At 38.3% G+C, this 57,671-nt stretch carries 47 protein-coding genes and 2 pseudogenes (1 of these 49 running past the window's edge); 19 read left to right on the forward strand and 30 right to left on the reverse strand.

Annotated elements, in window-relative coordinates; translation table 11 throughout:
- Window positions 1-132: 132 nt before the first annotated feature.
- From AN490_RS07635 to AN490_RS07650, 4 genes are all read right to left on the reverse strand, one after another.
- Window positions 133-1,077, reverse strand: coding sequence for a GDP-L-fucose synthase (locus AN490_RS07635; protein WP_300001405.1), 945 nt, complete (start codon window positions 1,075-1,077; stop codon window positions 133-135).
- Between the two features lie 20 nt (window positions 1,078-1,097).
- Complete coding sequence (gmd, locus tag AN490_RS07640) at window positions 1,098-2,177, reverse strand: GDP-mannose 4,6-dehydratase (RefSeq protein WP_300001407.1); 1,080 nt, start codon at window positions 2,175-2,177, stop codon at window positions 1,098-1,100.
- 331 nt (window positions 2,178-2,508) lie between these two features.
- Window positions 2,509-3,267, reverse strand: a complete 759-nt coding sequence (locus tag AN490_RS07645) for a sugar transferase (RefSeq protein WP_300001532.1) — start codon at window positions 3,265-3,267, stop codon at window positions 2,509-2,511.
- A 112-nt stretch (window positions 3,268-3,379) separates the two neighbouring features.
- Window positions 3,380-4,522, reverse strand: coding sequence for a glycosyltransferase (locus tag AN490_RS07650; protein ID WP_300001409.1), 1,143 nt, complete (start codon window positions 4,520-4,522; stop codon window positions 3,380-3,382).
- Window positions 4,523-4,714: 192 nt separating this feature from the next.
- On the opposite strand from AN490_RS07650, the gene AN490_RS07655 reads away from it, so the two are divergent.
- From AN490_RS07655 to AN490_RS07670, 4 genes are all read left to right on the forward strand, one after another.
- Window positions 4,715-5,647: an NAD-dependent epimerase/dehydratase family protein gene (locus tag AN490_RS07655; protein WP_300001411.1), complete on the forward strand. Its 933-nt coding sequence runs from the start codon at window positions 4,715-4,717 to the stop codon at window positions 5,645-5,647.
- Between the two features lie 327 nt (window positions 5,648-5,974).
- Window positions 5,975-8,533, forward strand: a complete 2,559-nt coding sequence (locus AN490_RS07660) for a dynamin family protein (RefSeq protein WP_300001413.1) — start codon at window positions 5,975-5,977, stop codon at window positions 8,531-8,533.
- Between the two features lie 176 nt (window positions 8,534-8,709).
- Entirely contained in the window at window positions 8,710-12,123 is a 3,414-nt protein-coding gene (locus AN490_RS07665) for a molecular chaperone (RefSeq protein WP_300001415.1), read from the forward strand.
- A 122-nt stretch (window positions 12,124-12,245) separates the two neighbouring features.
- Window positions 12,246-13,334 carry a hypothetical protein gene (locus AN490_RS07670; RefSeq protein ID WP_300001417.1) on the forward strand — a complete coding sequence of 363 codons (1,089 nt, stop codon included), beginning with the start codon at window positions 12,246-12,248 and terminating at the stop codon, window positions 13,332-13,334.
- 18 nt (window positions 13,335-13,352) lie between these two features.
- Here the strand turns inward: AN490_RS07670 and AN490_RS07675 are convergent, their stop codons facing one another.
- From AN490_RS07675 to AN490_RS07740, 14 genes and pseudogenes are all read right to left on the reverse strand, one after another.
- On the reverse strand, window positions 13,353-13,742 hold the full coding sequence (locus tag AN490_RS07675) for an HNH endonuclease signature motif containing protein (protein WP_271835250.1): 390 nt from the start codon (window positions 13,740-13,742) through the stop codon (window positions 13,353-13,355).
- A complete protein-coding gene (locus AN490_RS07680) occupies window positions 13,739-14,089 on the reverse strand; it encodes a hypothetical protein (RefSeq protein ID WP_271835249.1) in 351 nt (116 codons plus the stop codon). The genes AN490_RS07675 and AN490_RS07680 overlap by 4 nt, the downstream gene beginning before the upstream one ends.
- 18 nt (window positions 14,090-14,107) lie before the next feature.
- Entirely contained in the window at window positions 14,108-14,320 is a 213-nt protein-coding gene (locus AN490_RS07685) for a hypothetical protein (protein WP_300001421.1), read from the reverse strand.
- Between the two features lie 147 nt (window positions 14,321-14,467).
- Entirely contained in the window at window positions 14,468-14,935 is a 468-nt protein-coding gene (locus tag AN490_RS07690; protein WP_300001423.1) for a hypothetical protein, read from the reverse strand.
- Between the two features lie 25 nt (window positions 14,936-14,960).
- Complete coding sequence (locus AN490_RS07695; protein WP_300001425.1) at window positions 14,961-15,608, reverse strand: hypothetical protein; 648 nt, start codon at window positions 15,606-15,608, stop codon at window positions 14,961-14,963.
- 81 nt (window positions 15,609-15,689) lie between these two features.
- A complete protein-coding gene (locus tag AN490_RS07700; RefSeq protein WP_300001427.1) occupies window positions 15,690-16,352 on the reverse strand; it encodes a hypothetical protein in 663 nt (220 codons plus the stop codon).
- Between the two features lie 171 nt (window positions 16,353-16,523).
- Window positions 16,524-19,307: a preprotein translocase subunit SecA gene (secA, locus tag AN490_RS07705; RefSeq protein WP_300001429.1), complete on the reverse strand. Its 2,784-nt coding sequence runs from the start codon at window positions 19,305-19,307 to the stop codon at window positions 16,524-16,526.
- Between the two features lie 141 nt (window positions 19,308-19,448).
- A pseudogene (locus AN490_RS07710) lies at window positions 19,449-19,985 on the reverse strand (cytochrome C).
- 134 nt (window positions 19,986-20,119) lie between these two features.
- Window positions 20,120-20,767, reverse strand: a complete 648-nt coding sequence (locus AN490_RS07715; RefSeq protein WP_300001431.1) for a flagellar motor protein — start codon at window positions 20,765-20,767, stop codon at window positions 20,120-20,122.
- A 76-nt stretch (window positions 20,768-20,843) separates the two neighbouring features.
- Entirely contained in the window at window positions 20,844-21,257 is a 414-nt protein-coding gene (locus tag AN490_RS07720; RefSeq protein WP_300001433.1) for a hypothetical protein, read from the reverse strand.
- 197 nt (window positions 21,258-21,454) lie between these two features.
- Window positions 21,455-22,936 carry a hypothetical protein gene (locus AN490_RS07725; RefSeq protein ID WP_300001435.1) on the reverse strand — a complete coding sequence of 494 codons (1,482 nt, stop codon included), beginning with the start codon at window positions 22,934-22,936 and terminating at the stop codon, window positions 21,455-21,457.
- 61 nt (window positions 22,937-22,997) lie between these two features.
- The gene (locus tag AN490_RS07730) at window positions 22,998-26,246 is read right to left on the reverse strand and encodes a tubulin-like doman-containing protein (protein ID WP_300001437.1); all 3,249 of its coding nucleotides are present in this window, start codon (window positions 26,244-26,246) and stop codon (window positions 22,998-23,000) included.
- 18 nt (window positions 26,247-26,264) lie between these two features.
- Entirely contained in the window at window positions 26,265-27,413 is a 1,149-nt protein-coding gene (locus AN490_RS07735) for a VWA domain-containing protein (RefSeq protein WP_300001438.1), read from the reverse strand.
- A 332-nt stretch (window positions 27,414-27,745) separates the two neighbouring features.
- Entirely contained in the window at window positions 27,746-28,120 is a 375-nt protein-coding gene (locus AN490_RS07740) for a cytochrome c (RefSeq protein WP_300001534.1), read from the reverse strand.
- 199 nt (window positions 28,121-28,319) lie between these two features.
- Here AN490_RS07740 and petG point away from each other — a divergent pair, with 199 nt between their 5' ends.
- Window positions 28,320-28,433, forward strand: a complete 114-nt coding sequence (petG, locus tag AN490_RS07745; RefSeq protein ID WP_015078754.1) for a cytochrome b6-f complex subunit V — start codon at window positions 28,320-28,322, stop codon at window positions 28,431-28,433.
- 101 nt (window positions 28,434-28,534) lie between these two features.
- Here petG and rsmD read toward each other — a convergent pair whose 3' ends face one another.
- Both rsmD and hisH read right to left on the reverse strand, forming a co-directional pair.
- On the reverse strand, window positions 28,535-29,137 hold the full coding sequence (gene rsmD / locus AN490_RS07750) for a 16S rRNA (guanine(966)-N(2))-methyltransferase RsmD (protein WP_300001445.1): 603 nt from the start codon (window positions 29,135-29,137) through the stop codon (window positions 28,535-28,537).
- Window positions 29,138-29,202: 65 nt separating this feature from the next.
- Entirely contained in the window at window positions 29,203-29,838 is a 636-nt protein-coding gene (hisH, locus tag AN490_RS07755) for an imidazole glycerol phosphate synthase subunit HisH (protein ID WP_300001447.1), read from the reverse strand.
- 66 nt (window positions 29,839-29,904) lie between these two features.
- Here hisH and AN490_RS07760 point away from each other — a divergent pair, with 66 nt between their 5' ends.
- Together AN490_RS07760 and AN490_RS07765 are read left to right on the forward strand one after the other, a co-directional pair.
- Complete coding sequence (locus AN490_RS07760) at window positions 29,905-30,483, forward strand: peptidase C15 (protein ID WP_300001449.1); 579 nt, start codon at window positions 29,905-29,907, stop codon at window positions 30,481-30,483.
- A gap of 167 nt (window positions 30,484-30,650) precedes the next feature.
- Entirely contained in the window at window positions 30,651-32,009 is a 1,359-nt protein-coding gene (locus AN490_RS07765; RefSeq protein ID WP_300001451.1) for a DUF3370 domain-containing protein, read from the forward strand.
- An 87-nt stretch (window positions 32,010-32,096) separates the two neighbouring features.
- Here the strand turns inward: AN490_RS07765 and AN490_RS07770 are convergent.
- Window positions 32,097-32,859 (reverse strand): annotated as a pseudogene (locus AN490_RS07770) (GDSL-type esterase/lipase family protein).
- Window positions 32,860-33,092: 233 nt separating this feature from the next.
- Window positions 33,093-33,956: a prephenate dehydratase gene (gene pheA, locus AN490_RS07775; RefSeq protein ID WP_300001453.1), complete on the reverse strand. Its 864-nt coding sequence runs from the start codon at window positions 33,954-33,956 to the stop codon at window positions 33,093-33,095.
- A gap of 111 nt (window positions 33,957-34,067) precedes the next feature.
- Here pheA and AN490_RS07780 point away from each other — a divergent pair, with 111 nt between their 5' ends.
- Window positions 34,068-34,667, forward strand: coding sequence for a DUF1997 domain-containing protein (locus tag AN490_RS07780; protein WP_015078747.1), 600 nt, complete (start codon window positions 34,068-34,070; stop codon window positions 34,665-34,667).
- Window positions 34,668-34,680: 13 nt separating this feature from the next.
- Here AN490_RS07780 and AN490_RS07785 read toward each other — a convergent pair whose 3' ends face one another.
- The 3 genes from AN490_RS07785 to AN490_RS07795 all read right to left on the reverse strand — a co-directional run bounded on the left by AN490_RS07785 (window position 34,681) and on the right by AN490_RS07795 (window position 41,180).
- A complete protein-coding gene (locus AN490_RS07785) occupies window positions 34,681-35,325 on the reverse strand; it encodes a ribonuclease HII (protein ID WP_015078746.1) in 645 nt (214 codons plus the stop codon).
- A gap of 226 nt (window positions 35,326-35,551) precedes the next feature.
- Window positions 35,552-37,681: an Rne/Rng family ribonuclease gene (locus AN490_RS07790; protein ID WP_300001457.1), complete on the reverse strand. Its 2,130-nt coding sequence runs from the start codon at window positions 37,679-37,681 to the stop codon at window positions 35,552-35,554.
- An 895-nt stretch (window positions 37,682-38,576) separates the two neighbouring features.
- Entirely contained in the window at window positions 38,577-41,180 is a 2,604-nt protein-coding gene (locus AN490_RS07795) for a TIGR03960 family B12-binding radical SAM protein (protein WP_300001459.1), read from the reverse strand.
- A 631-nt stretch (window positions 41,181-41,811) separates the two neighbouring features.
- Between AN490_RS07795 and AN490_RS07800 the strand changes: the two genes are divergently transcribed.
- Window positions 41,812-42,009, forward strand: coding sequence for a hypothetical protein (locus tag AN490_RS07800; protein ID WP_015078743.1), 198 nt, complete (start codon window positions 41,812-41,814; stop codon window positions 42,007-42,009).
- Window positions 42,010-42,084: 75 nt separating this feature from the next.
- On the opposite strand, the gene AN490_RS07805 is transcribed toward AN490_RS07800, so the two are convergent.
- Window positions 42,085-42,441: a hypothetical protein gene (locus AN490_RS07805; protein WP_271823656.1), complete on the reverse strand. Its 357-nt coding sequence runs from the start codon at window positions 42,439-42,441 to the stop codon at window positions 42,085-42,087.
- A gap of 270 nt (window positions 42,442-42,711) precedes the next feature.
- On the opposite strand from AN490_RS07805, the gene clpS reads away from it, so the two are divergent.
- The 3 genes from clpS to AN490_RS07820 all read left to right on the forward strand — a co-directional run bounded on the left by clpS (window position 42,712) and on the right by AN490_RS07820 (window position 46,054).
- Complete coding sequence (gene clpS / locus AN490_RS07810; protein ID WP_300001464.1) at window positions 42,712-42,993, forward strand: ATP-dependent Clp protease adapter ClpS; 282 nt, start codon at window positions 42,712-42,714, stop codon at window positions 42,991-42,993.
- A 57-nt stretch (window positions 42,994-43,050) separates the two neighbouring features.
- Window positions 43,051-43,875, forward strand: a complete 825-nt coding sequence (locus AN490_RS07815) for a type II CAAX endopeptidase family protein (RefSeq protein WP_213717635.1) — start codon at window positions 43,051-43,053, stop codon at window positions 43,873-43,875.
- Window positions 43,876-44,248: 373 nt separating this feature from the next.
- On the forward strand, window positions 44,249-46,054 hold the full coding sequence (locus AN490_RS07820) for a bifunctional serine/threonine-protein kinase/formylglycine-generating enzyme family protein (RefSeq protein ID WP_300001467.1): 1,806 nt from the start codon (window positions 44,249-44,251) through the stop codon (window positions 46,052-46,054).
- 1,053 nt (window positions 46,055-47,107) lie between these two features.
- On the opposite strand, the gene AN490_RS07825 is transcribed toward AN490_RS07820, so the two are convergent.
- Window positions 47,108-47,569 (reverse strand): DUF4079 domain-containing protein, encoded by a 462-nt coding sequence (locus AN490_RS07825; RefSeq protein ID WP_213799811.1) that lies wholly within the window; start codon window positions 47,567-47,569, stop codon window positions 47,108-47,110.
- 470 nt (window positions 47,570-48,039) lie between these two features.
- Here AN490_RS07825 and ppc point away from each other — a divergent pair, with 470 nt between their 5' ends.
- Together ppc and AN490_RS07835 are read left to right on the forward strand one after the other, a co-directional pair.
- On the forward strand, window positions 48,040-51,048 hold the full coding sequence (ppc, locus tag AN490_RS07830; RefSeq protein ID WP_300001536.1) for a phosphoenolpyruvate carboxylase: 3,009 nt from the start codon (window positions 48,040-48,042) through the stop codon (window positions 51,046-51,048).
- Between the two features lie 76 nt (window positions 51,049-51,124).
- Entirely contained in the window at window positions 51,125-51,382 is a 258-nt protein-coding gene (locus tag AN490_RS07835) for a hypothetical protein (RefSeq protein WP_168635329.1), read from the forward strand.
- 18 nt (window positions 51,383-51,400) lie between these two features.
- On the opposite strand, the gene AN490_RS07840 is transcribed toward AN490_RS07835, so the two are convergent.
- Complete coding sequence (locus tag AN490_RS07840; RefSeq protein WP_300001469.1) at window positions 51,401-52,186, reverse strand: Uma2 family endonuclease; 786 nt, start codon at window positions 52,184-52,186, stop codon at window positions 51,401-51,403.
- A 207-nt stretch (window positions 52,187-52,393) separates the two neighbouring features.
- On the opposite strand from AN490_RS07840, the gene AN490_RS07845 reads away from it, so the two are divergent.
- The 3 genes from AN490_RS07845 (at window position 52,394) to AN490_RS07855 (ending at window position 55,136) form a co-directional block, all read left to right on the forward strand.
- Window positions 52,394-53,170, forward strand: coding sequence for a sigma-70 family RNA polymerase sigma factor (locus AN490_RS07845; protein ID WP_300001471.1), 777 nt, complete (start codon window positions 52,394-52,396; stop codon window positions 53,168-53,170).
- A gap of 2 nt (window positions 53,171-53,172) precedes the next feature.
- Complete coding sequence (locus AN490_RS07850; protein WP_300001473.1) at window positions 53,173-54,699, forward strand: tetratricopeptide repeat protein; 1,527 nt, start codon at window positions 53,173-53,175, stop codon at window positions 54,697-54,699.
- A gap of 95 nt (window positions 54,700-54,794) precedes the next feature.
- Window positions 54,795-55,136 (forward strand): mannan-binding protein, encoded by a 342-nt coding sequence (locus AN490_RS07855; RefSeq protein ID WP_300001475.1) that lies wholly within the window; start codon window positions 54,795-54,797, stop codon window positions 55,134-55,136.
- A gap of 266 nt (window positions 55,137-55,402) precedes the next feature.
- Here the strand turns inward: AN490_RS07855 and AN490_RS07860 are convergent, their stop codons facing one another.
- Complete coding sequence (locus tag AN490_RS07860) at window positions 55,403-55,666, reverse strand: hypothetical protein (RefSeq protein ID WP_300001477.1); 264 nt, start codon at window positions 55,664-55,666, stop codon at window positions 55,403-55,405.
- 134 nt (window positions 55,667-55,800) lie between these two features.
- Between AN490_RS07860 and AN490_RS07865 the strand changes: the two genes are divergently transcribed.
- Together AN490_RS07865 and AN490_RS07870 are read left to right on the forward strand one after the other, a co-directional pair.
- Window positions 55,801-56,088 carry a DUF4090 family protein gene (locus AN490_RS07865; RefSeq protein ID WP_015079314.1) on the forward strand — a complete coding sequence of 96 codons (288 nt, stop codon included), beginning with the start codon at window positions 55,801-55,803 and terminating at the stop codon, window positions 56,086-56,088.
- A 227-nt stretch (window positions 56,089-56,315) separates the two neighbouring features.
- The gene (locus tag AN490_RS07870) at window positions 56,316-56,678 is read left to right on the forward strand and encodes a phage holin family protein (RefSeq protein ID WP_213710275.1); all 363 of its coding nucleotides are present in this window, start codon (window positions 56,316-56,318) and stop codon (window positions 56,676-56,678) included.
- Between the two features lie 19 nt (window positions 56,679-56,697).
- On the opposite strand, the gene AN490_RS07875 is transcribed toward AN490_RS07870, so the two are convergent.
- Window positions 56,698-57,671, reverse strand: partial view of a cysteine desulfurase family protein gene (locus AN490_RS07875; protein ID WP_300001481.1) — the 3' portion only. 175 nt of this gene lie beyond the right edge of the window; only the last 974 of its 1,149 coding nucleotides appear in the window; the start codon falls outside the window, past its right edge; its stop codon occupies window positions 56,698-56,700.

Here is a 57,671-nt window from a genome sequence, read left to right on the forward strand (position 1 = left end):
CATACCACAGGGATTAAAATCCCTCGTGTCGCTTCCCTCTGTTGGGAGCCAAGCCACGCTCGTTTCCCACTTACCGCGAGGTCTTATGAAGGCATTCCCAGTCGGAGACTGGGAACGAGATGAGGAGATAATCTATGCAGCGTTTTTACGCCACCAATCAATAGTATTTTTCAAGCCTTGTCTAAATTCTACTTCAGCAGTGAAGCCAAAAGCCTGTTTTGCCCTTTCCGTATCCAAACAACGTCGGGGTTGACCATTGGGTTTGTCGGTTTCCCACACAAGTTCACCCTCATACTCCATCAATTCGCAAATTAAGGTAATTAGATCTTTGATAGAGATTTCGTAACCAGTTCCTAAATTCACGGGTTCAGCATCATCATAAAACTGAGTTCCCATGACTATTCCCCGTGCTGCGTCTGTAGAATACAAAAATTCACGGGTAGGAGAACCATCACCCCACACAGGAAGTTGTTTTTCTCCCCTGGTTTGGGCTTCTTCCACTTTGCGAATTAAAGCGGGAATTACATGAGAACTGCTGGGGTTGAAATTATCTTCAGGTCCATACAAGTTCACTGGTAACAGGTAAATACCATTAAACCCATACTGCTGACGATAAGATTGTAGTTGGACTAAGAGAGCTTTTTTTGCCACTCCATAGGGGGCGTTAGTCTCTTCTGGATAACCATTCCAGATGTCATCTTCTTTAAATGGTACAGGGGTAAACTTAGGATAGGCGCAAATAGTTCCTACACAGACAAACTTTTCTATCCCTTGTTGATAAGCTGCATGGATTAACTGAGTTCCCATGATTAAGTTATCGTAAAATAACTCGCCGGGTTTTTCTCGATTCAGACCAATGCCACCAACATGGGCAGCTAGGTGAATGATAATATCCTGTTGATTTGCTGCCCGTTGGCAATTTTCCCATACTCGTAGATCACAATCGTGCGATCGCGTTACAGTAATTTTCTCACTGTTAGCGCCATGCTGACATAATTGATCTATCACCTGACGGCCGAGAAAACCCGCCCCACCAGTGACAAGAATTCGTTTATTTTCTAATTCTAAGGCTGTCATATTATTATCCTTGATCTGAATTAAAAGTGTAGAGATCCCAATTCTTGACGGGTAGTAGCAATATCTTGAGGGTATTTTGCACCATTACCATTAGGGGAAGTACAACCCACAGCTTGTAAATCAGCTTCTACCATTAGCGCAACCAGTTCTTTAAATGTTACCGATGGTTGCCAGCCTAATTTTTGCTGTGCCTTAGTCGGATCACCAATTAATAAATCTACTTCCGCAGGACGCAGATAACGTTGATCAAACTCTACGTATTTCTGCCAATCGAGATTAACATAACTAAATGCTAACTCCAGAAACTCTTTTACTGAATGGGTTTCACCGGTTGCCACCACATAATCATCTGGCTGCTCTTGTTGCAACATCAACCACATTGCTTTTACGTAATCTTTGGCATAACCCCAATCTCTCTTGGAGTCCAAATTACCCATAAAGATATTTTTTTGTTTACCAGCAACTATGCGGGCTATGGCTCTAGTAATTTTGCGGGTAACAAATGTTTCTCCCCTTCTGGGAGATTCATGATTAAAAAGAATACCGTTACAAGCAAATAAATTGTAAGATTCGCGGTAATTTATGGTTTGCCAGTGAGCGTACACCTTAGCACAAGCGTAGGGACTGCGGGGATAAAAAGGTGTGGTTTCACTTTGGGGAACTGCTTGCACCAAACCATACATTTCCGAAGAACCAGCTTGATAGAAACGGACTTCAATCCCAGTGCGGTGTTGATAATCGCGGATTGCTTCCAATAAACGTAATGTCCCCATACCTACAGCATCTACTGTATATTCAGGTGAATCAAAGCTCACCCGGACGTGGGATTGAGCGCCTAAATTATAAATTTCTGTAGGTTTAACTTCTTCTAAAATCCGCCGCAGTGTTGTTCCGTCTGTCAAATCACCATAGTGAAGAAACAGCCTTGCGCCCTCGTTATGAGGATCTTCATACATATGATCAATTCTGTCTGTGTTAAAGGTGGAAGTACGGCGAATAATCCCGTGGACTTCATAACCTTGTTCTAGTAAAAGTTCAGTTAAATAAGAACCATCTTGACCAGTAATACCAGTAATTAAAGCCCGTTTTCTTTGTGTCATGCTTGGTGATGCCTTGTTATTTTTAGTTGAAGATTACAAACAGTCTGATATAAACTAGCAGTTAATTGATATAACTGCCCAATAGACAGGCTGCAAATATTAGTTGCTATTACAAGTTAAAGGTCAACAAATATTTTTGCTAAAAAACACTTTAACAAATAATTATAGGTTTAGTTCAATTAATATTTTTAATTTCAAGTGTATCAATTATTGCCAGTAATAAAAATTCCTTGAGCCGTATATATGAGTAAGAATAAATTTTATACCTTTGCTATCGAAAATAGTTTTTGGGGCATAATGTTGCCCCATAAGATGGAATTTGCGTACTTACTTAGTAAGCTCCTTTATTTTTGGGCATAATGACAACATTAACTGTTTTCAGGATGATCCACAAATCAAGCCAAAAATTCCTAAAATTGACATAATGGAGGTCTATTTGCACCCGGCGAGGATATGGAATATCATTACGCCCGGATACTTGCCACAAACCAGTAATTCCAGGACGAATCGTTAAAACATGATTGATATAATCACCATATTTTATTAATTCTTCCGCTACTAAAGGTCTTGGCCCAACTACACTCATATCTCCTTTGAGAACATTCCAAAATTGGGGAAATTCATCTAAGCTGGTAATTCGCAAAAAGTGACCAATTTTAGTGATTCTTGGGTCTGTTTTCAGCTTAAAATTGTCTTCGAATTCTGCTCGGAGGTTAGGTGATGTAGCCATCATTTCGACAAGAATTTCGTCAGCATTTTTGACCATGGTGCGAAACTTAATGCAATTGAAACTGCGGTAGTTTTTGCCCACCCGTTCTTGAACATAAAAGATCGGACCCTTTGAGCTTATGGCTATCAATAAGGCCAATATCATGTAGATGGGAGAAAACAAAATCAAGACCGACAATGAAAAAACTATATCAAACAGTCGTTTAAAAAACTCTCCGTATAAACCCTGAAAAGATAAACTTCTGGATTTCACCTTTGGCTGTTTAACTTTTTGACCACGTTTTGATAAAACAGTCACAGATGTACTGTTATCCTTCCGCGGGTATCGTTTGCCGGAGAGGAGTGAACTCTGGGCAGTCATCATACTCCTTTATAATCCACACCACACATAGTCCCAATCTTAAAGCTAAAAGGCAGTAATTTTGAGGAAAAATTTGCACTCTTCTGAGAAAATAAATACAAAAGGCCGATGTTTACTTTTGGTAAACTCCTTTTTCACGACATTCATTCACAAAACCTAGATAACGTTCTGCAAAAACCTGGCGAGAAAATTGATTAGCGTGTGTTTGTATATACTCGTAATTGTATAAATGCTCATGATCTACAAATTTTTCTACGGCATCTACTATAGCTCCTACTGTCTGGATTTTAAATAATATACCAGTTCCTGTATCAGGATGTGTCTGAATATCTCTCACTGTTTCTAATGCACCACCTGCACCATAGGCAATTACGGGAGTTCCACAAGCTTGGGCTTCAACTAGGGCAATGCCAAAGTCTTCGCAAGCTGCATAAACAAAGGCTTTGGCACGGGACATATAATTTTTGACGATATGATCGGGTTGCCATCCTAAGATTTGAATGTGTGGTTGGGCTATTTCCCGTAATTTGTTCATTTGAGGACCTGTACCAATAACTATCAAGGGTTTTTTGAGGCGATTAAAAGCCTGAACAATTAAGGAAACTTGTTTATAACTTACTAGTCGGGAAACTATCAGATAAAAATCCTCTTTTTGCGAGGAAAAGAGACATTCATCAATATTCACTGGTGGATAGATGACGGTTGCTTCTCGACGATAGCACCGCCAAATTCGTCTAGCTGTGTGTTGTGAATTGGCAATGAAGTAATCCACCCGGTTGGCACTGATTACGTCCCATTGCCGCAAATTATGGAGGATTTGGCGGGTGATCCAGCCGATTGCTCCTTGCCCTAGTTTGCTTTGGTTGAGATAATCAAAGGTTAAATCCCACGCGTAGCGCATGGGGCTATGGCTATAGCATATATGCAATTGATTAGGGGTGGTTAAGACTCCTTTAGCTACAGCATGAGATGAAGATAAAATAACTTCATATTGTCGCAAATCCAATTGCTCAATGGCCAAGGGTAATAGGGGTAAATATTTTTGGACTCCTTGACGGGCTTGGGGAAATTTCTGTAAAAACGTTGTGCCAATTTGACGTTTATACAGGTAACTTTCTGGATTGCTGGATTCAAAATCAATCAGGGCGTATAAATCAGCGTCAATGTGATTTAATATTTCCTGGACTACGAGTTCTGAACCTCCTGTGGCTTGAGGGGTTAACCACTCATGAACTAAGGCATATTCTAAGGACACGGTTAAGTTGAATGGGTGGAAGGTAAGTAGGTGAGCATTAAAAATTGTCGTTCGGAGACGGCAGGGGGAAAGATTTTGATCTCTCTAGATTGAATAGAAGATATAATCCTACCAAAAGATGTTCCTCTAGTGATACTACAACCTGATAACCTCTACAGATAAGGGTGATTTTTATTCAGGAATTAGAAAGTTATGCGGATTCTGGTTATTGGTGGAACTCGGTTTATTGGGGTGTATTTGACTGAATTACTGATGAAAGCTGGACATGAGGTGGTTTTGTTCAATCGTGGTAATCATGCTGCACCTGCGGGGGTAGGACAAATTATAGGCGATCGCACTAACTCAACTCAACTTCAAGAAAAGTTAGCACCAGAAAGTTTTGATGTCGTTTTTGACAATAATGGTAGGGAACTAACGGATACACAACCTCTGGCAGAAATTTTTCAAGGACGGGTCAAACATTTTGTTTATATGAGTTCTGCGGGTGTTTACCTCAAATCTGACCAAATGCCCCATTTAGAAGGGGATGCTGTTGATCCTAAGAGTCGTCACCAGGGTAAACATGAAACGGAAGCTTACCTCAAGCAGTTGGGAATCCCCTTTACTTCTATTCGTCCTACTTATATCTACGGACCGCAAAATTATAATCCTTTGGAAAGTTGGTTTTTTGATAGAATTGTACGCGATCGCCCGATTTGTATTCCTGGGAATGGAATGCACATCACTCAGCTTGGTCATGTCTGGGATTTAGCTCAAGCGATGACCCAGATAATTGGGAATAATCAAGCAATTGGACAGATTTATAATATTTCGGGCGATCGCTTTGTCACTTTCGATGGGTTAGCGCGTGCTTGTGCTGTAGCTGCTGGTAAATCTGCCGATGATGTAAAAATCGTCCATTATGATCCGAAAAAGTTTGATTTCGGTAAACGGAAAGCTTTTCCGATGCGGGTACAGCATTTCTTTGCATCAGTGAATAAAGCACAGATAGAATTAAATTGGCAACCTAAATATGATTTGATTTCTGGTTTGCAAAATTCTTTAGTAAATGATTATTTAATCAATGGACAAGATAAATTAGAAGTTGATTTTTCTGTAGATGATGAGATTTTGAAAGCTGGGTAATTTCTGGCAATTGCCGGGGTTTAGCATTGCTTATTGGTGTCAACTTAACGGTATAAGTAGGTTGGCGTTGAAAATTGTCGTCATAGCAAGGCAAGAGGCAAGAGGCAAGAGGCAAGAGTGAAGAGGGTTTGGGCGATTTTACTTTTCTTTACACAGATTGGTTTTATTGTGTTCACCTACTTAGATGAAGATTAGAAAAACAAAGAACAAAGAAATTCCCGCTTCCGTCTTGCGTCTTGCCTGTTTTCGTGGCACCACATAGGAATAGTTTTGAGGTTTTGTGTTATAACCCAGTTGTGAAAATGAACTCAAACGAAAGACTACTCTATGGAACCAGATAAGCTGGCACGATTGAAAGAGTACGGTGAATTTATCCTCCGCAAAATTGACTCAGTTCCCCAGCGCCCTTCCCAGGAGGAAGATTGGGTTCCCACTAGCCTTGATGATTGTCTGCTGCGGCTGCGAGAGGCAGCAGAGAAAACTGTGGAACTGGCCAACTCACCGGTAAAAATTGGCATCATGGGGGAATTTAGCAGCGGTAAAAGTTTGCTGCTAGGAAGTCTCATTGGTTACGCAGACGCTTTACCCGTGAGCGAAAATCCGACAACCGGTAATGTCACAGCTATTCATATTAAACCCCAGGATGGTTTTGCAACTACCCAGGCAAATAATTATACGGTAGAATATTTATCCCATGAAGGGGTAAATGAGTGCTTACACTTCATGCTCAAAGAAGCAAACCGTCGCGCTGCGTCCGCTGGGGTGACACCTTTACAGGTAGCTAAAATTAAAACCGGTAAGGATATCAGTATTTGGTGTGAGGAAGTTTGGAAAAGTTCCAATAATTTAGAGTTGCGTTATTTGGTGCGGGAGTTAGTGTTATTTTTGCGGGCTTATCAGGCTTATGGTGAGGCTTTATGCGGTCGTCTTTACCCAATTGATGGGATTACAGCCCGTGAAGGTTTACAACTGGCAGAAATGCCCATGGCGATTCAATCTCTGAAATTTGAGGATTTACCACCAGCGAATGTTCGCTTACCAAATGCGCCACAAAGGTTAGGAACGCAATTATTACAAACCAGTTTTCCCTTAATTCGTCGTGTTGATATTGATGTGAAAATATCACGAGAAATTTGGGATGTTACAGGTGCAGAAGAATTTGTCCTTTTAGATTTTCCCGGCTTGGGTGCAGCTAATTCTGGAACTAGAGATACATTTTTATCCTTGCGAGAATTGGCACAGGTACAGACAATTTTAGTCTTACTTAATGGTAAATCACCGGGGAGCGATCGCGCCAATAAAATCTTCACAATGATGCAGCAACAGCGTCCAGGACAAGACCTCAAGGATTTAATTCTTGTCGGTGTGGGACGTTTTGATCAACTGCCTTTAGAAAGTGAAGGAGGAGAAAGGGAACTAGATTTATTAATTGCTAATCAATCTGATTCTCAACCCTTACAAACAAATGCAGTTTTCCAAAAATTGAAAGTTCTCAAAACCATTATTGATGGGGCGGAAGCATTTACTTCTCAAAAAGATAGAATTGTCTTATTATCGCCACTATTAGGATTGTCTGAATTTGCCAAACGTTCTAGTCAAATTAAAGCAGGTTCTGAGGAATTTCTTGCCAATTTAGATTATCCTGATTATCTAGAAAGACCGAAAAAATTACAACAGAAATGGGGTGATTTAAGTGAAGCTTTATTAGCAGCAGATGGGAGGAGTCAATTAGGAAGACAATTAGGTTATTTTGCTCAAGATGGTGGGATTAGTAAATTAAGAGAATTGATTCAAACTCATGTTGCTAATCATGGCTTAAAGCAATTGTATGAAGATACCCGTCGGGCTGCTGATGTGATTCGTCAACAACAAGAATATCTCAAAGAAATTATTGCCGAAATCCATGAACAAGGCATACCCACAGTTGATACTCCAGCTTTACTAGAATTAAGATCAGCCATAGAAAGTTTAGATAGAACCTACAGAAACTTTCAGAAAGATTTAGGTAAAGAACAACTGAAAGATAGAAGAGGAATTGTAGTTAGTGATGTCATTAAAGATGAACTAACTTTGAAAATTTTGAATTGGAGTCAGTGGACATTATTATTTAATAAAATTCAAAATGGCACAATTACCTTAGCGGAATTTAAAGGTGCAGCGGGGAAATTATTTGATAGAGGAAATCGGGTAAATACCTCCATACCAACTAAGAGTGATGACTTTTATCCAGCTTTCGAGAAAACCGTTAAAGAACTGGAGAACTTTGCGAGCGATCGCATTCATCAAGCTGTGGTAGACTTATTAAGCTCATTGGCACATCAAATTACCTTAGAACGGGAAAAACTGCAAACCATTCTTATCCCAGAAATGGAACAAGAAATTGAATCAAAATTTGGACTTGAAGAAGCAGATTTATTTTATAAACTCCTACTAGGATCTGATCCTCGTCAATGGAAAGAAGCCATTATTGCCGAAATCAATAACCATGATCAAAGTATCAAACCAGAAAGTATTTTTCCCCTAGCCAGACAAGATGAAAAACACAGTGTAGGACAAATTTTTGATTGGTCACCAGAGAGAAATCAAAACCCATCAAGAAGCGCAAATCATCAACTTTTCGTCTTACGACTGCGAGATGAAATTACCGCTAGTGCTAGTCTTCATCTCGTGCAGTATGTGAGTGAAAGTAATCAGCAAGTAAATATAGAAATCAATGGAATTTTAGATCAAATTATTCCCAGCTTGCAAAACCTTTCCAAAAAAGAAACACTACTAAGATATATTGCTGCAAGAGATTCACAAACCGAATTAGCCATTCCAGCTTGGCTAGAGATCTTAACCGATATTGCCACAATTAATGAAGAAGAATTATTTACCTGCACTTAATTGGTACTTCCTTATTCCTTCTTCTTTCTTCTTTCTTTCTTCGTGTTCTTCGCTTCTTCGTGGTTCATTTAATCCATATTCTTCTATTAAGAAAAGAGTAAACCTTTAGTTATCAAATAAATTTAGGGAAATGCACTATCAATGAAATATTAACAAACAAAAAAGGAACATCAAAAATGCCTGTGGAAATTCAGCTTCTACCTAGCTTTAAATTAGGTGTGAAAGAAAACACACAGTTGCATCTACCCACCATCCAAATTGTCCCTATTAAAAGCAACATACCGTACATTTCTCGAATTACCTGCATAGTTAGAGGTACACCAAATGAATTAGCAGCACAAATTCAAAAAAGTTATAGACAATTTCACACAGCCACACCCAAACAAATTTATAATATTTCTCAATTAGGACAAGATCCCTGTCAGTTAGATGCACCTTTAATCACAATAGTTGATTGTACCTTAAAGGTGATTGTCGAATATTTTGATTCTGACGCTGGGGGAAAACCAAATTTGTCCATATCTAATCATGTATGTGCTGAATGTGATCTTTGGTTTATACCCAATTTACAAAAATCATCAAGTTCATCTACAAAAAATCATCTACCCATGAATACTTCACAATTTGATCACTATTTGAATAATTTAAGTCAACAACTCAGTGAAAAACTCAACGAAAAACAAAGAAAAAGATTTCCTGGTTGGTTAGCGTTAGATTTTGGTACTTCCAACTCCACAGTGACACTTTTTGACCCCATAGAAGTCCCCATTGCCGAAGTTTTACCCAGAGAACAAGAACTGAGATTAAGAGAACGCATGGCGGAATGGTTCAATTCCTCCCCAGATTTAGCCTTACCAGATGTTAGTAGTAGTGAGTGGGAAAAATTTCTAGTTGATATTAGCAAAAACTTAGCAATAGAATCAGATCAATTAAGTGAAATTTTTGAAAGTGATAACAAAGAATTATTTTTAGAAGCAATTCGCCAAATTGAATTATGTTTAGGAACAAGTGATAGATTTCGGCGGGCTGTTAGCAAGAAACTTTATGCTATATATCACGAAGTTTTCCGCGTTCCCACATTAGAATCACAAAATTTAATTCCCGTAGTTTTAGATATTGATAGACGCAGTACAGAAATTCCCAGTGAAATGGAAGTATCGCAATTAATTCCCTTAAAACTACGCATGGGTAGAGACGCAAGAGATAATAGAAAAAAAGCCATAGCCCAAGGAACAACTGTTTCAGTTAAAGAAATTATTAGTAGATTTCATCATTCACCCAAACGCTATTTTGGACAAGATCGATCTTTCCCAATTATCTTAGAAGAAGATGAAGAAAACATTCAAGTTAATCGCCTCATTCAAGCAGCTTGGGCGCAATTAATTGAACTAACAGAAGATTATCGGCAACGGGCTAGACGGATATTTTCAGAAGGCGATTTTTTAACAGCAGTTGTTACCTATCCCACCGTTGCCCCTCCCGTAGTTCGCAAAGAAATTAAGCAATTAGTCCAGGAATTAGGCATTGATGATGTGCAAACAGCCTATGACGAAGCTGTTTCTGTAGCTATCTTTTTTCTGTGGCGAGAATTTGGCGGAAATCTGAATATTGGGATTGAATCTTTTAAAACTCGCTGTCGTCAAAATGGGAATAAATGGTCACAAAATGTCCTGGTTTTAGATATTGGTGGGGGTACAACAGACTTAGCTTTAATTGAACTTACTCTAGAAGATAAAACTCCCTTCTTTGCAGATCATGAAGATAGAGGTTTAGGAGGACGTTACTATAAACTTACTCCCAAATTATTAGGTTCTTCGGGACATTTACAATTAGGTGGTGAATTAATTACTTTACGAATTTTCCGACTTTTAAAAGTTGCAATTTCTGATTTTCTGCTGACCGCAGTTACCACAGGTGACATTGAAAGCGATAAATTAGAAGACTTAATTAACTCTGAATTAAATGACCGTTTTTTAGAAGATGGAAAATTTAAAACTGGTAGTTTATTAAAATGTATAGATAAAGAAAATCCCGAAGGTGACGTTGCTTTTAAAGATGCCCTAGATACAGCGGAAAAAGTCTTACCAACTCGTTGGCAACAAGCCACCCAACGCCTACAAACCTTTTACACATTGTGGGATCATGCTGAAGCTGCTAAACTCAAATTAGGGCAAAAACCACCCGCAGATGGTTCTTTATTAACCTTCACTTTAAATGAACAACAAATTGGTGAACTTCTTGCCCAAAGTGCGATTAAATTTCAAGTTAGAAGTTCTGAATCTATTTCTCTAACTTTAGATCATCAGCAATTTGAACGGGCAGCAACTTCTTCAATTAAAGAAGCCATTGGTATTGCAAAAGGCTTAATGGAAAGCCGTCTTAATTCAGAAACAAATCAAAAAGTAGATTGGTTAATTCTGTCTGGAAAAACTTGTAACTTTAATCTTGTTCAACAACAAATTTACGAAGAATTTAGTAAATCGCCTTATTTTGTTTGGAATCCCGAACGAATTACTTTTGTTTTAGAATTTACCAAAATTGCCACTTCCGCAGGTGCTTGTTATGCCGAAAAATTGCGTCGCTTTCGATTTGATCCAGAAGAATCTAAAAATCTGTTACGCAAAGGTGCAAATCAACTAGAAATTGATGTCAAAAACCTGTTTTATTATCTTCCTTGTAACTTCAAACGCAAAACCCAAAGTAACGAACCATTAGCCATTTTTAATGCTGGACAAGAACTATATCAACTTGCACCTTGGGATACTGTTGCTAAAGTGCGGACACCTTGGCAGGGCATCCAATTAACAAATATTATCCATCGTCAAGATTATGAAAATGGCACTTTTCGCCTGTGGGGTAGTTTCGACGGTAAAATATTGATGGATAAATTGGGTATGGAAGAACAGGAATTTCTCAAAAAAATTAAAATCCAATTTGAGATTGACCAAGCTTTACAATTTAGCGTTTTACTATGCCGAGGTAATCCCCATTATTTAATAGATGTGGTTGGCATTGATATTAATTCAGTCATATCTAAATCTACTGAAAATACCTTATTTACTGATGGTAATTTAAAATGGAATATCGCCATAGAAAACCATCAACACAACTTAAATGATGGTGATATTGCTGTTAATGTTTTAGAATCTGCCACAGTTGATCAACCTCATGCTTATCATTTAGTATTTGCAGTTGATAATAATGAAAGTAAATCAATGGAAACATTTCATTATTTACAAGATGGTGTCAAACAACCAGGAACAGGATTAATCAGTAAACCTTTGCCATCATTTCCCCAAAGTGGTCAACACACCTTCTATATTTATCAAACTGATAGTGATACAAATACCAAAAAATGGTTACGGATTGGCACACTCAGCAGACCGGATATTATCACAGATTATCCTTGTCAATATCATGTGACTCTTGATAATACAGGCATATTAAGAATGCACGCTGGGGCAGTTCCTTATTGGACATCTAATAATCAAGAATGTCTAGAACAAGAAGGATGTGTTTATCGGGCAGAATTGGAATTACAACCTAACGAAGTTGATAAAGAACGTGATCCTTTTTGTGGTATTCATTAGCTTTAATTCCGTAGGTTGGGTTGACGTAAGGAAACCCAACATTATCAATAATTTTATGGACTTTTGTTGGGTTGCGCTGTCGCTTAACCCAACCTACTTTTTATTTTCATCCTGACAAAATTATGCAGAATTTACATAAACTACTAAATACAAAAAACTCAGAATTAGCCAAAATATTACGGTTTAATTTATATGGATTAGCCGCAACTTTAACCAAAGCAAATCAAGAATATCCGCTTGATACCGGATTTCAGCTATCAGAAGAAATTCTCCAAGAACTTCATCAATTATTAGATCCCCGACTTCTTCAAGAAGTCGGGGATCTAAAACAACCTCAGTTAATAAAATTAAAAGATGCTTTTAATGATGATTCAGAATTAAAATCTTATCTTGGTAATTCTTGTATTCAAAGCCAAATTGATGCGGAAATATGGAACGAAATTCATAGAAAACTGTTGCGAGTTCCTGAAGATGTAGCTACATTTTGGCGACATAAGGCTTTAGAATTAGCGCAAGAAGTAGGTGCAGTTGTAGATAATATAAATCTGGAGGAATTACCATTTGTCCGTGATGAAATTATCTATCCAGGGTTAAGTGGTACAGTTAAGGCCAAAGGATTATGTTTATCTCAAACAGCTTTGGTAAATTCAGAAATTGCCCAAACTCATCTTTCTGAAAATTTATATTTAATCGCCGGATTTTTACTTTTATATATTAAGTTTATTGAGATAGATCCAGAATTACATCATGCTTTAAAAAGTGTTTTTAGCTTTGATGTAGTTTCTTTACATTCTAAATTAGAACAACGTCATCAATATATTGACACATTAAGCGATCGCTTTCACCGCCTGCAAAAATCCGAGGAAAATACTGATACTATTTTAAATTTATGTGCCTGGATTGACATAGATGAAGCCATTCATTCCTTAGTATTTATCCCCCCGGCTGAACGTTATTCTTGGTGGGGAAAATTACAAAAAGAATCTCGTCGTATCCTTAGAAAAGCCGCTGATAAAGCTATGAAAGCAGGTAATGAAGTCCGACTCAAACAGTTATCAGGACTGTATGGTGATGTTTGTGAATTTTCTAAAGATGACTTGCAATTAGACTGTGGTGGTAATCCAGGTGAAGTATTAACTTGTTTGCGAGTCTATACCAAAATTAATCAGCAAGAGTATCCGGGAAGGGTGATATTTCGGACTTTAAGGTAAGAGAATAATTGAAAATCATTACAACCCTCTTTCAGCTAGTCTTTCTTCATTATTTATTTGTAACAACTTGACTGTTGTACGTCCTTCAGCAGTTAAACCAACCAGAAGCAGTTCTGAAAAGGTAAAATGAAAAGCCCATGCTTGAAGACGGGGGTTGAATAAAAAGCTAAAATCTCCCGTTTTTGGGTCGAATGAACCTAAATCACTACCTTTATAGCGGTTACAACGCCAACAGGTGAGAGCTAGATTATCAGCATTTGTTTCACCACCATGCTTTTCAGCTATAACGTGGTCAATTTCATGGGAAAAGAAGGCAATTCCTGCGGGTAATAAGCAATATTCACATTTATAGTTTGCCCGTTCTTCTACTAAGCGGCGAAGTGCAGCCGGAATGTAGGATGTACTCACAGTTTACTAGTCAAATAAGATAAATTACCAGCTTTAATCATCACAATTAAGTGTTCAATACGTTCATACTCATCCAGTTCTTTTAACTCTCTGGGGTTAATATCACCTGCTTTATTACGTGCTAGTAAAGTACGTAACCTGTCTTGCATTTCCGGTGTGGGTTTAAATTCAGCAATTTGTTGAGGAGTGGGGTTACTGGCAAGAAAATTAAGGATATATTGGTAAATTTGTGTTGGTATTGCTGGTTGTTGAAGACTCAAAGCCAGTAGTTCTGGTAGGCGTTCATTGCCTATTTGCGCTATTTGTTGAGATAGTTCTTCTGATACTTCTAGGGTAATTTTTGGCATATATTTTTCCAAAGTGGATTATTTTCTATCTTGTAATTGTTCTATTGCTTCACTCATTAGCTGTAAGTCTTCTTTAGGTATTGAACCTGCAAAAGGCAGTAATTGTTTACCGGGAACACCTTTGATTTTTGAACTTGTCAAATTGCGGGCAAATTCTAGGACTTGATATTGCAAGTCTTGAGGCATAATTTTTAATTGTTCAATAACTTGGTCAGCAATAGATGTAGTCATAATATTTTTTTCTAGCCTTGTTAAATACTATGTTATTGGAAAATCAAAGTCAGTCAAGGGTAGACCTTGCTACCACGATCTGAAAAGTCAGACCTCTTGATTGATAATTTAATTATAATATATCTAGTTTATAATCTAACAATTCTACTAAAGTAGATTCTTAATTTCAGGACTTACACCACCAGATGATAAATAAAAATCTTGAATTTTCTTGACGTACTCGTAAATAAGTTTGTGCAAACCTGAATCAAAATTTGAAAATCCTTCCTCTGATAAATCTTCATTTTCATATTGCCAAGCTAAATGACCTGGACATGGTTCTTTCTCGTTCCAAATTTTCTTATCTTTGTCTGTTGGAGTAATACTTTTGTCCCAGATACGAATTATGTAGTTATCATTTGGCCATTTGAAGTAAACTCCTAGCTCAATAAAAGATTTTTCTAAGTTAGCATCTACGATATACACCCTTAATGAAGCATCATTTTCATCATATTCATGGCAAACTGTTAACTCGCATTTATTAGATTTATAAGCCTGAATAATTGACCCTGAAATATATATCAAGTTATTTTCAAGTTGGCAATAATTAAAATCAGTTCTTTTCTTTTCTGTCATGATTTTTTACAACCTTTTCTAAATCTTATTCTGTTACTTGGCTGATTAATTTAGTAGTTAGCCAGTCATAAAAATTTTGTATTAGCACAAAGTAGTCATTAACTAAATTTAGAACTGACAAACTTTCACGTCCCTTTAAATAATGGTTAAATTTTTTCCTCCATTTACTCGATTTTTTAAGATGTTCAATATTTATTTTCATGCTGAAGTCTATATCTCTATCTATTGAAAACCCAATTTGTAATTCTTTTAGAGGTAAAGTATAATGTAGAGTGTATTGGCGTAAATCTTTGACAAACTTGCTGATTGACTGACTTTTTATATATTTTTCTTTTTTTTCATCATACTCATTTCTGAACTGGGAGTATAATTTTTCAATTATTTTATCTGTATGATCAAATAGTGATTCTGTAGCTGCAATAAAATTATGAAATAGCCTTGAGGTTTCATCAATCAAATCTTCTTGGTTCTTTCTTTCGTAAAAATTGTACTTTTTTAAAGACTCTTTTGGGTCTTGGAGAGGTTCTAGATATTTTGTTAATACAATATAATTACCATAAAAGACATGATAACTTGCTTGCAATGCCTTTAAGTTTCGATAAATGTCTGTTTCTTTTGATTTTTGTATAAAATCAAAACGTTTATACAATTCGTTTTTATGGCTGTAATCCATCGTAATTCCTATCTTCATTCTAAAGAAAACTGCACAATTTCCAATATTAGCTTTTTAGGTTGAATTGATATATTGATATTTTTACATAATTCCTTTTTTCATTTTTTGAAGCTTTTCTATATCTGCTTTATGAATATTATGTTGTTTTTCGGTAAGCCATGTATAAAAATTTATTATTAACTCATAATATTTCTTGACTAAATCTTCCAATTTTGTACTGTCTTCAAGTTTGTTTAAATAATCTTCCGAATCTTCCCAAGGTTTCCAGTATTCCGATTCTTTAAGGGTTTTCACATCTATTTGGATACTGAATAGTAAATTGTCTGAAAAAGAGTTTTGTAAATCTAAGATAGGTAACTTTTCATGCAGAGTATAATTACGTAAATTTTGTATTAAATTTCGTTCATGATTATTTCCTAAATCTTCTTGTAATTTTTTTTGATATACATCTTTAAACTCATGATTTGAGTATAACTTTCTGATTATTACCCTAGTATGCTCGACTAATGAGCCAGCAGATGCGAGGAAATTATGCAATAGTCTTGATGTTTCATCAATCAAAGCTTCTTGATTTTCGCTTTGCTTATGAGCATAATCTAAGTATTGTATTAATTCATGATAATTACCATCAAATAAACGAAAACTAGCTTGCAATACCAATAAGTATCTCACAATTTCCATTTCTGGTGATTGTGCAATAATGTCAAACAGGTTACCATTTTCGGTTTTATAACTATACTCCATATAAATAAATGCCTATATAGTTTCAAAGATTATAACAGCTTTAATCCTTCCCTTTTCTTCCCTCTTCTTCCTTTGCGCCTTTGCTCCTTAGCGACTTTGCGCGAAACAAAAATAAAACAAAGACGCAGAAAACACCCTCCGTGCCTTGTGCGTCTCTGTGAGAAAAAAACCTTAAACCATCTCAGCAGTTTGCTGCGCTTGAGGCTGGAACATAAACAGAGAATAAACCACATCACGGCGGATATTAACCATCATATCCAAGAACAACTCATAACCCTCACTCTTATACTCAATGAGCGGGTCTTTTTGCCCATAACCACGCAAACCAACAGACTCACGCAAAGCATCCATTTGTTGCAGATGCTCCCGCCACAAAGTATCTATGCGTTGGAGAATAAAAAACCGTTCCGCTTGGCGCATTAAACCCGGTTGAATTTGGTCAATTTGCGCTTCCTTCATATCATAGGCAATCCGCGCTTGTTCATGGAGGAACGCTTTAATTTCCGGTACTCCCATATCCTCCAACTGTCCAGACTGCATATCAGCCAACAGGTAAACAAACTCCTTCACCTTATCTACTAACTTTTCTAACTCCCATTCTTCCGAAGGTAAATCAGGGTTGATGTAATAATCAACGATGTCGTCCATCGTTTTTTCTGCGTATTTTATCACCTGTTCCTTCAAATCCTGACCTTCCAACACCCGGCGACGTTCCGCATAGATAGCCCGCCGTTGATTATTCATTACCTCGTCATACTCAAACACCTGTTTACGGATGTCGTAGTAATAGGTTTCCACCTTTTTCTGTGCGCCCTCTAAGCTGCGAGTTAACATACCTGATTCTATCGGCATATCTTCTTCCACTTGGAAAGCATTCATCAAGCCAGCAACGCGATCGCCCCCAAAGATGCGTAATAGGTTATCCTCTAAACTGAGGAAAAATCTTGTCGTTCCAGGGTCGCCTTGTCTTCCCGCCCGTCCGCGTAACTGGTTATCAATTCGTCGTGACTCATGACGTTCCGTTCCAATTACGTGCAAACCACCTCTGTTGACAACGTCATCATGTTCGCGGACAGTAAATTCTTCATACTCGTGCTTAACCTGCTGGTAAGCTGCCCGCAATTTCTGAATTACCAGGTCATCTGTCGGGGCTTTTTCCGCCGCCACAGCTACCTTCTCTTCTGCTTCCAATTCCGGTAAACTGCGCTCACCATAAGCCTTCACAGCCACCTCTACAGCCGCTTTTAAAAGCTGTTCTGTTTCTTTTCTTAATTGGGTGGGGAAAATTTCTGGAGAAGCCCGCCAAGTTTTCACCTTTTTACCAGGAACAAAGCCTTGTCCGCTACCGCTACCACCGATAGGTAGTCCAGAAGCCCTTTGCATCCCAAAACTATCATCATCTTCGGGGCTAACAATGCGAGGCATAAAGTATTCCCGCAGTTTCAACCGCGCCATATACTCAGAGTTACCACCCAGGATAATGTCTGTACCCCGTCCTGCCATGTTGGTGGCGATAGTTACAGCCCCACTGCGTCCAGCTTGGGCAATAATTTCCGCTTCCCGTTCCACGTTTTCTGGTCTAGCGTTAAGTAACTCGTGGGGAATTTCCATTTCCTTGAGGAGTCGGCTAAGAAGTTCAGATTTTTCGACACTGGTTGTCCCTACTAACACAGGTCTACCATTTTCGTGCATTTCGGCACATTCTTTCGCGATCGCTCCCCACTTCCCTGGTTCAGTCTTAAACACCATATCAGACAAGTCTTCCCGTCTTCTAATCCGATTAGTGGGAATAATCGTCACTTCTCGTTTATAAATCTTTTCAAATTCCACCTCTTCCGTTTTCGCCGTTCCCGTCATTCCCCCCAACTTGGGATAGAGCAAAAATAGATTTTGATAGGTAATTGTCGCCAAAGTTTGGGTTTCTGGTTGAATTTCTACGTGTTCCTTGGCTTCAATAGCTTGGTGTAAACCATCACTCCATCGTCGCCCTGGTAATACCCGACCTGTAAATTCATCCACAATCACAATTTCGTCATTGCGGACAATATAATTCACATCTTTGAGAAATAATTCCTTAGCCTTAATCGCATTAAACATAAAATGCGCCCAAGGGTCTTCTGGGTCAAACAAATCGGTTACACCCAACTGATTTTCCGATTCTGCAAAACCCTCATCTGTCAATAGAACGTTACGATCCTTTTCATTAACTTCGTAATGTTCATCCTTTTGCAAACTAAAGGCAATTTCTGCCGCTTGTAAGTATTTTTCCGTTGGTCTTTCCACCTGACCAGAAATAATTAATGGAGTCCGGGCTTCGTCAACTAAAATCGAGTCTACCTCGTCAATCACACAGAAATTAAACGGACGTTGTACCACCTCAGCCATTGAAGTAGCCATATTATCCCGGAGATAATCAAAGCCTATTTCGCTGTTGGTGACATAGGTAATATCACACTCATAGTTTTTTTGGCGCTCACTGGGGGTCATAGTGGACTGAATTAGCCCTACACTTAACCCTAAGAACCGGTGTACCTGACCCATCCATTCCGCGTCCCGACGCGCCAGGTAATCATTGACGGTAATCACGTGGACACCTTTACCAGTCAGGGCATTTAAATAACTTGGTAGGGTAGCTACTAAAGTTTTCCCCTCACCAGTTTTCATTTCGGCAATTTGCCCAGTATGCAGAATTATCCCACCCTGAAGTTGCACATCAAAGTGTCGCAATCCTAAAACACGCCGTCCTGATTCCCTAACCACAGCAAAGGCTTCCGGTAAGATATCATCTAGGGTTTGTCCATTGGCCAACCGTTGTTTAAACTCGACGGTTTTCGCTTTTAACTGTTCATCAGACAGCGGCTTAATATCTTCCTCTAAGAGGTTAATTTCTGTAATGTAAGGTTGGTATTTTTTAAGTTTACGAGCGTTGGGATCGCCCAACAAAAGTTTTAGCATGGCAGTTTATAGAATTAAATCAAGGGAAATGGAGATTTAAGCTTTAGCTATATAATTATAGACTTTGAATGTCATTGGTAATTGGTAATTGGTCAGTGGTCATTCGTCATTGAGAAAATTCTTCTTCCTAAACTCCTACCCCTACTTCCATTCTGGACTAAGGCTGCGGAAGTCGTACTTATCAGCATTAAAATGACAACTCACACAACTACCCATATTTATAGGAGTGGGTAATTTGACACCAGGATGCAAAGCCTTAAAATAACGAGAGTCCTTGAGACGCTAGGGTGTTGTTTCTTCCTGTAGTTGCACACGGGAAAAGGTGTAAAGATATTTTGATACTAAAAGATGTTCAAGTTTGCCTAAAGGCTTAATTTGTACGCCATAGTGCTGGGAGTCTTGTAAAAGGTTTTTCCAAGTTTAACTAGGAAATACAGCCGGTGGTAATGCGATATGACAAGATGAGCAGTTTTCTAAATACAGTTCTTGTCCTGGTTGGTATTGTGCTGGTACGACATCAACAGTTCCAATTGAGTCTACAGGATTTGCACCGCGAGCGCTGGTAGCGAATCCTAATATCCAGCCCATGGCCACACTCCAAGCAAAAATCACCAGCATGACGATAAGTAGTTGGCGTTTTAGTCGGCGGTGGGATTTGCTTTTTGCTACATTTGACATAAGGTTCTCAGTTAGGAGTTCAGGAGTTCAGACGGAAGAATTAGATCAAATTAGGAATAGTCTCGAATCTGGGAAGGTGATAGATTTTTGATGGAAGGGGGAAGGCAAAATTTTGATAGATGAAGTATGATTTTTTATCTAACTTCTCGCACTTCTCCCAACCGTGTAAAACGGATTTCAATTCGTCGTCGAGTGACATCCTCTTTCCGCGCTATCCCTGCAAATTTTCCATTTGGTAATATTAATTGTGCCGCAGAATAAGCACGAAATGATAGTCCAGATAGTTTACCTTGTTTTTTCTGGATATCACCCAGAACCTTCACAACTGATAAAGCCCGCATTAATCCCAAATCAGCATTAGAACCAGCTTGTAGTTTTCCTACTTGTAAGTTACCACTAGCTACATTTTCTAAATTTACATCTAAATTACTTGTTACTTTACTATTAGCTTGTCCGTCTGTATGTCCGATTATTTCTACTACATTAATCCCATATTGTTTAGTTCTAGCTTCTATTTCCGGTACTATTTGGTTAAATATATAAGTTGACATTTTCGCAGGAATTTCCGCACTACCGGAAGCAAATCTATAATCACCTTGATCTTTTATGATTATGATTGGTGGTGTATCTGTTGACCCCGGATCTTTAGTGATTTGTGATATGATAATAGTTAAAAACAAAAATAAAATCAATATCATAAACGCATTAGACATTAAATCAGTAAATGCTGGCCAAACGTTTAGATCTTCATTATATTCTGTGTAGCGTGAACGACGAGCCATAATTGCAATGTTTTATTTTTGTAAATTTGTTAGTCAATTTAAACAGTAGGGTGTGTTAGCGCCAGCGTAACGCACCTTATGTATCGGTATTTGTGTCATCAAGTTTTTGTGGATATTCCCCAAGAATCCTGATTAATAGCTCCAAACCTTTAATATTAGCATCAAAACCCTTCTTGTTGATATTAGTTTGTCTGTCAATTCCTTGAATAATGGTATTACTCACATTTTGATATTCAGAAATTAGTTGATAATTATTATTCTCTAATAATTTTATCAATTCTGATTGAATTTTAGTAAATTCAAGACTAAATTTACGAACATAATCATTAATATCATTCACAAATGTTTGCAGTTTTTGATTATTACCATCTATTTGGTTAGATGCTATATTAATAGTAGTATTCACATCCCTTGTATAGGTTTTCACATTTTCTAACAACTGCTCAATAGTTGTGATTAATTTATCAAAACTATTAACTTTATCGCGCACTCTTTGATCTAAATCATCCAGTTTATTAACTGCTTTTTCATAACTATTAGCTCCTTGCTGAAGTCCGGGAATAATTTCAGTGAGAAGATTTGGCTCTACCGCTCCCTTTATGATATTTTCGGTAAAATATCCCTGAAACCCCTACACCGATTGGATTTGAGGTTTTAATATTTTCTACACCAATGGTTTTGGATATATTAAAAGGATGTTTGATCATAAGGGGAACGGTAGAACCGAAGATTTTGGTTATTTTGATGTAAGTCTAATACCTGAATTGAAGTTTGGTTCATAGCTTTTATCTCTTCAGCTAAACTAATTAAACTCTGACTAGAATTTTCAGTTTCCGTTGCAACTTTGCTAATTAATTCCGTTGTATATGTTTTCACATTTTCTAATAACTGAGTCATAGCTGTAATTAATTGATCAAAATTATTGAATTTATCGCTCACTCTTTGATTTAAATCATCCAGTTTATTAACTGCTTTTTCGTAACTATTAGCTCCTTGTTGAAGTTGGGGAATAATTTCAGTGAGAAGATTTTGGTTATTTTGATGTAAGTCTAATACCTGAATTGAAGTTTTATTTGTATTGTTTATTTCTTCTGCTAACTTAATTAAAGTCTGACTATAATTCTGAACCTCCGTTAAAACTGTTTTAATTACTTCCGTTGTTGCTGCTAAACTTGTAGCTGACTCAGAAAATTTCTGCTGTGTATTACTCAAATCTACAACAGCTAATGATAATTTGAGAGGAAACTGACTTTGATTAAAAGTTTCAGCAGACTGTTTAAATATCTGAGATGTTGTATTTAATGCTGACATAGAATTTTGAAACTCATTAGCAGCACTAGATATAGTTCCAGCAGAAGCTGTAAATTTTTCATAAACCTGTCTAGCTAAATCTGTAGTTTCTTTATTCCCGTCAGCAATTTGTTGTGCTACCTTTCCCATAGATTGTTCCACAGCTTTTCGCACCGTTTCGCCAAAATTTGTTAAAAATACATCCTGTTGGGATACCATTCTATTAACTATTTTATCAAGACGAGCATCTCCCTGTACTTCAGGAAGATAAATATTATCTAGATAATCTTCTAAAGAACTAATCAGACGATATTTAGCGAGTCCACTGTTAAAAATAAAATTGAATAATGTTAACAAAGCACTGAAAAATAGTCCTGTTAAACTGGTAGTAAATGCAATGCTCATTCCTTCCAATGGTTTCTTTAATTCAGTGACTAAATTACTAACATCATTAGCATTAGCTTGATTAATCGTTTGACTAAGGGTAGATAAATTAATGGTAATACCTAAAAAAGTTCCCAGCAACCCAAAAGCTAATAGTAAATTTGGCAGAATGCGACATAAATAATCTATTTGTTCACAGGTAAGTCCCTTGATTTTTTCCTGGCTATAAACTTGATCAATTAATGCTCCTGTATTGATATAGTCTAGTTGTTTACTAGCTTGCTTAAATCTATTTTTTAATATCTGGATGATTTTCAGTTCTCCTTCTTCTTTGTCTTTATCTTTCTTCACTCCTTGTTGGATTAATTTTTGAATTTTATTATTCAAATTTATCAAATAGCGGTAAAGAGATATGCGAAGAAAAATAGTCACTAGAGATGGAATGACAACGAGAAAAAGAGTGATAAAAATCAAGTAAGGTGGTAGTGGTGGCATAAAAATGACCTTTAGTAGTGTAGAAAAATTATTAAAAGTGGGTAGATATGAACGATATTAACTACAGTGGATATTGAAGAAAGATTTTTTCTTTTTCTCTTTCATATTCTTCAGGAGTAATAAAACCTTCATCTAAATCTTGTTTAAGCTGTTCCAATTCTAGTCGTCGTTTTTGACGATTATTAGTATTATTTAGGGGAGAACTAAAATCTATTTCACCAACAAGAGTTTTTTGATTTTCTATATTATCTGTGGGTGGAAGAGGATTTGGATTTCTCAATTTAGCTTCCATTTTCTTCCAAAAACGATTTATCACCCCTTCTTTAACTGTAGGTTGAATATTGTTTGGTGAGACATATACTTTTTGTATATAGGGAAAATTTTGACTATCTTCGGGTATTTGCTTCAACTTATCTGGAAATTGACGCAGTTTCGGCAGATATTCATTTTCCCATAATTTCGGATTATTTTGCATTTTAGAAATTGTATCATCTAAAATCTTCTGCAAAGTATCCGCCATATTGCGGTTATTGGCTAAATCTTCCAAAGCTTCCATCCAATTTGCACTCACAGCAGCAGTATAATAACTATCTTGGAAAGAGTCATAATGTTGAAATTCTAATTCCTGATTTTCCTGATTTTCTGTTAACAATTCTAATGCTAAACAAGGATAAAAAATATCCTCTAGTTCTTCCATTCTTCTCGCATCTGGGGGAATTATATCAGGAAAAGAAGCGCGATAATCATTATGCAAAAAAGATGTCCCAGAATTTTGTTCTCGTAAATATGGATTTCTCATTCTTTCCAAACTACTAATTAATCTCAACGGAAACCCTGCATACTCATTCACAATTAGGATTTCATCATCTGCTTGTATTGCTTTTAAAACACTTGTGGAAATCCCTAAATCTTGTGTGAGGAGTTTTTTGAAATCTGTCACATCTGATTCATCTGTATCTTTATATCCTACTAATTTACTACTTTTATCATCCTCGTCTCGGAAATAAGGATCATTCAAATTTAACCGCAGTAAGGGTTGAGCTTCCTGCATAATTTGTGTTAAACGAGTTGAACCAGCAGATGATGAATATTTTCGCATGAAGCGTTTAATTACAGAATTGACAATATTGCTACCACGAAAAGCAAATATTTGAACAACTGTGGGATCAATTTCTTGTTTTAGCTGGGAGTATGTAGCTCTTTCCATATTTAAGAAAAATGCCAAAGATGAACCTTTACCCGATGTTTCTGTGATTGCTGAACTTGCTAAAACTAATTGAGGACGCAAATCATTTTCTGGTAACATTGTTTGATAGCAAAGCTCTATATCTTCACTATCAAAAATTGCCTCTCCACTCATTTCATCAAAATTTAATTGTTTTAATTCTCTTTCCTCTTTTTCATAAGCACTTTGTAAGTCTTCTACTAAACTGCTAAAAGCAGCGACTTCTTTTTCTCTTTCTTGAACGTGCTTTTGTAACTGACTAACAATTTTCAGTGTTTCTTGGATAACTGTTAAATCAAAATTATGCCTAATTAGTTTACAAACTTCCTGGATAGCTTTTTTACATTCGTCTTGAAATTGATTATTCTTTAAATTGCCAATCAGGATAAATCTATTTTCCAGTTCTTCAATAATTTGGTCAGTGTTATCCCACTTTCTTTCTACATCTTCTATGCGTTTCATTCCCCCCAAATCAGCTATTGATTCTTGCAAATCACGTTGATATTTATGTAATTCATATTGCAATGCTTCTAACCAATTACGACCATTTTTAATAGCAAAGTTAGCCTCTATTGGTGTAAGTAACTTAATTAAATAATCATCAATATTGGTGCTAAGTTCTTTGATGATTTTAGGAGCAGCTTGTATCAATTTTGTTAACCAATAACCGCGAATACTTTCGGTTTCTCCTGGTTGCACGGTACGAAATTGTTTATAAAATTCTGTCGCTAACTGTTGACGAACATTTACACGATCATCTTTATTTTTAGATTCAGAGATTAACTTTGATAATTTATTCTGCCAAGTTTTGATACTATTACTAAAGGTCTTGTTAGATTCTTCTACAGACTCCGCTAATTTATTAGTTAATCCATCTCGTTTTACCAAATCATTATGCCAGTGATGTTGAATTAAAAATTGTTCAAGTAAGTTGATAGGATCAGGACTTTGACCTTTACCATTTAACCAGAATTTGATTAATTCTGAACTGACTTTTGTTAAGGCTATTTGAATGATAGTATCACGAGGAAAATAAATTGCTGATAGTCCAAATGTTAAGTATATTTGGCTATTAGGACGAGGATGTTTGTCTGATTGAATTAGGTGTTGTAGAAAATTATCTCGATTTCCTTTAATCACTGGAGCTAATTCACCGGAAAATTCTAACCCTATTTTATGAGCGATTACATTACATAGCTTACCTTGTGTAAGTATTTCATATTCTCCCCCTGTTTGATGAGATAGCAAATAAGCATAATCAAAAGGTGGACGTTTTTCTTGAATAATTGATAAATTTTCAATATCATAACAAGCTGCAAATTCTGTACCAGGATTACTGTAATAATTTAGTTCTTTTAATGCGGCATAAGTATTCGCAATCATTCTAGTAGTATTACCATACAATTCTGGACTAATTACTAAATAGCCAAAAATGCGAGCGCCTTGTTCACCATAAAGATTTCTCAGACTATAAGCAACATCTAGAAACATCCCGCTTCCTGTGCCACCACAAAGAGAACCGACTACAAAAATACTTAATCCTGGATCTATTTTAAAGCCTGATTTTAGTAATAAAGCTTCGTGTCCTCTGGTGCGTCTTTCGGCGGTTTCAATTGCTGTTTTTACTTTTTGATAGTTGTGAAAAAAAGCCAGTCTTCCTACAGGTCTAATACCTTTTGCACCTTCTTCTACTGCTTTAATATTCCGCAATAATTGAGGCGGAAACCAGATTCCAATATGATCATAAGGACCATAACTATTATATTCTGAACGCCGTTCTAGTCCGTCTACAAACATGGTGACATCTTTCGATGACATGGTAGCGCTGACTTTTTCAGCTTCTTTAAAACTTAAATCAACACCATGATAGGTACTCCCTGTTCTAATCCCTGTAACTTGGGTGGCTGCTTTATCTGTGTCTATATGAACAAAACTGACAATTGGTAAGTTATTTAGGTCTCCATAACGGTCAACAATTAACCGTCTAATTCGCATTAATACATCTCTCCCCGTGCCACCTAAACCGATACAAATTGTGCGATTAATGCCTCTAGATTGGGTTTCTTTTGCAGATGCTTGAGTCATGATGTTTTTCCCTATAAACTATTTCTTGATTTTGATAGATATTTCGTATTCTCTCTGGCGTGAATCTGGGCAATTTAGGGTAAATTTAGAAGTTGATATGAGAGTTCGTGATGTAACTTTTTTATTGTTAAGTTCAATTTTTGTATCTTCTGTGGGAACTAAATAAAGTTTTTCTCCTTTCCGTTCTAAATATGCTTGTAATTCTCCACCTCTAAAGTCAATAGAATGTATACAGCTAGGATCATATTCACCAATTGCGATTTTTTTATTGTTTGGTAATCTACATATTTGTTCTTCATCTTCTCCATCATCTTCTAACTTAATTCGTACCTCCCATTTTTTTTGCAATTTAGCATATTTTAATATACCCCCTACCATTGATGCAAGTATTAATAATAAAATTAAACTTGGTAGCCATAGCTGTTTGAATAAATAAGGATTAACTAAACAAGTTTCTTGTCCTCCTGGTATTGGTGTGCAAACTTCTTGAACTGTAGGATTAAGATCTACTACAGTTAATGTATAATCTTTATTATCTTGTTTTTTAATGATGAGCGATCGCTCTTTGAATGATAAAGCCTTAATCCAATTCTGTCTTTCCTGACTTTCCGGTGATGTCGCAATTCTCAAAGGACTATTAGCAGGAGTTTCTATCCAAACTTGGGAAGTAATTCCTGATTTAGTAGATAACGGTGCATCAGTAATCCAAACAACCGATTGCGGCTTAATTAGTTGATTTTTGGAAACTCGATTTTGATTAATCTGGGCAATACCTTGATATACTATTAATTCTGCTTTTTGAATATCTGTACCATAGCGGTTAGGGTCAGAATTAAAAGGAATTTTCGCTAATACTTTATTAATATTTTCCGAATTTTTATCTCTAAAATATATAGGTTTTCCTAATGGATTTTCAACAGAGATGACGGCATCAAAAACCAAATTTTGAGCAAAGGGAACAATATAAACAGAATCACCAGGTTTGAGACTGTCTTCAACTATTTGACGTAAATGAATCCGACCTTGATTATTTAAACCTACACTTTCCGTGATATCAATAGCTAAAACCACATCACGTTTACCCCCACCCCACAGGGATACTAACTGTAAGCCATTTCTTTGCGTATCAGTCAGTGGTTGTCCAGGGGTAATTTTTGTCAAAGTCACAAACCCTATAGCCCATTAAATAGTGTGTATCAGAATTATTACACAAAGGGTCTTAAAGTTTTCGTCTTTACGCCTTGATGCGAAACATAATTTATATAGCTATTATGCAACGCCGTCATATCATATCATGTATACTTCTTATTGATTATCAGTTAATACAAATCCACAATTGTTGAATCCTGCAATAAAACTTTACAATCTTTGCGTTTTACCCTCAACCAGAATCTCGTATTAAGACAACTTTACATATCGTTACATACCTTTGAATTTTTCTGTTCCCTGTTCCCTATTGCCTCTTTTAACGAGTGAATTTAATTTTGTCTGACAAAAGTTCATAGACTTTCTAGATAGCTTAAAAGGTCTGCCATTTCTTGAATACTGGGCTGGAATTTTGGCATGGGGGGAGTTTCACCGCTAGTTACTTGATGAATGAGTCCATAGCGGGATTTATATTTGGAGATTTCATGTAAACTCGGACCAACTAGTCCATTTCCTTCTAAACCATGACAACCAGCACAGTTGATTTGGAAAATAGCTTGTCCCTGGACTGGGTTTCCCTGGAGGGATAGAACACTTTTAACATAAGGATCAGAGGCTTTTACTATCTCAATCCCAAACAGGATTAATGGGAGGGCTATCAGCATCGCTACGGTGAACATAACGAACTGTTGAATTAGGGTTTCAGGTTTGATAAGCTGATTATCCAAAAGGGTTGCTTTGACAATGTGCAAGTTTTCAATTCCTACACATAGCTTAAAATTTCTTGATGGTGTTCGCAAGTACAAATGATAATTTTTATCTAGTATTTAGATTTAAAACTGTTATGGGATGGGGGATTATTGCCAAATTTGGTAAAATCAAAAACAGGACACGAATCTTTCCATAATTACAACAAGGAGCTTTACAGTGGTTGAACCCCTACTATCAGGTATTGTGCTTGGTTTAGTTTTTGTAACTTTAAGCGGATTATTCTACGCTGCTTATAGACAATACAAACGTCCCACCGAATTGGGCGGCTGATATTAATTGATGAGTTGGGAGTGAGGAGTCAGGAGTCAGGAGTCAGGAGTCAGGAGTCAGGAGTCAAGGAAGAAGAAAGAAGAAAATTCTCCGTCTATTCCCTATTCCCTATTCCCTATTCCCTGTTCCCTGTTCCCTGTTCCCTGTTCCCTGTTCCCTGTTCCCTGTTCTTGATAAAATGTCAAAGCTGTTTTGCCATAGCTTTTTTGACGGCAGATTTCCCAGTTGTCAATGTTTGCTGGTTGCCAATTTCTGTAACGATGTTCGACGGCTATTTCTCCTTGGCAATCTAAAAGCTGATATTGAGCGATCGCTTGTAATACTGGTTCATATAGTCCACTAGTATAAGGTGGGTCAAAATATATTCTGTCAAATTTTTGACCTGATAATTTTTTTAACTGTTGGGTGACATCTCCCCGTAATAGCTGAAATTTTTGGTCTGGCTTGGCTACCTGTTGCCAATTTTCTTGAATTATAGCACAGGATTGACTAGATTCTTCAATGCCGATGACGACGCTGGCTTCTCTGCACAAAGCCTCTGCGCCCATAGAACCACTACCGGCGCACAAATCTAACCAGCGACAACCAACGATTGTTCCCTGCCAAATATTAAACAATGCTTCCCGGACTCGCGCACTGGTAGGTCTGGTATGATCACCTGGTAAAGTTTTAAGCAGACGATTCCCGTAAATTCTTAGACTCATTACTTAATTGATCATTAAATCTTCAACTTTGAGCAAATAAACACCTGAAAATATACAAACTTTTGTTAAGCAAAAACTTTTTCACGGACTTGAGCCACAAAATTAGATAGGATTTGCAATCCGACATTTGATGATTTTTCAGGATGGAATTGGACAGCCATGAGATTTTCATGAGCGATCGCTGCTGTAAAACTTTGATCACCATGAGTCACAGTTGCCGCGCGAACTTGGGGATTTGTGGGTTCAACATAATAAGAATGCACAAAATAAACCCAAGGATCGATAGGTAAATGTTCCCATAAAAGACTTTTTGGTTGGTTAAGTTGGAGTTGATTCCAACCCATGTGGGGAATTGTCATCCCCTGTTGAGAACGAAAACGGCGGACTTTTCCGGGGACAATTCCTAGTCCTGGTAACGTTCCTTCGGCGCTGGATTCAAACAAAATTTGTAATCCTAAACAAATACCCAAGAACGGTTTACCAGAAGCGATCGCATCTTTAATCGGTTGTTCCAAACCACGCGATCGCAAATGTTGTACTGCCGGATCAAATGCTCCCACCCCTGGTAAAACTATAGCATCTGCTTTTGCCAACTCTTGAGAACAATAAGTAACGAGAGGGGTCGCACCAGCTTTTTCTAATCCTTTGCAAACAGAGTGCAAATTTCCCATATCGTAATCAACAACTGCAATCACTGCCATTTAGCTGCTCCTTGTAAATTTATGAGGGAGGGCTTTTAATTATTCTAATTCTAATTATTATTTATAATGCAAAAAAAAATACTATTAACTTCTTTTGACATTTGGTTAAGCCAACAAGAGTCAAATTCATCCGATGACTTGTTACTCGGACTAGCCAAAATGGCTTCACTCTCCCATGATTTAAAATTTTTGCACCGTCTCCCTGTCGATGTGCAACTGGCAAGTTCTCTCGTCATTGCCAAAATTAATGAACTCCAACCTGACCATATTATCTGTTGTGGTATGGCTGCAAGTCGTTCCCAATTAAGCGTAGAAGTCCTTGCCAGTAGTACAAGCATCTTGCCAGTAGAGTCTACAAATTCTGCCGACATCTTGCCTCAAGAGTCTAGAAATTCCCCCGAAAATATTTTACAAACCAGGGTTGATCTCGAAAAATTATTAGTCGGAACAGCAGCAGTTGAGATTAGCTATAACTGTGGTAAGTTTGTTTGCGAGGGACTTTATTATTCAGTCTTGGACTATTTACACCAGTCTCAACTCTCAATTAAGTGTATTTTTGTTCATGTCCCAATTTTAAACCCAGAAAATTTGCCAAAGATAATTGCTGATTTTATTGTGATCATTAACAACTTGGCACTTCTCTAGTAGTCTGTCAATCCAAAAATGACGGGTAAAGGCAAGTAGGGGGAGAAGAGGGGTAGGGGAAGTAGGGGCGGGAAAAACAGAAGTTTTTTCCTATCATTACCTGTCAAAATAAATTTGACGAACTACTAGAAATATTAACGTCTGTTTAAACAAATTTACTCAGTATTATGTTGCCACTATTACTAGCTTTAACTCTTGCTCAAGCTGTTCCTGCCACACCACCACCAGAAGAAATATTACAAATACAATCAGTCCGTCCTTTACCGGGAAAATTGGATTCAGTGCCGGTATTTAATAGCAATAGTCCAGAACTGGTATTAAAAGAAGGAATTTTACTTTCTACCTTTCCCGCAACGGGAAAAAAAGTCACATCAGCCCATTTAGATTTTCCCTTGCGTGGACAGTTTGATATTTTTGCCCATCATATTGCTAAAGCTGACCCATCGGAAAATTTACGTTCTTTGTATTTGGGCATCATCTTACATAATCCTGGTTCTCAACCGGTGACAGTAAATATATTGCAAGGTGCGAGTTATTTAAGTCAACCAGATGCCCCATTTAAGGAATTACCATCTTTAATCCCCAATGATTTAGGAACAGTTTTTGCAGGTCCAGGGAGTCGAGTCATGTCTGATATTTTGAGAGGAAAAAGACAAGATATTTTTCCCTCCCAAATTGTCATTCCCCCAGGGAAAAGTCAGATGTTATTAAATTTACCAATTCCCGTCCAAGGACTAACACCCCCTTTAAATGGTCGTTCTACATATCTGCGACTGCGAAGTAATGGTAATGTTTACGCCGCAAGTTTGGCGATGTTTGCCCGGACAAATACTGACGGTAGTGAGCGATCGCCTAATTTAGCAGAATGGCAAAATTTATTAGATAATGGTGAATTATCCACCCCTAGAGATAAAGTCCCCACTCCCATCACAGGAAACAACAAACCGACAATTTACGGACGTGTAGCGGGAGTATCTAAGGGTTCTCGATGGTTAGCAGATATAGTAGATACACCAAAAAGCAAGTATTTAACTATTCCTCAACCTGGTGCAGCCTTTTCCTACGGTTTGAGTACCTTACATGGGGGAACATTAGGAACAAATCAAATTCAAACCGCACCCATGTTAGTGCGCTATCCTGATACTGCTTATTACGCTCATGGTAATTATGGGATTCAATATAGTCTCAAGTTACCTTTATACAACAATACTCAAAATCAACAAACCGTAAGTGTTGCAGTCCAAACTCCCCTCAAAGAAAATCAATTAAGTAAACCTGGACTTCGCTTTTTTAAGCTACCAGCGCGTCAAATCTTCTTCCGAGGGACTGTGCGCTTACGTTATCAAGACCAGGGAAAATGGCAAAATAAATTTGTGCATTTAATTCAAAAGCGTGGTGAAACGGGAGAACCTTTGGTATCGTTGAATATAAAACCAGGAAATACATCTTTAGTCCAAGTTGACTTTCTGTATCCACCAGATGCTTCACCACCACAGGTTTTAACGGTATCAACTCAAGCCAAGTAGGTAAACAGCATTAAACTGTAGGGGTTTAGCAATGCTCATTGGTGTCAAATTAAGGGTAATTAATAATTGATGATAAAATACCTATTTTCATCTAAATTCTTGTTGCAATTCTGCCCCATAATCAGCTTGACAATGATATTCCGATAATTCTTTCCAGTTAAGTACAGATTCTAGTAAGTCCTGATAACCCAGTGTATTCGGGTGCAGTCCGTCATTGGTAATCCGTTCACTTCTCCATCCTTGACTACGTTGCATCCATTGATCAAAAATATCTAAATAGGGAATTTGTCTTTGTTCACAAGCTTGCCGTGTTGCTTCTTTGTAGCGGTATTGGTCAGCGTGATTGTAGAATAAACAATCCAGAAAAGGCATTTTGGTTTCATCTACGGGAACCATCCCCACAAACACCACAGGACAAAGTTTTTGAGCTTGATCTAGTAATGTGGCGATTTCTGATTCAAACTGACTAAAATCTGTGTAGTTTCTGCCCTTGGGACTTCTTAATCGAGGTGTATCGTTGACACCGACAGATAAAATAATCAAGTCTGGTACACGATTGCGGATTTCTCCCCGGTGGCGAAATTCTACTTCTAAGCGTTGGGCAATTTGCTGTGTGCGATAGCGTAAGCGCTGCTGCAAGCAGTTCGCCCCTTACTCCCAAATTATAAAGCACATGACCCACACTATCCGGTAGCATCCACCACCGTCGCAGTTGTTCCACCCAACCACCTTTTTCTGGATCACCGTATCCATATACTAAGCTATCTCCCAAGGCGACAATCTTTAAAGGTTGACAAAGTTTTGGCGATACAGATAATTGCATTAAGGTAGAAGTCTGAAAACTTGACATTTTGAAAAGTAATGTAATGGATATTTGCAGAAGATTCTATTACAGGAGTCAGGAGTCAGGAGTCAGGAGTCAGGATGAAGAAGAAGGAAGAAAAAAGAAGAAAAAAGAAGAAAAAAGAAGAATAGTTTTCACCAATCCCCAATCCCCAATCACCAATCACCAATCCCCAATCCCCAATCCCCAATCCCCAATCCCCAATCCCCAATCCCCAATCCCCAATCCCCAATCCCCAATTATAAACTAATGGGTAACACACTATAGCTACCAAAGATTTTCAAGATTTCTGTATAATTTTGTAACTCTCTTAAAGCAGATTTCATCATCTGTGCATTCACATCTGCTTCAATATCCAAATAAAATAAATATTCGCCCAAAGAACGTTTTGTAGGACGCGATTCAATCCGACTGAGATTAATACCCAAACGAGCAAATACCGCCAATGCTTTCATTAATGCGCCCGGTATATTAGCTGGTACACTGAATGCTAAGGATGTATGAGTACAATCAATGGGATAATTTTCCTCCGTGCTAACCACCCAAAACTGAGTGCAGTTTTCTGGGTAATCATTAATACCTTTAGCTAAAATAGGTAAATTATACAATTGCGCCGCTCGACTAGAAGAAATTGCCGCTGTAGTTACTTCCTGTTCTAATCTCTGTAATGCTTCAGTAGTAGAATTACTAGGAATTAAATTGACATTTGGTAAAAAACGTGATAACCATCCTTGGCATTGAGCTAACGCTTGGGGATGAGAATAGACAGTTTTAATAGTATCTAAGTTAGTTGCATAGGAAATTAATGTATGTTGAATTGGTAAAACTAACGCCAACTGAATTTTTAAATTATCCAATTGCCATAAGCTATCCAGTGTCATGTTGACACTACCTTCAATAGAATTTTCCACAGGGACAACAGCTATTTCTGCTTTTTTATCTGCTATAGCTTGTAGTGATTGAGCAATGGTAGGATATGTACATAGTTCAAAGCTTTTCTGGGAAGTAATGCCCGGATGGGTTTTTAACCAGTTGAGATAGAAAAAAGCCGCTTGTTCGGCATAAGTTCCCGGTGGACCTAAATGAGCGATTTTCAGATTCATGCTTTTAAATTTGGCGAATTTAATTAATAATGAAATGAAAGTTTGATTTTTTAGCAATTTAAATTGTTAAAAAATATTACAATAAAAAAAAACAAATGGTTTAATTTGCTCATGGTTACTAAGTTTATTGCCTCTCAATCGGTGGAAATTTCCGTTCCTAAGCAATCTATTCCTATTCAACACTACTTGCGTCAACCTCAACGTTTGGTCAATGCCTTAGCTGATAATACAAGAATTCAACAACTTTCTGACGAAGTTTTTCGGTTAAAAATGCGTCCTCTGTCTTTTATGTCACTGAGTATTCAGCCAACCGTAGATATGAGAGTTTGGGCAGATGCCAGCGGTACAATTTATTTGCGATCGCTCGGTTGTGAAATACTGGGTTTTGAGTATATTAACGAAAGGTTTGCGCTGAATTTAAAAGGCTATTTATCACCAGTTCAACTCAATGGTGAAACTCACTTGCAAGGGAAAGCTGATTTGGAAGTTTTAGTAGATATACCACAACCATTTTCCTTTACACCCAAATCAATTTTAGAAACTACAGGGAATGGATTACTCAAAAGTGTGCTACTGACAATTAAGCAAAGATTGTTACATCACCTCTTAGCAGATTATCGGCATTGGGTAATCTCGCAAACTCAAAATAACGAGATTGATCATAACATTCCTGATAGCGGTAGAGTGACCAAGCCATATTACCAACTTTGAATTTTGAGTAGTTTTAAGATGGAATTTGGCAAGGACGAAAAGAACGCCGATGTAAAGGTGAAAGTCCGTATTTTTGAAGCGCCAGTAAATGACGCGGACTTCCGTAACCTTTATTCCGTTCTAGATCATATAAAGGGTATTTTAATGCTAACCGTTGCACCAAATCATCACGCCAAACCTTAGCCATAATACTAGCTGCGGCAATATTAAGCGATAGTTCATCACCCTTAACAATTGTCTCTTGTGGTATTGGCAAATTCTTCACCAACTGATTACCATCAATCAAACACAGTTCAGGCTTTACCTTCAACTTCAAAACAGCCCGCTTCATAGCTAATAGAGTTGCCTGTAAAATATTCAACTCATCTATTTCCGCAGTTGTAGCATAACCAATTCTCCAGTCTAACGCCAGGGTATTAATTTTTTCAGCTAGTTTAGTTCTGCGAGAGCTAGACAACTTTTTACTATCCTTAATGTTATCTACCATCAGGATTGATAAAGCCTCTACTGGTAATATAACTGCCGCTGCCACCACAGGACCAAATAAAGCCCCTCTTCCTACCTCGTCCACACCCCCAACTGCACCCTGCATATTTGAGTAGCTAGAAAACTCTAACCAACTCGAATTATCCCAGAGTGCAGGTTTAATTTCTCCCATTGTCTAAACTGTGATTTGTGTGATTTGTTTGATTCAGATGATTAGTCGTAACTATGATTTATGTAATTGATTTAAGTAAGTAAGTAGACGAAAATAAATCAAAGTAGATTAAGTAATGTAAAAAATCTGGAATTTATTCCTCACTACAAACTTTGAATTATTCAAGCCGTTCTACCTACTTAATTAATTAATTAATCAATCACATAAATCACACAAATCATGAAAATCATAGTCCGAAACCATCTGGATCTAAGGCTGATGAACGACGACGACGACGACGATTAGGAGTAGATCCATTATTAGTTTCAGCTTCTATTTCAGCTTCTATTTCAGTTTTTCCTTCAGTTTCAGTTGCTTTTACTTGGGGAACTATTGTCAATTCTGGGAATATTGCTAATGGTGGGAAAGATGATTCTTCTTCTAGCTCAAAAGTTGGTTGCGGTATTTTAATGGTGACAACTTCAGGAATTGTCTTTTCCATTACAATTGGTTCGGGGATAAATTCAGTTTCTTCAATAGGTGATTGTCCTGGTTGGACAACATTAATAATCACCGATCTTGGATTTTTTCCCTCCCGATCTAACTTGAGTAAAGGAGAAATTCCCATTTCAGCAAATGTATCTTGTTCCTTTGCTGACATTTCCACATTAATAATCTCTGGTGGTTCTACCTTAATCGGTTCTAGTTTGACTTTTGCCCGTTCTGGCCTTTCTGTCCAACCGGATTTATTAATAGTAGGTGGAGCGATTTCTGGGATTGGTAATTCAGGTTCTTCTAAGTCCAAATCTGCATGATTGACAAAAGCTAAAGGATTGGTAGGTAAGCGAGATTCATCTTTATCATTAGCGCCATTCACACCAATACGACTACGACGAGTCCGGGTCCGGCGCTTATCATTTAGTTCTTGGTAACTAGGATGATTAATCAAATGGAGAGAGCTAAATTCTGGTTCAGTTTCAAAACCATCTCCAAAACCATCATAGGTATCGCGGGGTGTGGCTTGGGCTACGCTACCAATATCAGGAATGCGGGTAGGTGCAGGTGTCCGAGATTCCCTTTGTGGCATCGGTACAAACCGCTCTGGGATGTCCGCAGCCGGAATGGGTAAGCGGTTTTCCGTTTCTCCCGGTAATCTGACGGTATGTCCTAAACCGCCGCAGGTAGGACAAGTTTCGCCAAATAATTCATAAATGTTTTGGCCTTGACGTTTACGAGTGAGTTCAACCAAACCTAGTTCAGTCAGTTGAGCAATTTGGGGACGAGCTTTATCAGCTTTTAGAGCTTTGTTAAAGTGTTCTAAAACTTGCATTTGATCACGTCGAGATTCCATGTCAATGAAATCAACCACAATCACCCCAGCAATGTTCCGTAACCGTAACTGACGAGCAATTTCCGCCGCAGCTTCGCAGTTTGTCCACAGCACTGTTTCTCTAGCAGTTGCGGAACGAGTAAAAGAACCGGAGTTAACATCTATGACCGTTAAGGCTTCTGTCGGTTGGATGATGACATAACCACCTGATGGTAAGTCTACTCTCGGTCTGAGGGCTTCGCGCACAGCCGCATTGATCCGGAAATATTCTAAGATAGGAGAGCGATCGCGGTGATGATCAATTAGCAATCCTTGGGGTGTTTGGCCACCACTCCAGTTTTGTAAATACTGCTTCACCCGTTTTAAGCCCGTGCTGGAATCAACAACAATGCGATTCACATCACCACCATACATATCCCTGAGAACGCGCTGAATAAAGTCATCATCACGATTCAGTAGAGCCGGCGCACGGGAGGTTACTGCTTCTTGTTGCACAAGTTCCCACTGCTTTTGCAGCACTTCTAAATCTTCAATGATTGCTTCTTCTGGCTTGCCTTCTGCTTCTGTGCGTACCAGCAGCCCCATTCCGGCTGGTTTTACTAGAATTGCCAAAGCTCTCAGGCGATTACGTTCACTTTCGCTCTTAATCCGTCTCGATAAATTTACTCCCCGTCCGTAGGGCATCAACACGACATAACGACCAGGTAAGGTGATGTTACCTGTCAGTCTGGGGCCTTTTGATCCCGTTGGTTCTTTCATCACCTGCACTAAGGTTTTTTGCTGTGGTGTCAACAGTTCTGTAATCGCTGCTGCACTACGTTTTAGCCTTAATGGACCTAAATCAGTGACGTGAATAAAACCGTTGCGTTCTGGGTCGCCGATATTGACAAAAGCCGCATCTATCCCAGGTAAGACATTTTCTACTACACCTAAATAGATATCACCAATTTGGTGATGACCCGTAGCTACAACGAGTTCTTGTATTTGATCTTCTGAAAATACAGCAGCGATTTGATGCTGCTCCGCGATGATAATTTGTTTTGGCATTCAATTTCCTCAAAAATTGGCAGCACCGCTGGGAATTACAAGGAAGTTCTCTGTTATCCCGCTTGTCCTGACGGTCGCTGCTACAAGACGCTACTAGTAATAAAAATTCGCAATTTGAGTAGCTCTGCAAAGTTATGAAGAGCTAACTAATGATACCTTGGGTGCGTTTATACGCCGGATTATTCCTGAATAGCTGCATATATTTTACGGACTTCAATCAACCGTCTTTGGCCAATTTTCCATACTATACGCTGCTATTTAAACTTTGGATATCCGTAGATATCTATTTCAAAGTTAACGCTTCATCAAGTAAAGTTGACTATATCTAAATAGCACACATTTTGTGGAAAACCTCCGCATTTAGATACGGTTTCTTTTTGGGTTTACCATCTGCTGACGGAGGGAAATCTGCCTTTAGCACTGGATTCACTATCCGTGTTTTTACTAGAAAGTCTAGCTGGGTGCAGATAACTCACTGAGTCATCTTTACAAGAATTTTGGCAGGTTTTTAATCTCTGTCAATACTTACGTGGTATTTTTTACAATTAAACACACTTGCATTTGCAGCAATTGCATAAAAGCCCGCAATCAAAGCAAGTCTTATTTAAGAGATAGAATGTATCAGTGAATGGAGAAGTTGACGAAAGCTATTGTTAGTGATTGATTCACAAGGTAGCCATAGAGAGAGTGGTTTGTAATCAGCAGCAGAGTTGGTCTGGGATACAATCTTAGAAGTTACACTCTTATATCTTTGCCTTCGCTCCTGTAATGATCACAGGCAGTGAATCAAGTCATTCAATGCAGCACCAGAAAATTTCTCTTAATTACCATTCTAACGCAAACTTACAAAAAATCAATTGTCACAATGTCCTAATTTTTGGCAACTACTAGCAAGTTATCCAATAACTAGACGCTTGCGGTGGATATGCAAGAGGTGAAATTCTCCATTCGCCACTGTTTCCAGCATAGACAATATTTGCTCAGGACGCAAGATCACACCGTCGGGACGACAGACACCCAAATAACGCAATACTGCTGTTGAGTCTGATTCTCGGTGAGAGGATGATACTAATTCTATCTCCCACAGGCGATAGCGCAGATTTATTAATTGCTGCTTACCGGATTTAGTTGTATGTGCCGATAAAATCTCCTCTTGATTTTTAATAGTTTCAATCCAACCTTGCCATTGTGCCAGTTGTACCTCGCTTTGGGGTATAGACACTGTTAGTAAATACTCGGCTGCTTCTAGAGATTGGGTAGCAGAGGGAGACTTGATATCTACTTCTACCACATTATATATAGGGATGTCAGTAGGTAGCTGCTTAACCAATTGGGCATGAAAAGTTTCAATATCAATGGCTTGGGTCAACTCAAAATCAACAATTTCCCCTTCACTGGTAGCGCCTAAAGTCAAAGCACTGGCTAGACAAATCCTCGGACTAGGATGAAAACCACCTGTGAATGTAATTGGTAAACTGGCACGGCGCATAACTCGATCAAATAGACGCATTAAATCCAAGTGACTGACCAAAGCCATATCCCCTTGTTTACCAAAGCATACTCGCAATCGTTGGGCTTTGGTGGTGTTGGGAACAAAATCACCGGTAAAGCTGGGAATGGGTGGTGCAGTCATAACCACATTATGACCGAAATCAGTGCCACAGACTCCACAATGAGAACAACCTTCAAAAGAGCAGTCAGGGACAATTGCCGCTTCTAGAGCGCGTTGGAGGTCTTCTTGCAGCCACTTTTTATCAATGCCAGTATCAATATGATCCCAAGGTAAGGGAGTATCCAAAGGTGAGAGGGTTTCTGGTTCTTTGTTGTCAGCAGCAAACAGATTCCATTCGCCATTTTCAACTTGACGGTATTTCCAGTCTAGACCGGCTTCGATAATGGCTGTTTCCCAAGCTGTAAATGCTGCATCTACATTATCATACCAAGAATCCATACCTGCACCCAGTTCCCAAGCGCGACGTAACACTTTCCCCAGAGTGCGATCGCCTCTACCAATAAAGTCTTCCATGGCGGAGATGCGAAAATCCGTGAAATTTACTTTCACATTCTTCATTTTGCGAAACTCTTGTCGCAGGAGATTTTGCTTTCTCGCAAATTCCGTTGTGGAGACTGAATGCCATTGAAAGGGAGTATGGGGTTTGGGGGTAAAATTAGAAATGGTCAAGGTAAAGTTTAACGATCTTCGGCCTTTTTCCCAACATTCCTGTTTTAACCAGTTGACCGTTTCTACAATACCGATCACATCGGCATCTGTTTCACCGGGTAAACCAATCATAAAATACAACTTGATTTTATCCCAACCTTGTGACCAAGCTGTTTTTACACCCCGCAATAATTCTTCATTTGTCAAACCCTTATTAACAATATCCCGCATTCTTTGTGTACCCGCTTCCGGGGCAAAGGTCAACCCACCTTGGCGCGTACCTCCCAGGATATTAGCAATATTCTCATCAAATCTATCTACTCTTTGACTAGGTAAGGTGAGGGAAATATTGTCATTTTTTAAGCGATTTTTAATTTCCATCCCCACCGCTGGTAGGGCTAAATAATCAGAACAACTCAAAGACAACAGGGAAAACTCATTGTAACCAGTTTCCCGCATTCCCTTTTCTATAGCTTCTACTACTTTTTCCGGTTCGACATCCCTCGCTGGTCTAGTTAGCATTCCTGGTTGACAGAAGCGACAACCGCGAGTACAACCTCGACGAATTTCAATGGTGAGGCGATCATGGACTGTTTCTACATAAGGTACTAAGCCAATAGAATAGGCAGGAATGGGCGTAGCTACTCTTCTCAGGACTCTTTTGGGGACATCTGGACGCAGGGGATATACAGCCCCACCAATACCCATTTCATAGAACTGCGGCACATAGACACCAGGAACTTGCGCCAAGTCTAATAATAGTTCTTCTCGATTCCAGCCTGTTTTTTTCCCTTCTTCTAAAACCAAGCCTATTTCGGGAAGTAGTTCTTCACCATCTCCTAAAACGATGAAATCAAAGAAATCTGTATAAGGTTCGGGGTTAGATGTTGCTGTTTGTCCACCGGCAAAAATTAGCGGGTAATTTCCCTGTAACCGTTCTTCTCTAGTGACGGGAATTCCGGCTAAATCTAACATTTCTAAGATGTTAGTTGCGCCTAATTCGTAACTGAGACTAAAGCCTAAAATATCAAAGTCCGTTAACCACCGTTTAGATTCCACTGCAAACAGGGGTGTCTGCGTAGTGCGGAGTTTGGCGGCTAAATCTGCTCCGGGTAAGTACGCACGATCGCATAATTGACGAGGTTGGGCATTCAAAATGTTGTATAAGATGATATGCCCTAAATTTGATGCTCCTACCTCATACACTTCTGGATAGGTCAAAACCCAACGAATTGTTGCCGTATCCCAAGGCTTATGGACTGCTAAACGCTCATTACCCAGGTAACGAGCAGGTTTTAAAATATCCGATGTTATTAATTGTTCAACTAAAACAGCCACTTGCTATCTTCTAGCTACCATAAATTACAGCTAACCACTCTAATACTAGCATTAATTAGAGATTTTAACTTGAGTTCAATAATTTTATCTTGCAAATTTGGTGCTGCATGAATTATGTTTCGCGCAAAGGCGCAAAGAAGCAAAGGCGCAAAGTTTTAGGAATTATATTGAAATTATCATATAAGCTTTTATAAGTTTAAATTTGCATTTGATTTGAAGATAACCTTTTTTCTGACTTGGCTACAAGTTGGAAGTCTCTTTACTCAATCTTTATAGGTTGAGTGGGTTTATTTAAAGATTGTCATAAGTCAATGGTAAAGTGTACTTATATATACATTTTTTTTTAGCGAGTTAAAAAACAATCTACTTATGCCTTCTGAATGCAGATTAATCATCTGTCGCTATAGCAATACTATTGCTGAAGCTAGGAATGGAGGTGGTTTCAGTAAAAGTTCTCTGTAGTTGTCAGCCCTGATTTTTACCCTTGTCGCTGATAAAAACAGAGTTACCGAATAACTGGTCTTGATTATTTAGTAGTGATCTAAATCACAGGATCGAGAGGTATAAATCACCTTTTATACCGAACATTGTCTTAGATAATGACTAGTAACTACAATTTGGTTTATTTGTTATGAAAACTCGATACGTGATTCGTCAGTTGGTAGAAAAAGCCCTGCATATCCGCAAATTAACGCCAGAAATCGAAAATGAGATTAACTCAGAATTAACAAAGCTAGGTCATATCTCTGATGTTGACTATGAAGCTTTAGAATTACTAATGGCAGAGATGGATGCTGGTAGAGTACAGTTAGTTCCTACCTGGGGATAAGTCTCATCGCACTGGGCCTCAACGCTGCTTACTAACATCCTATGTTGCTAGTATTACCTATGCAATTAAGTCTCTTTATGTTTCTTGTCTTTGTTGATATGCTTGCCACAGTTGATGAATAAATAAATTAAATTGTTGTTTAGCTCCTAAATCAGGCTCAAATTTGAGTTCTTTGGGAAAAAGTTGCCCTAAAAAAGCAATAACTTCTGTATCTAGAGCCGGTCTAAATAAATCTAATGGCCATAACAAATCAGATACATTTTGTAAATCCATCACAAGTGGTAATTCTTGGGTAGAGTTCACAAGCAGTAAAGGACGCACCCAGCACAATTGACGGGAAACCACGATTTCAATAACTTCTGCATAAAGATTTTGATGACTATAATCCAAGGACACAATTTGTCCTGGTTGAAATTTTGGGCTGATATCCATAACTATCTAGAGTAGGAACTATGTTGCAGTTTCCTTGATTTTAATAATTTCTGTTGCTAGTGAGGAGATAGAAGGCAAAGAAAAATTTTCTCTGTCCCATTATCAATGCAAATTTCTTTTATTTGTGTTATGATGCTTTAGGAAAAAACTTCTCAGCAACGCCAAAAGTATTTCCAGGTGAAACCGCGGCAGTGCAGAAGTAAATAACTGTTGAGCAAATGCCTAACAGGACTGTATTGTAGTAAATCAACAATAAAAGAGCAAAGAATCGTGTCAGTCGAAACCATTGAGAAGCGTTCTACATCCCGCAAGCTTGCGCCTCAGTATCGCGTCTTGCTTCATAATGATGATTATAATCCGATGGAGTATGTAGTACAGGTGCTAATGGCTACTGTTAATAGCATCACCCAACCGCAAGCTGTTAGTATTATGATGGAAGCTCACCATAACGGGTTAGCTTTAGTAATTAGGTGCGCTCAAGAACACGCGGAGTTCTATTCTGAAACCCTCAATAATCATGGTTTAAGTAGTACGATTGAACCTGACGAATAGTCATTGGTCATTGATCATTAGCAGTATATTGTTGACTAATGATAATTGACTAACTTTATGAAAATTAATCTCACTCAACTTACCCAATACCCCGTTCCTGTGAGGCTGGTTTGTTTTATACTGGCCTTACTATTTTTATGGCTACCCCTAGCTGTACCAATTTATTTGCTAGTTGAAGATACTAATTTAGAAAGTATTTTGACGTTGGTGATATTATATGTAGAGTTTATTTTTCTGCTGAATATTTGGGGTAAGCAAGTTTATCAACAACCAAAAATATTCAGCCATTATGGTTTAGAATTTACACGCCTGAATGGGGTGAATGTGTTGCAGGGGTTGGCTATTGGACTAACTACTGTTTTAGTTTTATTTGGTTTGGAAGGTGTACTAGGTTGGTTGGTATGGCAACAACCACAAGTATTTTTGGGGAGAATAATTTTAGAAGGTTTATTAGTTAGTTTGGGTGTGGGTTTTGCAGAGGAATTATTATTTCGGGGTTGGTTATTGGATGAGTTACAACGAGATTATAAATTAAATATCGCTCTCTGGATAGATGCAATTTTATTTGCTGTATCCCATTTTATTAAACCTTTGGAGGCAATTATTCACACTTTACCCCAGTTTCCGGCTTTGGTGCTGTTGGGGTTAACGCAGGTATGGGGAAAACGTTGGAGACGGGGGCGTTTGGGTTTACCTATTGGTTTACATGGTGGGTTGGTTTGGGGTTATTATATCATTAATGTCGGGCAATTAACCCAATATTCGGGTCAAGTTCCTGATTGGGTGACTGGTGTGAATAATAATCCTTTACAGGGAGTTATGGGGGTATTATTTATGGGTGGTTTGGCTTGGTGGATAGGTAATCAGCAAAAACCCGATTAAGAAAAAACTATGGGGTTCAAAGTAGATGCGGTTTAATTCAAAATCACTAAAATCATCATCAAGACTTGACAAAGCCAAAAGTTTATATTATAGTTATGTTATGAGTGGAAAAGTGTGCGCCCATATATATAGACTTTTCAATCACCAATATAATTATTTTCCTCTTTATCCTATAAATCCTCAAATCCTGGACATCCTGATTCAGACAATTTAATCTATCAAGACTTGACAAAGCTCAAAGCTTGAGTTATCCTTATGTTATAGGTGGAAAAGTGTGCGCCCATATATATAGACTTTTCCAACACCAATATAATTATTTTCCTCTTTATCCTGTAAATCCTCAAATCCTGATTCAGACAATTTAAATTTTATTATGGCTTATTTTACCCCAGGGCAACTACTCAAAAAAGGACAATACGAAATTATTGATACTCTAGGACAGGGAGGATTTGGTATTACCTATTTAGCGCAAGACCATAAACGCAAAAAACAAGTAGCTATCAAATGCCTCAACGTCTCATTTTTGAAACAACGCTATCGAGATAAATATGGGAATACAGATAGTTTTGGAGAATTTTTAGCCCAAGAACAGGACAAGTTTAACACCGAAGCGATGGTTTTAGCTACCTTTGATCATCCTCACATTGTCAAAGTGTATCCTGAACTGTTTCAAGAAAATGGTTTATCTTGTATGGTGATGGAATATGTCAAAGGCAAAAATTTAGAACAATATTTATACGCGAATGGTGTTTTTAGTGAAAGTGCGGGTTTAGAAATTATTAAAGGAGTTGGAGAGGCTTTAAGTTATATTCATAGTCGTAATTATCTGCACCGAGATATTAAACCTGCGAATATTTTACTGCGAGAATCTGACAATCAAGCCATATTAATTGATTTTGGTTTAGCCAGAGAAGTCAATTTTGCGGAATTGATGAGTTTAACAAATGCCAAAACTCCGGTTTTTGCACCACCAGAACAATTTGAAAATAGAAGTAATTTCACTCCTGCATTAGATATTTATGCTTTAGCTGCGACATTATATGTCATTATCGCTGTTCATGAACCTCCTTTCATTCCTCTGCCTAGTCCTTATCTGAATGCTAAGATTATGCTAGATATGAAAATGGCGATTGAACCACCGCAAAAATACAATTCTCAAATTAGTCAAAAGGTAAATGATGCTATTCTCAAGGGAATGGAGTTAGATTATCAAAACCGTCCTCAGTCTATTTCAGAATGGTTTACGTTTTTAGGTATTCAAACAAATGAAAAACCTAACCCCCCTAACCCCCCTTCCCTACAAGGGAAGGGGGATATTAAAGCCTCTCTTCTTGTAGGAGAGAGGTTTTTAACTAACCTGAAAACTTTCACTTTTGAAGTTGTCACAACGAACGCGAAAGGAAGCATTATCAAAAAACGCAACCACTCAGCAAATTACTTTGTGGAAGATTTGGGAAATGGGGTGAAGTTGGAAATGGTGGAAATACCCGCAGGAACATTTTACATGGGTTCACCGGAAAATGAAGTGGGAAGAAACGATAGTGAAGGTCCCCAACATCAAGTTAATGTTCCCAACTTCTTTATTGGTAAATATCCTTTGACTCAAGCACAATATCAAGCTATCATAGGAAACAACCCTGCTCATTTCAAAGGTAATAATCGTCCTGTTGAAAGAGTGAGTTGGAATAATGCAGTTGCATTTTGTCAAAAGTTAAGCCAGAAAACAGGTAAAAACTATAAGTTACCCAGTGAGGCACAATGGGAGTATGCTTGTAGGGCGGGAACAACCACACCTTTTTATTTTGGTGAAAGTATTACCCCAGATTTGGTAAACTATGATGGTAACGGTGTCTACGCTGCTGCACCAAAAGGACAATATCGAAAACAAACCACAGATGTAGGAACTTTTCCCCCTAATGCTTTTGGTTTGTATGATATGCACGGGAATGTGTGGGAATGGTGCGAAGATGATTGGCAAAAAAATTATATAAACGCGCCTATAAATAGTAGTGCTTTGACTAATCAAAGCGAACATAAGGTGATGCGTAGTGGTTCTTGGCGCTACAATCCTGATGACTGCCGTTCCGCGTCTCGCTACAGCAACTATTGGGACGAGCGCGACAACATCTACTACTTTATTGGTTTTCGTGTTGTATGTAGTGGTGCGGCGAGGACTTAGTAGCCCTTTATACTCTTGCTCTTTTGCCCTCTGCTCTTTTTTCTTTTCTCTTGCCTCGCAGTTAGGCGGAATTCTTTTTGGATAAATACTGGATGTGGAAACCTTATATATGGGCGCACACTTTTCCACTCGTAACATAAGCATAGTCGAAACTGAGAACTTTGTCAATGTCTGAATCAGGATTTACAGGATTTAAGGATTTTCAGGATGTTATTGGATGATTTTTGGTAGGGAGTTGATGATTTTTCAGGATGTTGTTTAATGATTGTTTGTGGGGATTTTGGAGATGATTTTGTCTGAATCAGGATATCCAGGATTAAAGGATTTACAGGATGTTGTTTAATGATTGTTTGTGGGAAGTTGGGATTTTTCAGGATGTTGTTTAATGATTGTTTGTGGGGATTTTGGAGATGATTTTGTCAGAATTAGGATTTTCAATATGGGTAATTGGTAATTGCGAAAATGCTGTAAACTAACTATCTAAAGAAGGGCATAAAACAACATCTTTAAAATATCCCAACTTCCAAAAAACACCACTTCCTCAAAAACAATCTTGCCATCACATCCTGTAAATCCTCAAATCCTGGATATCCTGATTCTGACTAAAAAAAACACCACTTCCTCAAAAACAATCTTTCAATCACATCCTGAAAATCCTCAAATCCTGGATATCCTGATTCTGACTAAAAAAATCACCACTTCCTCAAAAACAATCTTGCCATCACATCCTGTAAATCCTCAAATCCTGGATATCCTGATTCAGACAAAATTGAGGGACAGGTTTTTCGAGCAGCTTTAGAATCTTTACCATCAAAAATGTCTTGTGTACCCAAGTTCTTGAAAGCATGAATCATTTATAAAGGTTTTACTGCTTTGAATAATTTGATAAATAAAAACCCTATATATATGGGCGCACACTTTTCCACTCATAACATAAGTGTAATCGAAATTGAGAACTTTGTCAAGGGCTGAATCAGGATTTACAGGATAAATTATTTGTGTGTGGTCTGCACAATTTCCCAGCCATAACATAAGCATGGTGGAAACTGAGAATTAAGGTAAATACTTTTGCACCACAGTCCAACCACTGAGAGATACCCAGGCAAATCCTAGTAATAAGCAGAGATTACAACCAAGATGTAATGGTCTGGCCCAAGGCTTTATGGTACTAATTTGAGTGGCACTAAATGCGGATACTAAAACTAAGATGACGACTATTAAGCCAGCGACTAAATGTGGTGAGTGTCCTAGGGAACCAAAGTGTCCTAATGTACCCACAATGCCAACAGCTAGAAGTAGTAATACTAGACTAACCATCGTGATGCCGATTATATAATGGAGCGATCGCATTTGAGGACGTTGCCAAGGTAGTACAACCCCTAAAGGTGCTTCTCCAGTGGTTCTGACCCGTAACATCCAAATACCAGTTATGGCTAAAAATAAATAGGCTAGTAAAGATAATCCCATTGACCAAGCGGCTATTTTCCATAACCATAGAAAGGAGGGTAGGTGCATAAAATAGTTCAGTGCAGGAAAGTTACCTATTGAGCTTAACAGGATACATCCTGGATATCCTGATTCTGACAAAATAGAAATTCCCATAAACATTCACAAAAAAAATTATAAATCACAATCCTGTACATCCTCAAATCCTGGCTATCTTGATAGCGTAGTGTGGCCTTAGCCATTTATGACCAAAAAAATACCTAAAGACCCATACACCAAAAGACTTTCAACTCCGTTCCCATTCCGGGCTAAAGCTTTTCTCCTGTTTGTTCTTGAGTGAAGGCGAACTTTATCCTAAAATGGCCAGTAGGCATTTGGTGAAGTGGTTGATTTTAATTGCCTCTTCCTCCTAAAAACGAATCAAAAGCAGTTAAAAGTAAGATAAGTCACCTGTGAGTAGCTCCTAAACAAAAGCTAACAGCTTGATATTGGATGCTCAAAAAAGGTAGGTTAGATGTTTTGAGTATCTTGAGAGTATGATGAAAACTATGAAAGCTGAACATATTGATTTTCCAGTGCTACACTCGGAATTATTCTTGCGTCATCGTCTACAGGTAGTAGAAGAATTGTGGGAGTCAGTGCTGCGTCAAGAATGCGGTCAAGAAATGGTGGATCTTTTGCGTCAACTGCGGGATTTATGTTCCCCAGAAGGACAAGCCACAAATGACCTAGCTGCCTCTGCTGTAGAATTGATTGAACAATTGAATATCAATGAAGCAATTCGTGCGGCGCGTGCCTTTGCGTTGTACTTTCAGTTGATTAATATTATTGAGCAGGAATACGAGCAAAAGCAGCAATTAAATCGCTATACTGGAGAAACTGATGAGGAAATTTTCCCCAGTATAATTTATTCCACTAATCAACGAGATGAAGAATTACCTGTTACGAAAGAAATAGGTAGCGACTTAATGACATCGGAAACTCCGCAAAAAGGGACTTTTGCGGCTTTATTTCCCCTGTTATTTAAGTTGAATGTCCCACCCCAACAAATTCAACGCCTGATTTCCCAACTGGATATCCGCTTAGTTTTCACTGCACACCCGACGGAAATTGTCCGTCATACTATCCGGGATAAACAGCGTCAGGTGGTTCATCTTTTGCAAAAACTAGATGAAGCCCAAAATCGTGCTAGTAGCTATCCTTGGGAAACCTTGGAAGTAAAGGAAAGATTACTGGAAGAAATTCGCCTCTGGTGGCGCACTGACGAATTGCATCAGTTTAAACCGACGGTTTTGGATGAAGTAGATTATGCTCTTCACTACTTTCAGGAAGTGTTGTTTGATGGTATTACGCAACTATACAAACGCTTCAAATATTCTTTGGGAGAAACTTTTCCCTGGTTACAACCACCGACGACAAATTTTTGCTCCTTTGGTTCTTGGGTAGGTTCAGATAGAGATGGTAATCCTTCGGTGACACCGGAGGTAACGTGGAAAACCGCTTGTTATCAACGAAAAATGGTGTTAGAGCGGTATATTAAGTCAGTTAAAGAGTTGGTTGCTTTATTGAGTGTATCCATGCACTGGAGTGATGTACTGCCAGATTTGCTAGAATCTCTGGAGTTGGATCAATCGCAGTTAAGTGGGGTGTATGATGATTTGGCCTTGCGTTTCCGCCAAGAACCTTATCGTCTAAAATTATCTTACATTCTCAAGCGGTTAGAAAATACCCGCGATCGCAATTTGGCTTTATATAATCGGGAAACGCCAAACAATGAAGATGCACCTATGTATAAAACGGGTGCGGAATTTTTAACAGAATTGTTGTTAATTCAACGCAATTTAACGGAAACAGGTTTAAGTTGTCGAGAATTGGAAAATCTGATTTGTCAAGTGGAAATATTTGACTTTAATCTTACCCAATTAGATATTCGTCAAGAATCATCTCGTCATGCTGATGCTATCAATGAGATTCTCGAATATTTGCAACTTTTACCCCAGTCCTACAACGAATTATCAGAAGCACAAAGAATCGCTTGGTTAACTTCAGAATTGCAAACTCGGCGGCCCTTGATTCCCGCTGAATTACCATTTTCAGAAAAAACCAACGATGTGATTGAAACTTTCCGAATTTTGCGATCGCTACAACAAGAATTTGGCATTAAAATCTGTCAAACTTATATTATTAGTATGTGCCGCGAAGTTAGCGACGTACTAGAAGTTTTACTCTTAGCTAAAGAATCGAGTTTATTTGATCCTGTGGTTGCTGTAGGCACAATTCGCATCGTTCCTCTGTTTGAAACAGTAGAAGATCTACAACGTTCTAGAGGCGTAATGCGGGAACTGTTTGAATTGCCTTTATATCGGGCAATGCTGGCTGGTGGTTACGCCGCAATTAATAACAGTGAAAAACAAGCAGCCCCATCTATTTCTACTCTAAATCCTAACTTACAAGAAGTAATGTTAGGCTATTCCGATAGTAATAAAGATTCTGGTTTTTTAAGCAGCAACTGGGAAATTCATAAAGCTCAAAAATCACTTCAGAAAATCGCCGAAAGTTACGGTGTAAATCTGCGGATTTTCCACGGACGAGGCGGTTCTGTGGGACGTGGTGGCGGTCCTGCTCATGAAGCGATTTTAGCCCAACCAGGTCACAGTATTAGTGGCCGGATTAAAATTACCGAACAAGGGGAAGTATTAGCTTCTAAATATTCCTTGTTAGATTTGGCTTTGTATCACCTAGAAACTATCACCACAGCCGTAATTCAAGCCAGTTTACTAGGAACAGGGTTTGATGACATCGAACCTTGGAATGAGATCATGGAAGAGTTATCTCATGCGTCGCGTCAACACTATCGTAACCTAATTTATGAGCAACCTGATTTCATTGACTTCTTCCACCAAGTCACCCCCATTGAAGAAATCAGCCAATTGCAAATTAGTTCTCGTCCAGCCCGTCGTCCATCTGGTAAAAAAGATTTAAGTAGTCTGCGAGCGATTCCTTGGGTATTTAGTTGGACACAAACCCGGTTTTTATTACCTTCTTGGTATGGAATTGGCACAGCCTTACAAGAATTTTTGGACGCAGAACCAGAACAACATTTGAAATTACTTCGCTATTTTTACCTCAAATGGCCATTCTTTAAAATGGTGATTTCTAAAGCCGAAATGACATTAGCAAAAGTAGACATGGAAATGGCGCGTCACTATGTTGATGAATTGTCTAACCCAGAAGACAAACCCAGATTTGAGAAAGTTTTTGCCCAAATTTCTAGCGAATTCTTTCTGACCAGAGATTTAGTCTTAAAAATCACCGGACACCAAAAACTATTAGATGGTGATCCAGTATTGCAACGTTCTGTACAATTAAGAAATGGAACAATTGTGCCTTTAGGATTTATCCAAGTTTCCCTATTAAAACGCCTTCGTCAATCGAAAAATGCGCCCACAACCGGAGTAATTCACTCTCGTTATAGCAAAGGAGAATTACTCCGAGGGGCATTATTAACCATCAACGGAATTGCTGCCGGCATGAGAAATACAGGCTGATAAAAACCAAAAAGCAAAAGGCGTAATTTCTTCCTTTGCGCCTTTGCTCCTTTGCGCCTTTGCGCGAAACAAAAATATGATCAAAAAACGCATTCTTATTTGTACCTTTTTGGCACTTTCTTCCGGTTTTTTCACTGCTTTAATAGCTGGACAAATCACCGTAATGCAACATAGCCAAAAATGTCAAAACCAGACTTGGGGATTTAAACAAATGTGCAGCGCTTTAGTGACTCCAGGAGCAAGTTGGCAAGGAAGCACTGCGGGACTGTGGACAGGGACAATTTTAGGGGCATTTGTGGGTGGGTTGATTACTCGTAAATCTAGTGATTGGTAATTGGAGATATGGGTTTTTTTACACTTCTGGTTCTACTCCTAAAGCGCGTAATTGGGCAATTAGGCGATCGCTTTTTTCTTTTTCACTTTCAGCCCGTTGGCGTTCATTTTCAGCCTGTTGGCGTTCATTTTCAGCCCGTTGGCGTTCATATTCGGCTGTTTCATGACCATCAAGTAATAAATTACCATCTAAATCCCACCACCGTAGCCAAGGTAACTCCATATTTTGATATGTTCCTTGCCAAATACCTAATTCTACGCCCATAGGTGTAATCGGATAATGACCTCGTTGATTTGGTGGCAATAAATGATATTGTCCTTCCATGAGATGATATACTTCCACGCTGGCTTTACTAACTTCATAAATGCCATAAAAAGCAGGTTTAATCACTTGTTCATAAATCCAAAATTTCCCCTGCCAAGGTGTTTTGTCTCTTTCTTCTATGCCATTTCCTGATACAAATTCTAAAGCAATTAATGGAGAAATAAATTCTTGCCAAAGCACATAGGAACGTCGGACTTTACCATTTAATAATGGTGGCACATGAGGAACATAAAACCAATCGGGAGCTTCTGCACCTCGTTCTGGTGGTTCAGTTATCCGCCAATAAATACCGCTATCTTGACCTATAGCAAATTGTCCATCAGCGTGGAGTTTTTGTAATACTGGAATGATAGATTGAGTTAGTAGAATGCTTTGAGGATGTTCCTGGAAATTCTTCACAAATAGTCCGTTAGATTCTGGTAGTTGAGTATGATCTGGGAGGCTGGTTTGTGTATAGGGAGGATCTGCGGTAAAGGTCATGATGTCCTCGTATTTTAGAAGGTTTATTGTAGGATGACAATAACCAAATTATAACAATAATTTACAGATACCTGAACTTACCTGAATTATACTGTACACAGGGCATTATCCTTGATCTTGTTAAGAATGAACAGTAATTCATCTATGTCGGTAGAGCCAAAACAAGAACTCTTGTTCTTGTCATCAGAGATGGGAAACAGGAATATATTGCCAAAACAAAGCCAATTTGGCGATAAAACTCCAAATAATTGTCAGGATTTTTGGCAATTATGGGACTCACATCAAGGTTATCTTTACAACTGTTGTTTAAAATCGCTCAACGGTAATTACCATGATACAGAAGATGTAGTCAATCAGGTAATGCTTAAAGCTTGGACTCAATGGACACAATCTACAAATGACATTGAACATCCTAAATCGTGGTTATCTCAAATTACTTATAACTATTGCATTGATGTCTATCGAAAACGTCAACGAGAAGTTGCAAAAGTTGATAATATTGACGACATTCAATTTGCAGATAATCCAGCACTTACTTCTAATTTACAACCTCCTGAATCCTGGCTTTTAAATCTGGAAATGGCGGCATATCTCAAGTATAAAATTGCAACTTTACCCGATAAATTACGCCATCCTTTTATTTTATGTTGTTGTCAAAACAAATCCTATCCAGATATCGCTAAACAACTCACCATTTCTGAAGAGAACCTTCGTAAACGTATTCAAAAAGCGCGAAAGATTCTACAAAAGCAGTTAAAGAAGTATCTTGCGGGGGAAGATAACACTGCTTTTGATTCCTTTTCACCATTAAACACCGTGATTCCAATGGTAGGAGAATTAGAATCTGAGCAAATATGGAATCATGATTGGGAATCATCAATACCTACAAAAAGCCAACAGCAAGAAATTAACTACAAAGCAAGTTTAATATGCCTGGAATCCTTACCACATCATTGGTACAATTCACAGATTCATCTGGTATAAAGATGAATGCTCAGTTATTCATAGCAGAAAAATCAGCCAGACAAGAGCAAAAACTGATCACTTTAAACAAGTACATTGAAAAATTTCCTCAAGGATGGAAAAAAAGATTAGAATTAGCTGATTTGCTTTACGAAATAGGAAACTGGTCACAAGCCATTATCGAATATAATCAAGTAATTGAGCGAGAATCTCAACTACTTGATGTGCATCTGCAATTGGGGAAAATATTGCAGTTAATGGGACAAAAAAAAGAGGCTTTACAAGTATATGATACAGCCCTATTTTTGTCTGAAAATCCAGGAAGTCAGTATCATATAAAAGGATTGATTGCAGTTTGCAAAGGTGACAATGAAAAAGCTCTCACAGCCTTTAATTTAGCCATAAATTCAGAACCTGATCAAGTATTTCACCGACTGGCTTTGTCACAGGTATATCAAAATGTAGAAACTCCCCTGGGTATTCTCCGCAGCCTAGAGCCGGTTTTAGTAATTAATCCAGATGATGTTATGTCCCTGGTTTACAGCTATGATGCCCTGATGGCGGTGGGGGATATACAAACGGCAAAAGAGAGGTTTAACAGCCTTATAGCCCTAGCTGGTGATGATTTTCGGGTAATACAACGACAAATTGATCAACGTTTGCTGGCGAGAATGGTATCCGGTGAAGAGGGGAAAATCACTAAAAAAATGATTACCTCCTTACTAGGAACAATTCCCCATAGTGTTGAAGTCCATAAATCCTTAGCCTACTATCACATTCTACGAGGGGATTGGGCGCAAGGGGTGGAGGTATTAGCCAAATTTACCACAGAATCCCCCAATTATCCTTATGGTTGGTATTATTATGGGCTGAGTTTATTCCACACAGGGAAATACCAGCAAGGGGCAGAAATGATGGGGAAAGCGTATTATCTGTATCCCCATGACCGGAAAATTTATCAGGGTTTGTGTGAAATTTTACCCCTTGCACCTGATCCAGAGAAGAGTAAAACGATTCTTGCTTCCATAGTGGAGGAGATGTTAACGCGCTTTCCTGAATGCTGGAGTATGTGGACAACTGCGGGGCGGGTATTGGTGGAAAATTTCCCAGACATTGAACGGGGTTGTCAGGTTTCCGAGCAGGGGACAAAACTACAACCCCAGTTAGCTGATGCTTGGTTGCGTCATGGCCAGGTGTTGATTTTGGCTCGTAAACATCGGGAAGCCCTGGAAGCCTTAAAAAAGGCATGGGAGCTTTTACCAGATGGAGGTTATTTGCAATCCGTACCAGCGGCGTTCTGGTTGGGGGAAAGTTATCGAGTTTTGAAAAATGCTAAGGCTAGTAAACAGTGGTGGGAGGTAGCTGCTCAAAAATGTCAGGAGTTAAGGTTATTTAACCCAGCCATGGCTGATTACTGGTTAGGGAGGGTGATGTTTCGCTTGGGGGATAAGTCAGGGGCTAGACAGGCTTATCAAGGGGCTTTGAGTCAGCAGTTGTTGTATCCGGTGCGTGGAGAGGTGGAGACAATTTTGGAGAAGCTTAAAAGGTAAGAGTGTGGGAAGAAAAAACCACAATTTAATTACGATTTCCAATCCTAACCTACTTACAAATGCTAAAAAATTTCAAGAACCTAATTTCTGTAACATTGACAATTGTCTTTCCTCTTGGTGTTTTCTTCACTGCTGGGGTTAAAAGTGCTTCCGCTTTAACTGTGAAGGCCGGACCTATCTGGAATAATAATGATGCACAAGTAAAGTGTCCCGTAGCTACTGCGCGCATTGGTGGTATTTGGAACGGTGGTTGGAGAACAACTGAATGGGGAAAAATGTCAGAATGTGATGTAGACTGGGTGAAGGCCGGACCTATCTGGAATAATAATGATGCACAAGTAAAGTGTCCCGTAGCTACTGCTGCTGTTGGTGGTACTTGGAACGGTCATTGGACAACAACTGTATGGGGTGTAATGTCAGTTTGTGCAGTTAAGTAGATCCTGTAGTGCGATCGGCTGATCTTGTAGGGTGCGTTAATGAAATGTAACGCACCTTATGTATGTTTATTTACTGATTTTCGGTGGGTTACGCTATCGCTAATCCACCCTACGTTTTTTGTCGTGGTTGATAGCCTTTCCCTTGTTTCCTCACAAATCAATCAACTTAATATTGTAATATTACTTACTCTAATCTCGAATTTATAAGTTTTCTATTTTTCCAAAATCTCTGATATTAACGGAAGAAAAACGATAAGATGTTAGTATCAATCAAGGCTGGCTTCATCACTTCTTCTCCCTAAAAATGCTTGCTGTCGGCGTGTATTTATTTCTGCATTGAAATCAGCAAACATTTCATCTGACATATTATACCAACAACCAGCAAACTGCATAGTTGGGTTTGGGGAAACTTGGGAAATTTCTACACCTAATCGAAAATAATGAATAAAGTGATACAATTCTGCCAATTTATCTTCTGGGAAAAGATTTATTTCTGTAATAACTTTTGTGCGTAGGCTTAAAGAATCCATAGCAAATTAATGTAAATTAATCAAGCGATAAGTTAATTATATAGCAGAAATAGCGGAAAAATTTATTCTAGCTGAACCGTCCCTGTTCCCTATTCCCTGGTAAAATATTTCAACATCTCTGAAAATACGTTACCATGACTACTGAAAATACCACAGGTGCTGATGCTATTGATAGAGCGATATCAAGGGGAATTGATTTTGATGGTTCTCCTATTCCCATAGTTAAATTAGACCTATATGAACAAGTTATGGGTTTAGAATCAAGCAGACAACGCAGCGGTGTATCCAATACCATGCGTTCTCGCATTGTTCGCATTGGTGCTAAACATATTCCCCAAACTGAACTTGATCAAAAGCTAGTTGCTGCTGGTTTTGCACCTTTAAAAGAAAAGGAAATTGCTTTTTTCTACGGTGGTAAATAAAAGACAAAGAATTCCGTGCAAAAGTCAGATCCCCGACTTCTCTAAGAAGTCGGGGATCTGGTGGTTTATAGTAAACCTAAAGATATCTAGAATAAATTTAAGTTCTCATCAAAAATGCTGCTAATTTATAAATAATTGGTTAAGCTACAAAGATTTTTAGATCAAGAAACCAAGTCAACCAGGTATTTATCGTCATATCAACATTCACGTTTTGTGGGGTTCTGGTAATGGATATTACGACGCTGCTAATTGTTTGGTTAGTCACGGCTGTTAGCTTGTGGATTATTAGTAAATTACCTTTAGGAGTGGAAATTGATACTCCAGAAAAGGCAATTTTTTCCGCCGCAGTTTTAGGTATTATTACAGCGCTAGTTAAGCCAGTTCTCAAAGTTTTGTTTGTGATACCAAATTTAGCCACCTTTGACTTATTATCTGGTATCTTCACTTTCATGATTGCTGTTGCTTGTTTTAGTATTGCTGCTTGGTTAGTAGATGGTTTCCGGTTACGTTTTGGCATTTGGAGTGCAATTCTAGGTGCTTTTGCGCTTACTCTTGTCAATAACATTATCTACAAATTATTAGGTGTTTAATTGTTAAACAATTGACAATTCAATCTGGGATTAATCTCTGCAAAATCTGTTTCAAAACTATCCCAGTCCAATCAATATCCGCTGCTGTTGTCTGTTTTCCTAAAGTTAATCTAATTCCTCCTAAAGCCGCTTTTTGAGAATATCCCATTGCTAGTAAAATGGGACTAGGGCTTAATTTTCCACTATTGCAAGCCGCACCAGCACTAATACCAATTCCGGCTAAATTTAACTGTCTTACTAATGTTTTACCACTAATTTTTTCTCCGTCGGCTGCTTCTAAATAAAAACTGAGATGATGGGGTAAACGATGAATTTTGTCACCTGTGGGTATTAAACCGGGAACATCTGCTAGAATGCTAAAGAGGCGATCGCGCAATAGGATCAATCTCCCTGTTTCCGTCTCCAATTCCTGGGCTGCTAACTCCGCAGCTACTCCAAATCCAGCAATAGCGGGCGTTGCTTGCGTCCCTGAACGCAGTCCGTTCTCCTGTCCACCTCCACCCAGTAGCGGCATTAATTCCACTCCAGTCCGCACATATAACGCCCCTGCACCCAAACCGCCATAGATTTTATGACTGGATAGACTCAATAAATCTACGGGTAATGTCTGCACATCTAGCGGTAAACGTCCAGCAACTTGCACTGCATCTGTGTGAAATAAAGCACCGTGTGTTTTCGTGATTTTCCCCAACTCAGCAATTGGTTGAACTGTTCCTATTTCACTTTGTCCATAAATCACAGATACTAAAACAGTATTATGTCGTAAAGCTGCTTTTAAGTCTTCGGGGTTGACTCTTCCTTGATGATTTACACCTAAACGGGTAATTTCCCAACCCCAATTTTCTAACATTTTCGCCGGTTCTGAAATGGCGGAATGTTCTACACTGGAAATGATCATATGTTGGGGAGTAGTGTAACATCGCGCCACTCCCATAATCGCTAAATTATCTGCTTCTGTTCCCCCAGACGTGAAAATAATAGATTCGGGAACTG

Origin of the sequence: Anabaena sp. AL09 (genome assembly GCF_001672255.1) — a bacterium.
Lineage (GTDB): Bacteria > Cyanobacteriota > Cyanobacteriia > Cyanobacteriales > Nostocaceae > Dolichospermum > Dolichospermum lemmermannii.

Coding starts and splice junctions, on each gene's coding strand:
- AN490_RS07635 (WP_300001405.1), bottom strand. CDS start 1,077: ATGACAGCCTTAGAATTAGAAAATAAACGAATTCTTGTCACTGGTGGG.
- gmd (WP_300001407.1), bottom strand. CDS start 2,177: ATGACACAAAGAAAACGGGCTTTAATTACTGGTATTACTGGTCAAGAT.
- AN490_RS07645 (WP_300001532.1), bottom strand. CDS start 3,267: ATGACTGCCCAGAGTTCACTCCTCTCCGGCAAACGATACCCGCGGAAG.
- AN490_RS07655 (WP_300001411.1), top strand. CDS start 4,715: ATGCGGATTCTGGTTATTGGTGGAACTCGGTTTATTGGGGTGTATTTG.
- AN490_RS07660 (WP_300001413.1), top strand. CDS start 5,975: ATGGAACCAGATAAGCTGGCACGATTGAAAGAGTACGGTGAATTTATC.
- AN490_RS07665 (WP_300001415.1), top strand. CDS start 8,710: ATGCCTGTGGAAATTCAGCTTCTACCTAGCTTTAAATTAGGTGTGAAA.
- AN490_RS07670 (WP_300001417.1), top strand. CDS start 12,246: ATGCAGAATTTACATAAACTACTAAATACAAAAAACTCAGAATTAGCC.
- AN490_RS07680 (WP_271835249.1), bottom strand. CDS start 14,089: ATGCCAAAAATTACCCTAGAAGTATCAGAAGAACTATCTCAACAAATA.
- AN490_RS07685 (WP_300001421.1), bottom strand. CDS start 14,320: ATGACTACATCTATTGCTGACCAAGTTATTGAACAATTAAAAATTATG.
- AN490_RS07690 (WP_300001423.1), bottom strand. CDS start 14,935: ATGACAGAAAAGAAAAGAACTGATTTTAATTATTGCCAACTTGAAAAT.
- AN490_RS07695 (WP_300001425.1), bottom strand. CDS start 15,608: ATGGATTACAGCCATAAAAACGAATTGTATAAACGTTTTGATTTTATA.
- AN490_RS07700 (WP_300001427.1), bottom strand. CDS start 16,352: ATGGAGTATAGTTATAAAACCGAAAATGGTAACCTGTTTGACATTATT.
- secA (WP_300001429.1), bottom strand. CDS start 19,307: ATGCTAAAACTTTTGTTGGGCGATCCCAACGCTCGTAAACTTAAAAAA.
- AN490_RS07715 (WP_300001431.1), bottom strand. CDS start 20,767: ATGGCTCGTCGTTCACGCTACACAGAATATAATGAAGATCTAAACGTT.
- AN490_RS07725 (WP_300001435.1), bottom strand. CDS start 22,936: ATGCCACCACTACCACCTTACTTGATTTTTATCACTCTTTTTCTCGTT.
- AN490_RS07730 (WP_300001437.1), bottom strand. CDS start 26,246: ATGACTCAAGCATCTGCAAAAGAAACCCAATCTAGAGGCATTAATCGC.
- rsmD (WP_300001445.1), bottom strand. CDS start 29,137: ATGAGTCTAAGAATTTACGGGAATCGTCTGCTTAAAACTTTACCAGGT.
- hisH (WP_300001447.1), bottom strand. CDS start 29,838: ATGGCAGTGATTGCAGTTGTTGATTACGATATGGGAAATTTGCACTCT.
- AN490_RS07760 (WP_300001449.1), top strand. CDS start 29,905: ATGCAAAAAAAAATACTATTAACTTCTTTTGACATTTGGTTAAGCCAA.
- AN490_RS07765 (WP_300001451.1), top strand. CDS start 30,651: ATGTTGCCACTATTACTAGCTTTAACTCTTGCTCAAGCTGTTCCTGCC.
- pheA (WP_300001453.1), bottom strand. CDS start 33,956: ATGAATCTGAAAATCGCTCATTTAGGTCCACCGGGAACTTATGCCGAA.
- AN490_RS07780 (WP_015078747.1), top strand. CDS start 34,068: ATGGTTACTAAGTTTATTGCCTCTCAATCGGTGGAAATTTCCGTTCCT.
- AN490_RS07785 (WP_015078746.1), bottom strand. CDS start 35,325: ATGGGAGAAATTAAACCTGCACTCTGGGATAATTCGAGTTGGTTAGAG.
- AN490_RS07790 (WP_300001457.1), bottom strand. CDS start 37,681: ATGCCAAAACAAATTATCATCGCGGAGCAGCATCAAATCGCTGCTGTA.
- AN490_RS07800 (WP_015078743.1), top strand. CDS start 41,812: ATGAAAACTCGATACGTGATTCGTCAGTTGGTAGAAAAAGCCCTGCAT.
- AN490_RS07805 (WP_271823656.1), bottom strand. CDS start 42,441: ATGGATATCAGCCCAAAATTTCAACCAGGACAAATTGTGTCCTTGGAT.
- AN490_RS07815 (WP_213717635.1), top strand. CDS start 43,051: ATGAAAATTAATCTCACTCAACTTACCCAATACCCCGTTCCTGTGAGG.
- AN490_RS07820 (WP_300001467.1), top strand. CDS start 44,249: ATGGCTTATTTTACCCCAGGGCAACTACTCAAAAAAGGACAATACGAA.
- AN490_RS07825 (WP_213799811.1), bottom strand. CDS start 47,569: ATGCACCTACCCTCCTTTCTATGGTTATGGAAAATAGCCGCTTGGTCA.
- ppc (WP_300001536.1), top strand. CDS start 48,040: ATGAAAACTATGAAAGCTGAACATATTGATTTTCCAGTGCTACACTCG.
- AN490_RS07835 (WP_168635329.1), top strand. CDS start 51,125: ATGATCAAAAAACGCATTCTTATTTGTACCTTTTTGGCACTTTCTTCC.
- AN490_RS07840 (WP_300001469.1), bottom strand. CDS start 52,186: ATGACCTTTACCGCAGATCCTCCCTATACACAAACCAGCCTCCCAGAT.
- AN490_RS07850 (WP_300001473.1), top strand. CDS start 53,173: ATGAATGCTCAGTTATTCATAGCAGAAAAATCAGCCAGACAAGAGCAA.
- AN490_RS07860 (WP_300001477.1), bottom strand. CDS start 55,666: ATGGATTCTTTAAGCCTACGCACAAAAGTTATTACAGAAATAAATCTT.
- AN490_RS07865 (WP_015079314.1), top strand. CDS start 55,801: ATGACTACTGAAAATACCACAGGTGCTGATGCTATTGATAGAGCGATA.
- AN490_RS07870 (WP_213710275.1), top strand. CDS start 56,316: ATGGATATTACGACGCTGCTAATTGTTTGGTTAGTCACGGCTGTTAGC.